General features: G+C 73.9%; 51 protein-coding genes and 1 pseudogene (2 of these 52 only partly in view). 19 read left to right on the top strand and 33 right to left on the bottom strand.

Going from position 1 to position 57315, the window contains the following annotated elements; genetic code table 11:
- Nucleotides 1-911 carry the 3' portion of a TrkH family potassium uptake protein gene (locus tag FXF52_RS01835; RefSeq protein ID WP_148793356.1) on the top strand. It extends 424 nt beyond the left edge of the window, so the window shows 911 of its 1335 coding nt (coding positions 425-1335); its start codon lies off the left edge, out of view; the stop codon is at nt 909-911.
- Nucleotides 901-1569 carry a TrkA family potassium uptake protein gene (locus tag FXF52_RS01830; RefSeq protein ID WP_148793354.1) on the top strand — a complete coding sequence of 223 codons (669 nt, stop codon included), beginning with the start codon at nt 901-903 and terminating at the stop codon, nt 1567-1569. The genes FXF52_RS01835 and FXF52_RS01830 overlap by 11 nt, the downstream gene beginning before the upstream one ends.
- Nucleotides 1570-1631: 62 nt before the next feature.
- On the opposite strand, the gene FXF52_RS01825 is transcribed toward FXF52_RS01830, so the two are convergent.
- The 7 genes from FXF52_RS01825 to FXF52_RS01795 all read right to left on the bottom strand — a co-directional run bounded on the left by FXF52_RS01825 (nt 1632) and on the right by FXF52_RS01795 (nt 10397).
- The gene (locus tag FXF52_RS01825) at nt 1632-3230 is read right to left on the bottom strand and encodes a serine/threonine-protein kinase (RefSeq protein ID WP_148793352.1); all 1599 of its coding nucleotides are present in this window, start codon (nt 3228-3230) and stop codon (nt 1632-1634) included.
- A gap of 71 nt (nt 3231-3301) precedes the next feature.
- Nucleotides 3302-4855: a fused MFS/spermidine synthase gene (locus FXF52_RS01820; protein WP_148793350.1), complete on the bottom strand. Its 1554-nt coding sequence runs from the start codon at nt 4853-4855 to the stop codon at nt 3302-3304.
- Nucleotides 4856-4891: 36 nt separating this feature from the next.
- Nucleotides 4892-5932 (bottom strand): hypothetical protein, encoded by a 1041-nt coding sequence (locus tag FXF52_RS01815; RefSeq protein WP_148793349.1) that lies wholly within the window; start codon nt 5930-5932, stop codon nt 4892-4894.
- A gap of 248 nt (nt 5933-6180) precedes the next feature.
- Nucleotides 6181-6990: an inositol monophosphatase family protein gene (locus tag FXF52_RS01810; protein WP_148793347.1), complete on the bottom strand. Its 810-nt coding sequence runs from the start codon at nt 6988-6990 to the stop codon at nt 6181-6183.
- Nucleotides 6983-7435, bottom strand: a complete 453-nt coding sequence (locus tag FXF52_RS01805) for a response regulator (RefSeq protein ID WP_148793345.1) — start codon at nt 7433-7435, stop codon at nt 6983-6985. Before FXF52_RS01805 ends, FXF52_RS01810 begins: the two co-directional genes overlap by 8 nt.
- Nucleotides 7432-9159: an ATP-binding protein gene (locus FXF52_RS01800; RefSeq protein ID WP_148793344.1), complete on the bottom strand. Its 1728-nt coding sequence runs from the start codon at nt 9157-9159 to the stop codon at nt 7432-7434. The genes FXF52_RS01805 and FXF52_RS01800 overlap by 4 nt, the downstream gene beginning before the upstream one ends.
- Entirely contained in the window at nt 9156-10397 is a 1242-nt protein-coding gene (locus tag FXF52_RS01795; RefSeq protein ID WP_370517869.1) for a PP2C family protein-serine/threonine phosphatase, read from the bottom strand. The genes FXF52_RS01800 and FXF52_RS01795 overlap by 4 nt, the downstream gene beginning before the upstream one ends.
- A gap of 267 nt (nt 10398-10664) precedes the next feature.
- Here FXF52_RS01795 and FXF52_RS43965 point away from each other — a divergent pair.
- Nucleotides 10665-13033: pseudogene (locus tag FXF52_RS43965) on the top strand (M28 family peptidase).
- A gap of 146 nt (nt 13034-13179) precedes the next feature.
- Nucleotides 13180-13629, top strand: coding sequence for an iron chaperone (locus FXF52_RS01785; RefSeq protein WP_148793342.1), 450 nt, complete (start codon nt 13180-13182; stop codon nt 13627-13629).
- Between the two features lie 4 nt (nt 13630-13633).
- Here the strand turns inward: FXF52_RS01785 and FXF52_RS01780 are convergent, their stop codons facing one another.
- The 3 genes from FXF52_RS01780 to FXF52_RS01770 all read right to left on the bottom strand — a co-directional run bounded on the left by FXF52_RS01780 (nt 13634) and on the right by FXF52_RS01770 (nt 15211).
- Nucleotides 13634-13888: a Smr/MutS family protein gene (locus tag FXF52_RS01780; protein WP_148793341.1), complete on the bottom strand. Its 255-nt coding sequence runs from the start codon at nt 13886-13888 to the stop codon at nt 13634-13636.
- Between the two features lie 93 nt (nt 13889-13981).
- Nucleotides 13982-14350, bottom strand: coding sequence for a M48 family metallopeptidase (locus FXF52_RS01775; protein WP_148793340.1), 369 nt, complete (start codon nt 14348-14350; stop codon nt 13982-13984).
- A gap of 90 nt (nt 14351-14440) precedes the next feature.
- On the bottom strand, nt 14441-15211 hold the full coding sequence (locus tag FXF52_RS01770; RefSeq protein ID WP_148793339.1) for an ROK family protein: 771 nt from the start codon (nt 15209-15211) through the stop codon (nt 14441-14443).
- A gap of 89 nt (nt 15212-15300) precedes the next feature.
- On the opposite strand from FXF52_RS01770, the gene FXF52_RS01765 reads away from it, so the two are divergent.
- The 5 genes from FXF52_RS01765 (at nt 15301) to FXF52_RS01745 (ending at nt 20845) form a co-directional block, all read left to right on the top strand.
- Entirely contained in the window at nt 15301-16938 is a 1638-nt protein-coding gene (locus FXF52_RS01765; protein ID WP_148793338.1) for an ABC-F family ATP-binding cassette domain-containing protein, read from the top strand.
- Between the two features lie 38 nt (nt 16939-16976).
- Nucleotides 16977-17294: a hypothetical protein gene (locus tag FXF52_RS01760; RefSeq protein ID WP_148793337.1), complete on the top strand. Its 318-nt coding sequence runs from the start codon at nt 16977-16979 to the stop codon at nt 17292-17294.
- Between the two features lie 150 nt (nt 17295-17444).
- Complete coding sequence (locus FXF52_RS01755; protein ID WP_148793336.1) at nt 17445-18170, top strand: methyltransferase domain-containing protein; 726 nt, start codon at nt 17445-17447, stop codon at nt 18168-18170.
- Between the two features lie 298 nt (nt 18171-18468).
- A complete protein-coding gene (locus FXF52_RS01750; protein ID WP_148793335.1) occupies nt 18469-20130 on the top strand; it encodes a glycoside hydrolase family 10 protein in 1662 nt (553 codons plus the stop codon).
- 172 nt (nt 20131-20302) lie between these two features.
- Nucleotides 20303-20845: a phospholipase gene (locus tag FXF52_RS01745; protein WP_148793334.1), complete on the top strand. Its 543-nt coding sequence runs from the start codon at nt 20303-20305 to the stop codon at nt 20843-20845.
- Between the two features lie 69 nt (nt 20846-20914).
- Here FXF52_RS01745 and FXF52_RS01740 read toward each other — a convergent pair whose 3' ends face one another.
- Both FXF52_RS01740 and FXF52_RS01735 read right to left on the bottom strand, forming a co-directional pair.
- Nucleotides 20915-23701 (bottom strand): adenylate/guanylate cyclase domain-containing protein, encoded by a 2787-nt coding sequence (locus tag FXF52_RS01740; protein ID WP_148793333.1) that lies wholly within the window; start codon nt 23699-23701, stop codon nt 20915-20917.
- 159 nt (nt 23702-23860) lie between these two features.
- The gene (locus FXF52_RS01735) at nt 23861-24079 is read right to left on the bottom strand and encodes a zinc ribbon domain-containing protein (RefSeq protein ID WP_148793332.1); all 219 of its coding nucleotides are present in this window, start codon (nt 24077-24079) and stop codon (nt 23861-23863) included.
- Between the two features lie 56 nt (nt 24080-24135).
- On the opposite strand from FXF52_RS01735, the gene FXF52_RS01730 reads away from it, so the two are divergent.
- From FXF52_RS01730 to FXF52_RS01720, 3 genes are all read left to right on the top strand, one after another.
- A complete protein-coding gene (locus tag FXF52_RS01730) occupies nt 24136-25530 on the top strand; it encodes a lytic murein transglycosylase (RefSeq protein WP_370517868.1) in 1395 nt (464 codons plus the stop codon).
- 72 nt (nt 25531-25602) lie between these two features.
- Complete coding sequence (locus tag FXF52_RS01725; RefSeq protein WP_148793709.1) at nt 25603-26619, top strand: GNAT family N-acetyltransferase; 1017 nt, start codon at nt 25603-25605, stop codon at nt 26617-26619.
- 93 nt (nt 26620-26712) lie between these two features.
- Nucleotides 26713-29985 (top strand): lamin tail domain-containing protein, encoded by a 3273-nt coding sequence (locus FXF52_RS01720; protein ID WP_148793330.1) that lies wholly within the window; start codon nt 26713-26715, stop codon nt 29983-29985.
- Nucleotides 29986-30019: 34 nt separating this feature from the next.
- On the opposite strand, the gene FXF52_RS01715 is transcribed toward FXF52_RS01720, so the two are convergent.
- Complete coding sequence (locus FXF52_RS01715; protein WP_255471691.1) at nt 30020-30592, bottom strand: helix-turn-helix transcriptional regulator; 573 nt, start codon at nt 30590-30592, stop codon at nt 30020-30022.
- Between the two features lie 720 nt (nt 30593-31312).
- A complete protein-coding gene (locus FXF52_RS01710) occupies nt 31313-31660 on the bottom strand; it encodes a MerR family DNA-binding transcriptional regulator (protein ID WP_148793328.1) in 348 nt (115 codons plus the stop codon).
- A gap of 57 nt (nt 31661-31717) precedes the next feature.
- On the opposite strand from FXF52_RS01710, the gene FXF52_RS01705 reads away from it, so the two are divergent.
- Entirely contained in the window at nt 31718-32302 is a 585-nt protein-coding gene (locus tag FXF52_RS01705; RefSeq protein WP_148793327.1) for an NADPH-dependent FMN reductase, read from the top strand.
- A 1-nt stretch (nt 32303) separates the two neighbouring features.
- Nucleotides 32304-33854, top strand: coding sequence for a DHA2 family efflux MFS transporter permease subunit (locus FXF52_RS01700; RefSeq protein ID WP_148793326.1), 1551 nt, complete (start codon nt 32304-32306; stop codon nt 33852-33854).
- Here FXF52_RS01700 and hemB read toward each other — a convergent pair.
- From hemB to FXF52_RS01675, 5 genes are read right to left on the bottom strand one after another with little or no spacing between them, the layout of a single operon-like run.
- Complete coding sequence (hemB, locus tag FXF52_RS01695; protein WP_148793325.1) at nt 33848-34831, bottom strand: porphobilinogen synthase; 984 nt, start codon at nt 34829-34831, stop codon at nt 33848-33850. The two genes, FXF52_RS01700 and hemB, sit on opposite strands and share 7 nt — an antisense overlap.
- 12 nt (nt 34832-34843) lie before the next feature.
- The gene (locus FXF52_RS01690) at nt 34844-36424 is read right to left on the bottom strand and encodes a uroporphyrinogen-III synthase (RefSeq protein WP_148793324.1); all 1581 of its coding nucleotides are present in this window, start codon (nt 36422-36424) and stop codon (nt 34844-34846) included.
- Entirely contained in the window at nt 36421-37389 is a 969-nt protein-coding gene (hemC, locus tag FXF52_RS01685; protein ID WP_148793323.1) for a hydroxymethylbilane synthase, read from the bottom strand. Before hemC ends, FXF52_RS01690 begins: the two co-directional genes overlap by 4 nt.
- Nucleotides 37386-38759 (bottom strand): glutamyl-tRNA reductase, encoded by a 1374-nt coding sequence (locus tag FXF52_RS01680; RefSeq protein WP_148793322.1) that lies wholly within the window; start codon nt 38757-38759, stop codon nt 37386-37388. The genes hemC and FXF52_RS01680 overlap by 4 nt, the downstream gene beginning before the upstream one ends.
- A complete protein-coding gene (locus tag FXF52_RS01675; RefSeq protein WP_148793321.1) occupies nt 38756-39526 on the bottom strand; it encodes a redox-sensing transcriptional repressor Rex in 771 nt (256 codons plus the stop codon). Before FXF52_RS01675 ends, FXF52_RS01680 begins: the two co-directional genes overlap by 4 nt.
- A gap of 376 nt (nt 39527-39902) precedes the next feature.
- Here FXF52_RS01675 and FXF52_RS01670 point away from each other — a divergent pair, with 376 nt between their 5' ends.
- The gene (locus FXF52_RS01670; protein ID WP_148793320.1) at nt 39903-41207 is read left to right on the top strand and encodes a sensor histidine kinase; all 1305 of its coding nucleotides are present in this window, start codon (nt 39903-39905) and stop codon (nt 41205-41207) included.
- Between the two features lie 52 nt (nt 41208-41259).
- The gene (locus tag FXF52_RS01665; RefSeq protein WP_148793708.1) at nt 41260-41919 is read left to right on the top strand and encodes a response regulator transcription factor; all 660 of its coding nucleotides are present in this window, start codon (nt 41260-41262) and stop codon (nt 41917-41919) included.
- A gap of 134 nt (nt 41920-42053) precedes the next feature.
- Here the strand turns inward: FXF52_RS01665 and FXF52_RS01660 are convergent, their stop codons facing one another.
- From FXF52_RS01660 to FXF52_RS01650, 3 genes are read right to left on the bottom strand one after another with little or no spacing between them, the layout of a single operon-like run.
- Nucleotides 42054-42704: an HAD family hydrolase gene (locus FXF52_RS01660; RefSeq protein WP_148793319.1), complete on the bottom strand. Its 651-nt coding sequence runs from the start codon at nt 42702-42704 to the stop codon at nt 42054-42056.
- A 21-nt stretch (nt 42705-42725) separates the two neighbouring features.
- Nucleotides 42726-42983 carry a glutaredoxin family protein gene (locus tag FXF52_RS01655; RefSeq protein WP_148793318.1) on the bottom strand — a complete coding sequence of 86 codons (258 nt, stop codon included), beginning with the start codon at nt 42981-42983 and terminating at the stop codon, nt 42726-42728.
- Nucleotides 42970-44604, bottom strand: coding sequence for an AMP-binding protein (locus FXF52_RS01650; protein ID WP_255471690.1), 1635 nt, complete (start codon nt 44602-44604; stop codon nt 42970-42972). The genes FXF52_RS01655 and FXF52_RS01650 overlap by 14 nt, the downstream gene beginning before the upstream one ends.
- Nucleotides 44605-45150: 546 nt before the next feature.
- On the opposite strand from FXF52_RS01650, the gene FXF52_RS01645 reads away from it, so the two are divergent.
- From FXF52_RS01645 to FXF52_RS01635, 3 genes are all read left to right on the top strand, one after another.
- Nucleotides 45151-46113 (top strand): ECF subfamily RNA polymerase sigma factor, BldN family, encoded by a 963-nt coding sequence (locus FXF52_RS01645; RefSeq protein WP_148793316.1) that lies wholly within the window; start codon nt 45151-45153, stop codon nt 46111-46113.
- A 278-nt stretch (nt 46114-46391) separates the two neighbouring features.
- Complete coding sequence (locus FXF52_RS01640; protein ID WP_148793315.1) at nt 46392-47261, top strand: DUF5667 domain-containing protein; 870 nt, start codon at nt 46392-46394, stop codon at nt 47259-47261.
- 112 nt (nt 47262-47373) lie between these two features.
- On the top strand, nt 47374-48252 hold the full coding sequence (locus tag FXF52_RS01635; RefSeq protein WP_148793314.1) for an HAD family phosphatase: 879 nt from the start codon (nt 47374-47376) through the stop codon (nt 48250-48252).
- A gap of 12 nt (nt 48253-48264) precedes the next feature.
- On the opposite strand, the gene FXF52_RS01630 is transcribed toward FXF52_RS01635, so the two are convergent.
- From FXF52_RS01630 to FXF52_RS01580, 11 genes are all read right to left on the bottom strand, one after another.
- Nucleotides 48265-49119, bottom strand: coding sequence for a lysophospholipid acyltransferase family protein (locus FXF52_RS01630; protein ID WP_148793707.1), 855 nt, complete (start codon nt 49117-49119; stop codon nt 48265-48267).
- Between the two features lie 298 nt (nt 49120-49417).
- The gene (locus FXF52_RS01625; RefSeq protein ID WP_148793313.1) at nt 49418-50488 is read right to left on the bottom strand and encodes an NAD-dependent epimerase/dehydratase family protein; all 1071 of its coding nucleotides are present in this window, start codon (nt 50486-50488) and stop codon (nt 49418-49420) included.
- A 120-nt stretch (nt 50489-50608) separates the two neighbouring features.
- A complete protein-coding gene (locus tag FXF52_RS01620; RefSeq protein ID WP_007465623.1) occupies nt 50609-50710 on the bottom strand; it encodes a 30S ribosomal protein bS22 in 102 nt (33 codons plus the stop codon).
- A gap of 220 nt (nt 50711-50930) precedes the next feature.
- A complete protein-coding gene (locus tag FXF52_RS01615) occupies nt 50931-51140 on the bottom strand; it encodes a helix-turn-helix domain-containing protein (protein WP_073834429.1) in 210 nt (69 codons plus the stop codon).
- Nucleotides 51141-51373: 233 nt separating this feature from the next.
- A complete protein-coding gene (locus FXF52_RS01610; RefSeq protein ID WP_148793312.1) occupies nt 51374-52558 on the bottom strand; it encodes an ABC transporter permease in 1185 nt (394 codons plus the stop codon).
- A complete protein-coding gene (locus FXF52_RS01605; protein WP_370517870.1) occupies nt 52555-53448 on the bottom strand; it encodes an ABC transporter ATP-binding protein in 894 nt (297 codons plus the stop codon). Before FXF52_RS01605 ends, FXF52_RS01610 begins: the two co-directional genes overlap by 4 nt.
- 62 nt (nt 53449-53510) lie before the next feature.
- Nucleotides 53511-54902: an efflux RND transporter periplasmic adaptor subunit gene (locus tag FXF52_RS01600; protein WP_148793311.1), complete on the bottom strand. Its 1392-nt coding sequence runs from the start codon at nt 54900-54902 to the stop codon at nt 53511-53513.
- A 53-nt stretch (nt 54903-54955) separates the two neighbouring features.
- Nucleotides 54956-56272 carry a hypothetical protein gene (locus FXF52_RS01595; RefSeq protein WP_255471689.1) on the bottom strand — a complete coding sequence of 439 codons (1317 nt, stop codon included), beginning with the start codon at nt 56270-56272 and terminating at the stop codon, nt 54956-54958.
- Nucleotides 56273-56360: 88 nt separating this feature from the next.
- Nucleotides 56361-56696, bottom strand: a complete 336-nt coding sequence (locus tag FXF52_RS01590; protein ID WP_148793310.1) for a YrdB family protein — start codon at nt 56694-56696, stop codon at nt 56361-56363.
- Complete coding sequence (locus tag FXF52_RS01585; RefSeq protein WP_148793309.1) at nt 56693-57262, bottom strand: TetR/AcrR family transcriptional regulator; 570 nt, start codon at nt 57260-57262, stop codon at nt 56693-56695. The genes FXF52_RS01590 and FXF52_RS01585 overlap by 4 nt, the downstream gene beginning before the upstream one ends.
- On the bottom strand, nt 57255-57315 hold the 3' portion of the coding sequence (locus FXF52_RS01580) for an alpha/beta fold hydrolase (protein ID WP_148793308.1). It continues 734 nt past the right edge of the window; 61 of the gene's 795 nt are visible here — the last part of the coding sequence; its start codon lies off the right edge, out of view; it ends in the stop codon at nt 57255-57257. The genes FXF52_RS01585 and FXF52_RS01580 overlap by 8 nt, the downstream gene beginning before the upstream one ends.

Below are 57315 nucleotides of genomic sequence, written 5' to 3'. Positions count from 1 at the left end.
TCACCGGCCGGCTCTGGCTCACCTACGGCTACCCCCCGTGGCGGGCCCTGTGGTCGGCCGCTTTCCACTCCATCCAGGCGTTCAACAACGCCGGCTTCAGCCTCTACTCCGACGGCCTGGTCGCCTTCTCCCGCGACCCCTGGGTTGCGCTGCCGCTGGGGCTGGGCGCGTTCATCGGTGGGCTGGGCTTCCCAGCGATCTTCGAGGCGGTCCGGGAGTGGCGGCGGCCGCGGGGTTGGGCGGTCGCCACCAAGCTGACGATCTGGGGCAGCCTGGCGCTGATCGCGCTCGGCTTCGGCGCCCTGCTGTTCGCCGAGTGGCGCAATCCCGCCACCATCGGCACCTTCGACACCCGGGGGAAGGTGCTGGCCACGTTCACCCAGATCACGCTGAGCCGCACCGGCGGCTTCGACGTGATCCACGTCGGCCGGCTCAGCGAGGAGAGCTATCCCCTGCTGATCGTCCTGATGTTCATCGGCGGCGGAAGCGCCAGCACCGCCGGCGGGATCAAGGTATCCACCTTCTTCCTGCTCGCCTTCGTCATCTGGGCCGAGCTACGCGGCGAACCGGACGTGACGGCGGGCGGCCGACGGGTCGCCACCGCCAGCCAGCGGCAGGCGTTGACCGTGGCGCTGCTCAGCGTGGCGCTGGTCGTCGCCGGCACGGCAGTGGTGATCGCGGCGAGCCGGCACGTCCGCTACTACGCGGCGCTCTTCGAGGTCACCTCCGCGTTCAGCACCACCGGACTGTCGGTCGGGCTCGCCCCAGAGCTGAACGAGCCCGGGAAGTACCTGCTGACCGCGCTCATGTACATCGGCCGGGTCGGCCCGCTCACCCTCGGGTCCGCGATCGCGTTGAACACCCGACGACGCCAGTACCGCTACCCGGAGGAGCAACCCATTGTCGGCTAGGAAGACGGACGACAGCGGCATCGTGGTGATCGGCCTCGGCCGGTTCGGCTCGCGCCTGGCCGGCTCGCTGGCGCACCTCGATCACGACGTGCTGGCCATCGACGGCGACCAGGAACGGGTCCAGCGCTGGTCGGCGCGGCTGGACCGGGTGGTGCAGGCGGACTCCACCGAGGAGAACGTGCTGCGCCAGATCGGCGTGGCGGACTTCCAGCGGGTGGTGGTCGCCATCGGCGCCTCGGTGGAGGCGAGCGTGCTGACCGTGCTGGCCCTGACCGAGCTGGGCATCCCGCAGATCTGGGCCCGGGCCACCTCGGAGAAGCACGCGAAGATCCTCAGCTCGGTGGGGGCCCACCACGTGATCTTCCCGGAGGCGGAGACCGGCGAGCGGGTCGCGCACCTGATCATCAGCAAGATGCTGGACTTCATCGAGTTCGGCGACGACTTCGCGATCGCCAAGGTACGCGTACCGCAGACGATGGTGGGCCGGCCGCTGCGCGAACTGTCCCCGGCGGACCGGTACGGGGTGATGGTGGTCGGCGCGAAGCTGCCCGACGAGCCGTTCCGCTACGCCGGTCCGGACACGGTGCTGCAACGGGACAGCGTGCTCATCGTGGAGGGCAGCATCGGCCAGGTGCAGCGCTTCGCCTCGCTCGGCTGAGCGTCACTTCTTCTTCCTGCTCGTGTCCTTGTCCTTGCCGCCGTGCTCCCCCTTTCCCTCGGTCACTCGCCTTTTCCCTTGCCGTCCTCCTTGCCCTTGCCGTGCTTGCCGGGCTTCGCCCGGCTGCCGCTGCTCTTCGCCGCGCCGGCCTTCGGGGCCGCCTTCGTCGGCTTCGCCGGCGTCGGGGGCGCGGTGGTGGGCGGCACCGAACCAGCCACCCCGGAGACCTGCACGCCGCAGCTGCTGTCGCCGACCTTGAACTCCACCGGCAGCAGGTTGCCCCCCGTGTAGCTACCGCTCAGCGAGATCTTCCGGGACGCGCCCGGCGCGAGCGCCGGGTCGGTGGCCGGTGCGTGAAGCTGCACGACCCGCCCCTGCTGGTCGACCGCCGGCTGGGCTCTCGTCACGGTCTGCCGACCGGGGAAGGTGAAGCTCATCGTCCAGTCGCGCAGTTCCCGGCTGCCGGTGTTGGTCAGGGTCAGCTCCGCGGTGAAGTCCTTGCCGGAGTCCCGCTGCAGCGAGTAGTCGACGGCGCAGGGGATCGACTGCGGCAGGTCCATCCGAGCCTGGGTCGGTTCGACCCCGCCGCTGGCCGGGCTCTTCGAGGTCAACCCCCACAGAGTGGCGGTGACCGCGACCAGGCCGGCGGCGGCCACCCCGGCCTCCACCTTGCGCCGCCGGGCAGCGGCCCGGGTACGGGTGCGGATCGCGGAGAAGGGCAACGCGTCAGTCTCCGCCGACCAGGGCAGGATGGTCGTTCCCGCGTTCTCCACCAGCGTCGGGTCGAACTGGCCGAGCGCCGGGGAGACCGGCACGATCGCCGCGATGCCGGCCGCGTCGGCGAGCGTACGGGCCACCTCGGCGGTCGCCGGGCGATCCTCGGGGCGCTTGGCGAGGCACTGCCGGACCAGCTGCGCGACCTCGTCGGGGAGCCCGACCACCGGCGGCATCGGCTCCGGATCGTGGTACATGTGGGCCCGCAGCATCTGGGTGGTGGTGCTGGCCTGCCAGGGCAGCCGGCCGGTGAGCATCCGGTACAGCAGCAGGCCGACCGCGTACACGTCGGTGGCCGGGGAGACCTGGCCGTTGTCCAGCCGCTCCGGGGCCAGGTAAGCGGGCGTGCCGAGCAGGGCGCCGTCCGGACCCTTCTCGCTCTCCCCCGCCAGCGCCGAGATGCCGAAGTCGACGACCTTCACCCCGGTCGGGGTGAGCATGACATTGCCGGGGGTCACGTCCCGATGGACCACGCCCCGGGCGTGCGCGGTGGCCAGCGCCGACGCCACCTCCGCGCCGATGGTCACCGCCTCCCGCCAGGGCAGTTGCCCGCCGCGGCCGAGCCGGGCGCTGAGCGGGCCGCCGTCGACCAGCTCCATCACCACGTACGGCACGGTCAACCCGGCCTGCTCGGACTCGCCGTAGTCGTACACGTTGGTGATGTTGGGATGGCAGAGCCGGGCGGCGGCCTGCGCCTCGATCCGGATCCGGTGCCGGAACGCCTTGTCGCTGGCGAGCCGGGAGGCGAGCACCTTCACCGCCACCTGGCGACCCAGCACCTCGTCATAGCCGCGCCAGACCACCGACATGCCCCCCGCACCGAGCTGCTCGACCAGCCGGTACCGCTCACCCAGCAGCTGCGCGCCGCCCCTCACCGCTGCACCCATGGTCGGTCCTGTTGCCCGGACAGGACCGCCGTACACCTGAGGAGTCGGAATCGGTCAGGAAAGTCATCCGTTCAGGCGGTCGCGAGGAGCTGGTCCACCGGGGCGTAGTCGTCGGTCAGCACCAGCGCGTCGCCGACGTACCCGGTCAGCTCCCCGCCGGAGAGCAGGCCGGCCGGCTCGGGCAGCAAGCCCAGCCGGCTCTGGACGCCGGCCAGCGGCAGCGGCGCGTCCGAGGCGACGATGAGGAAGTTGGCGCCGGACCGCCCTTCGATCCCGTAGGGCGGGGCGATCAGCGCGACGTGCCGGAACTCGGCCCGGACGGTGGCCAGCTCGGCCCGGATGAACCGGCCCGGCGGCACGTCGATGACGTTCTGCACGTAGATCCCGCCGGGTCGGAGCACCCGACGGACCTCGGCGGCCATCTCCCGGGTGGCCAGGTGCCAGGGCACGACCAGGTGGCCGAAGGCGTCGCCGACGATGAAGTCGCGGCTGTCGGTGGGCTCGGCGCCGACCAGCACCCGGGCGTCCCCGATCCGGGCCCGCAGCTGCGGCCCGGTGCGTACGCCCAGTTCCCGCCGGTCCAGGTCGACCAGCCCGCCGTCGATCTCGAAGACCAGGTTGTCGGTGCCCGGCCGGGTCGCGGCGAGGTAGCGCGGCATGGTGAAGCCACCGCCGCCGAGATGCAGGGCGTCGAGCCGCCGCCCCGCCGGCGCGGCCAGGTCCGCGACCAGGCCGATCCACTGGGTGTACGCGTACTTCAGGCGGGTCGGGTCGGCCAGGTCGACGTACGAATGCTCGCCCGAGTTGAGGTAGAGCACGCGCCCCTGCGTCCACTGCGGGTCGGTCTCCACCTTCGCGCAGTGGTACGCGGTCTCCACGTCGCACGGGTTCGGGGCGACCGCGGACAGGCCCGCCGCGGCCAGGCCGAGCACCGCCAGGGCGGCCTTCACCCGGGCCGAGGCGGGCAGCCCGGTCCCCGACCGGCGGCGCAGGTACGCCCCGAGCACCAGCCCGGTCACCCCCAGCACCGCCGCCAGCCCGAGCACGATCACCGTGCTGGACAGCGCCGCCACCAGCACGAAGCCGGTGACCAGGGTGGCGGTGATCCCGCCCAGCGTGCCGATGCCGGAGAGCCGGCCGACCACCTGGCCGGTGCGGCGCAGGTCGGCGAGCTGGAGCTTGACCACCAGCGGGGTCACCCCGGCCAGCAGCGCCGCCGGCACCAGCACCGCCAGCGCGGTCAACAGGAGCACCCCGCTCGCCGCGCTGCCGCGCAGTGCCTCGCCGGCGTACCGGACGACGGGGAGGGTGACCGCGGTGGCGATGCCCGCCAGCACCAGGGCCGGGGCGAGCAGGGTGCGCGGGTCCCACCGGTCGGCGAGCCACCCGCCCATCCACGCCCCGTACGCGATGGCGCCCAGCGCCATGCCGATGACCGCGCTGGTCACCTGGAGGGTCACCCCGACGTACGGGCCGACCAGCCGGAGCGAGACGGTCTCCAGCACCAGCACGGCCCCGCTGGAGAGGAAGACGAGGAACGCGGCGAGCCCGTTCGGCAGGGCCCGGGGCGGGGCCAGGGCGCTCGGCGCCAACCCCACCTCGACGTCGGACGATGTGCTGCTCACCGTGGCGATGCTACGCAGCGTTCCCGGCGACCCGGGTCAGTACATCGAAACATGAACATGGTTTGTATGGTCGGCGGCCGGGCTGCCCCCGCCGCTGTACGACCGCCAGCCGGTGTTCGGCATCCAGATCTGCCGGTACCAGATCACGTACATGACGCCGAGCTTGCTCGCGTTGTTCTTGAGGTAGCTGGCGAGGCTGTCCCCGTACGCCTTGTCGCCACCGGTGGCCGAGACGTTCTCGAAGCCGCCGCTGGCAGCGGAGAAGTCGCATGCCCGCCCCTTCGGGTGCTCGCCGCCGCCACCACTGCGATGGCAGGAGACGTACCGCTTGTAGCCGGCCGCCTTGGCCTGCTGGAGCATGTGCAACGTGCGCGGGGTGATGCAGCCGTCGGCCGGCGTCGGGTCGTCCACCGAACAGGACTCGGGCGGCCACGAGCCGTCGGCGTTGCGCGGAGCGGGCTTGGCCGACCCGGAGCCGCCGCTGAAGCCGGCGCTGCTGCCGGAGCTGACCTTGGCCAGCGCGACCTCGGCGTCCCGCTTCTTCTTCGCGAGGATCGCCAACTGCTTCTGCTGCTCGCGGATCTCCGTGTCGATGGCCAGCTTGGCCCGGGCGGCCTCGGCCTTCGCCTCGTGCAGCGCGCGCAGCCGCGTGCCGTCCCGCTGGGCCATCACGTCCAACTCGGCGGCGCGCTTGAGGAAGGAGTCCGGATCGGTGCTGGCCAGCAACGCCGACACCGGGGTCAGCCGGCCCAGCCGGTACGACTGCGCGGCCACCTCACCCACCTGCGAGGTCAGCTCAACCAGGCGCAGCTCGAGCTGGGCGAGCTGCCCGGTCAACTCCTTCTGCCGCCGCTTGGAGTTGTCGAGCCGGGCCTTGGCCTCGATGTGGCCCTTCGCCGCCGCCTCGAGGGCCGCCCGGAGCTGCTTGCTGCCCCCCTCGTCGGGCGCGCTCGGGCTGGGCGCCGCGGCGGCGGGCCCGGCCGCGACGAGGCCGGCGCCGAGCAGCAGGGCCGCTGCGGCGAGCAGGGCGAGCAACGGCCGGCGGACGCGCCGCCGGATGAGCCTGGTCCTGGGCACGAGAGCGTCCTTCCGTCGACCGCCGGCCCTCGGTTGACCGCCGCGCGGGCGGCTGCTCCGCCGGCCCCGGACGGCGGCCCGCTGGCGGAGACCGCCGTCACGATACCGGACCACTCGTGCCGCGCCAGGCCCCCGACCTCGGCCGACACGAATCGTCGACGCAGCGTGCCAGTCCCGTCGCGGACGGCGAAAGGAAGGCCTTCGGTTGGACCGGGGCCCCCTCTCAACACCTGGGGCGGACCGCTCGCTCACCCAGCCAGTAGCGCCGCCCGGACCTCGTCCCAGATCTCCTCGCTGGCCGCGACCAGCAGGCCCCGGCCGTCGTCGGCCGGGTGGTAATCGGTCCCGTCGAAGCGGCGGGCCACTCCGCCGGCCTCCCGTACCAGCAGGGTGCCGGGCGCGTGGTCCCAGGGCAGGGTGCGCCAGAAGAGGACGAACTGCTGCGCGCCGGTGAGCATGTCCAGGTATTCCCGCCCGGCGCAGTGCTGCCCGGGCAGCAGCTCACCCATCCGCTCGCCGCCCGCCTCCACGGTCCGCCGGGTCTCCGGCGGCAGGAACCGGGTCATCGCGGTGCCCCGCAGGGCGCCGGCCTCCAGCGCCGTCCGGCTGATCCGCACCGGCGTGCCGTCCAGCCAGGTGCCCGCGCCGGTCCGGCACGCCGCCATCGTGTCGGCCAGCGGGTCGTACACCCAGGAGGCCGCCGGCAGGCCGCCGGCCAGCAGCGCCACCATCAGGGCGAACGGACGCCGACCGGCGGCGAAGTTGGCGGTGCCGTCGATCGGGTCGACCACCCAGACGTCGCCGGCGCCGCGCAGGTGCCGCAGCAGGTCCGGGTCCTCGGCGACCGCCTCCTCGCCGACCACCACGGAGTCGGGGCGCAGCCGTCGCAGCCCGGCGGAGATCAGCTCCTCCGCCAAGCGGTCGGCGACGGTGACCACCTCGCCCGGGGCCTTCTCGGAGACGTCGGCGTCGTCGAGCCGGCGGAACATCGGCACCACGACCTCCGCCGCGGCCGTCCGCAGCAGGTCGCCGACGTCGGCCAGCAGCGACTCAGCCACGCGGCGGCAGCTTGACCACGCTGACGAAGAACTCGTCGATCTGACGGACCACCGAGATGAAACGCTCGAAGTCCACCGGCTTGGTCACGTAGGCGTTGGCGTGCAGCTGGTAGCTGCGCAGGATGTCCTCGTCGGCCTGAGAGGTGGTGAGCACCACGACCGGGATCCGGCAGAGCTCCTCGTCCTTCTTGATCTCCTCCAGCACCTCCCGGCCGTCCCGGCGGGGCAGGTTGAGGTCGAGCAGGATCAGGTCGGGGGCGATCGCGTCCGCGTACTGGCCCTCCTGGCGCAGGTAGGCGAGCGCCTCGGCGCCGTCCGAGACCACGGTGAGGCGGTTGCGGAGCTTGTGCTCCTCGAACGCCTCCTGGGTCATCAGCACGTCGCCCGGATCGTCCTCGACCAGCAGGACCTCGATCGGACTCTTGCCGTCTGCCGGCGCGGTCATCCCACCGCCTCCTTCATGTCCCCCGTTGTACCGTCCCGGGTCGCCCCTGCCGGCGTCTCCACCCGTCCCGCGTCCGGCTGCCGACCGACGGGCGCCGCCGCACCGTCCCCCGTCGCCGCCGGGTCCCCGGTCGACTCCGCACCGGCCGCCGGCTCGTCCCCGTCCGCCGCCGACGCCGCCTCGACGTCCGCGGGCAGGGTGAACCGGATCGCCGTGCCCTCCTCGGTGTCGGTGTCCACCCAGACCCGGCCGCCGTGATATTCCACGATCTTCTTGACGATGGCCAGGCCGATGCCGGTGCCCGGGTACGCGTCCTTGGAGTGCAGCCGCTGGAAGATGACGAAGATCTTGTCGGCGAACTCCGGCTCGATCCCGATGCCGTTGTCCTGGCAGCTGATCTCCCACTCGTCGCCGACCAGCCGGGCCGACACGTGCACCTTCGGCGGCACGTCCGGGCGACGGAACTTGATCGAGTTGCTCACCAGGTTGGCCAGCAGGTTGGTCAGCAGCGGCTCCTCGCCGCGGATCACCGGCAGCTCGTCCCAGGTCAGCTCGGCGTCGGAGTACTGGCGGGCCGCCTCGGTCTGGGCAGCCACGTCGCCCATCACCTTGCTGAGGTCCACCTCGGTGAAGCCGATGGTGAGGCGGCCGATCCGGGAGAACGCGAGCAGGTCGTTGATCAACCGCTGCATCCGCTGCGCGCCGTCGACGGCGAACGCGATGTACTGGTCGGCCCGCTCGTCCAGCTGGCCCGCGTAGCGCCGCTGGAGGAGCTGGCAGAAGCTGGCCACCTTGCGCAGCGGCTCCTGCAGGTCGTGCGAGGCGACGTACGCGAACTGCTCCAGGTCACGGTTGGACCGGGTCAGCTCCTCGGCCTGCTTCTGGAGCTGGCTGTTGACCCACTCGATGCTCTCCCGGGCCTCGCGTACCTCGTCCAGCTCCCGGGCGATCTTCTGCCGCATGCCGTCGATGTCCTCGGCGAGGAGGCGGAACTCCGGCGGCCCGGAACCCTCGATGTGGTGCCGGTAGTCGCCGTCGGCGACCTCGCGTACCTGGTCCACCAGGGCGGCCAGCGGCCGGATCAGGATCCGGTCCAGCGAGAGCAGCAGCACCGCGCCGGCCACCGCCACCACCAGCGCCGCGGCGATCAGCAGCACGACCAGCACGTTGCTGGTGCTGCTGACCCGGCCAGCGGTCCGCTGCCCGACGACGAAGATCTCTTCCTGCAGCGTGTCGACCGACGCCCGGACGCCTTCGAACTGCTGCCGGGTCTGGTCGGTGATCAGCGCCTGCCCGGCCTCCGGACCGCTCCGCTCGACCGTGGTGATCACCGGCTCGGCGACATCCGTGCGCCACCGCGCCGCCCGCTGCTCCACCACCGCCAGCTCGCGCCGCACGTCCGGGTAGTCGGCGGCCAGCTTCTCCATCGAGGCGACCGTGTCGCGCTCCCGGCGCAGGCCCGCCTCGTACGGGGCGAGGTCCTTGCGGTCGCCGTTCACCGCGAAGCCGCGGACGGCGGTCTCCTGGTCCAGCAGGGCGCTCATCAGCTCCTGCGCCTGGACCCGGAGCGGGCCGGTCTTGACCAGGACGGCGTCGATGTTCTGCCGGTTCTTCTCGGCGACCAGCGCCTCGGCCGTGGCCAGCCCGAGCAGCAGCAGCAGGACCACGCTGAGCAGCGCGACCACCCGGCGCCGCAGGGTCCAGCCCTCCCGGTACGCCTTCACCGGCCGTCACCCCGGGTGACCAGCAGCATGGCGACGTCGTCGGCGAGAGGACCGCCGTTGAGCTGCTCGGCCCGGCCGACCAGCCAGCCGGGCAGCTCGGGCAGGGGCACCGCCTCGTTGGCGAGCAGGTCGGTGAGACCCGGTACGTCGAGCCGGTCGTCGCCGGCACCCACCCGGCCCTCGATGAGCCCGTCGGTGTACATCAGCAGGGACCAGTCGCGGGTGTCGAACTCCAGGTCGAAGGCGACGGGCCTGCGCGGTCGCACCCCGAGCAGCAGGCCGTTGCGGGCCGGCACCGGGGCGACCTTGCCTCCGCTGAGCAACAGCGGCGGCGGATGCCCGGCGAGCCGTACGGTGGCCCGGTTGGCCGCCAGGTCGAGCCGGGTGGTCGCCACCGTGGCGAAGATCTCCTGGAGCCGGCGCTCGCTCATCAGCACCTGCTCCAGCGCGGGCAGCACCTCGTCGTCCGGCACCCCGGCCATCACGAGGGCTCGCCAGGCCACCCGGAGCTCGACGCCGAGGGCGGCCTCGTCCACGCCGTGCCCGCACACGTCGCCGACGATCAGGTCGATCCGGTCCGGCCGGGTCTGCACCACGTCGTAGAAGTCGCCGCCGATCAGCGCGGCGTGCCGGCCGGGACGGTAGAAGGTGTGCACCGACACCTGGTCGGTGGTCATCAGCGGCTGCGGCAGCAGGCCCCGCTCCAGGCGGGCGGACTCGGCCTGGCGCAGCTCCACCTCGCGCAGCCGGCGGGCGTTCTCGTCGGCCCGCTTGCGTTCCACCGCGTAGCGCAGGGCGCGGGCCAGCAGAACCCCGTCCACCTGACCCTTGACCAGGTAGTCCTGGGCGCCCTCGGCGACCGCGACGATGCCCAGGTGCTCGTCGGAGCGGCCGGTGAGCACGCAGACCGCCGCCCCGCTGGCCATCTCCAGCACCCGGCGCAGCCCGTCCAGGCCCTGCGCGTCAGGAAGTCCGAGGTCGAGCAGGACGCAGTCGACCCCGGGCACCCGCTGCCGGGCCTCGCTGAGGCTGGTGGCGACCAGCAGGTCGATGTTGGCGTTGGTCTCGGCGAGCAACTCGCCGACCAGGAAGGCGTCGCCCTCGTCGTCCTCGACCAGCAGGACCCTCAGCCGCTCGCCGGGCGGCACGTTGGGGTGGTGCCCGAAACCGCCCTGCGGAACGGCGCGCGGGGCGACGGGGGCCCCGGGGAGACCGGGTCCCCGGTGCGGCCGGGTCACCGCGGCGAGACGCGGGAGTTCGCTGGTGATGTCGGACTCCTTCCGAGTGCCCTGCTGATCCTGTATCAGACAACGGTCGCACACAACACGACCGGCGCCGGGGCGGGCGGACCCACCCTCGGGGCAGCGGCAGGGCAGGAGACCGATGTTACGCGGCGCGGCTGGTCCGGACCCGGCACGCCCGCCGGGCCCGCCCGGGTGGGGAGTGTCGCCGCGGTCGGTCGGGGGGCAGGATGAGGCCACCCCCGACCACCCCGAGGAGTTCCCGTGGGCGTACCCCCCACCCGGCCGGCCGACCGGGCGCTGGCCCGGCCGCGCCGCCGGCTGCTCGCCGCCGCCGCGGCGCTCGCCGCGCTGCTGGCCGTCGGCGCGGTCGTCCTCGTCGACCTGGCCACCCCGGCGCCGCGCCCCGCCGCCGCGCCCGCGGACCAGTTCAGCGCCGAGCGGGCGTACGACCAGGTCAAGGTCATCGCCGCGCGGCCGCACGTGGCGGGGAGCCCGGCCAACGACCAGGTCCGCGAGCACCTGGTGGCCGTGCTGCGCGGCCTCGGCCTGGAGACCGAGGTGCAGGACACCGTCGCCCCGGAGGCCGGGCAGCTCAGCGGGGCCGCCGGCGGGGCGACCGTGGCCCGGGTACGCAACGTGGTGGCCCGGCTGCCCGGCACCGCCTCCACCGGGCGGGTGTTCCTGGTGGCCCACTACGACTCGGTGCAGTCCGGCCCGGGCGGAAACGACGACGCCGCCGGCACCGCCAGCATCCTGGAGGTGGCCCGGGCCCTGGCCGCCGGCCCGCGCCCGCGCAACGACATCGTGTTCGTGCTCACCGACGCAGAGGAGGCGTGCCTCTGCGGCGCGTCGGCCTTCGCCGCCAGCCACCCGCTCGCCGCCGGCGGTGGGGTGGTGCTCAACCTGGAGGCGCGCGGCTCCACCGGCCCGGTGATCATGTTCGAGACGTCCCGGGACAACGCGAAGCTGGTGGACGTCTTCGGCCGGGCCGCCCCGCACCCGGTGGGCACCTCGTTCGCGGTGGAGATCTACCGGGCGCTGCCGAACGACACCGACTTCACCGCCTTCCTGGACCACGACTTCGTCGGGCTGAACTCGGCGTACATCGACGGGGGCGCGGTCTACCACACGCCGCTGGACGTCCCGGCGGCGATGGACCGGGGCAGCCTCCAGATGCACGGCGACAACGCCCTCGGGCTGGCCCGCGAGTTCGGCCGGACCGACCTGACGAAACTGGGCTCCGACCACGACGCGACCTACTTCCCGGTGCCGGGCGGCCTGGTCCGCTACCCCGGCTGGCTCACCCTGCCGCTGGCGCTGCTCGCCCTGATCGCGGTCGGCGGGCTCGGCTGGCTGCTGCTCCGGCGCGGCCGGGCCAGCACCGGCCGGCTCGCCGCCGGCGTCGGGCTGGCCCTCGTGCCGGTCGTCGTGGCCCCGCTGGGCGCGTGGCTGCTCTGGACCGCGATCACCGCGCTCCGCCCCGGGTACGCCGAACTACTCGACCCGTACCGGCCGGTCTGGTACCGGCTCGCCGTGGTGGCGCTCGCCGCGGCGGTCCTGCTCACCTGGTACGCGCTGACCCGCCGGTGGGCCGGTCCGGCCGCCCTCGCGTTCGGCGGGCTGACCTGGCTGGCCCTGTTCGGGGTGCTGCTCGCCGTGCTGGTGCCGGGTGGGGCGTACCTGACCACCCTGCCCGCGCTGGCCGGCGCCCTCGCCGGCCTGGCGGCGCTGGCCACCCGGCTGGACGGTCCGGGGCCGTGACCCTGGCCGGCGCGGTCGCCGTGGTGATCCTGCTGCCGACCGTGGCGCTGCTCTTCCCGGCGCTCGGCATGGCGATGGGCGGGGTGGCGGCACTGTTCGCGGTGCTGCTCGGCCTGGCCGCGCTGCCGGTGGTCGACCTGCTGCACCCGCAGGCCGGCGGCCAGCGCGGCCTGCTGGCGCTGCGGGCCCGCCGGCTGGCCCCGCTGCCGGCGGCCGCCGCCGGGCTCGCCGCCGTGGTGCTCGCCGGGGTCGGCCTGGCCGTGGACCGCTTCGACGCCGCCCACCCGGTGCCGACCCACCTGATGTACGCCTTGGACGCCGGCACCGGCGAGGCCCGGTGGCTCAGCCGCGAGGCCGAGCCGCAGCCGTGGACCGCCGGGTACGTCGACGGGGTCGTCTCCGCGGCCGACGACTTCCCCGCGCTGGGCGACGCCAGGCTCCGCAGCGGCCCGGCGCGAGCGGCCGGCCTGCCCGCCCCGACGTTGCAGGTGCTCGCCGACACCACCGTCGGGGAGCAGCGCACCCTGCGGGTCCGGGTGACCCCGCAACGGCCGGTCCGGCTGCTCTCGCTGCACGTGGACTCGGGGACCGGGGTGGAGTCGGCGACCGTCGACGGGGTGGCGCTGGGCGTCGGCCGATACACCAGGGACCACCCGTGGGGCTTCGGCGTGGTGTTCCACGCCCCGCCACCGGAGGGCGTCGAGATCACCCTGGTGGTGACGCCCGGGCACCGGCCGCTGCTGCGGGTAATGGACGCCAGCGACGGCCTGGCCGGAGTACCCGGGTTCCGGCCCCGCCCGCCCGACGTCGGCGTGGTCGGCTCGCACAGCTCGGAGATGCTGGCGGTGGCCCGCACGTACCCGCTGTGACCCACGCTTCCGCCAGGGGGGCGGCGGGCCGCCTCGGCCGGCGCCCGATCCGATCAGGAATCAAGAAGCAGCCGGTTGTCGTCGTGCCTAGCCTTTCTCATGGCCGGCATCGCGCCGAGCCTTGAGCGTCGAAAGGCAACCTGGACATGCCCACGAAGAACCCCCAGACCGAGTCCGCCGGCTTCAGCGCCGAGGAGCGTGCCGCGATGAAGGCGCGCGCCGCCGAGCTGCGCGCCGAGGGCAAGAAGGGCGCCAAGAAGGCCGACGACCTGCAGGCGACCCTCGACAGCATCGCGAAGATGACGCCGGAGGATCGTGCGCTCGCCGAGCGCGTGCACATGGCGGTGACCACCACCGCCCCGGAGCTGTCGCCAAAGACCTGGTACGGGATGCCCGCCTACGCGAACGCGGACGGCAAGATCGTCGTCGCCTTCAAGAACTCGGGCAAGTTCAACACCCGCTACTCGACCCTGGAGTTCCAGGACGCGGCCAACCTCGACGACGGAGACCTGTGGCCGGTGTCGTACGCGATCCAGAAGTGGAGCCCCGCGGTGGAGAAGAAGATCGTCGAGGTGGTGCAGGCTGCGGTCTCCTGAGGCACTACTTCCAGCGGAAGTGCACGAAGAGACGGCCGAAGTTCTTCGAGTCCTTCTCGACCCGGTGGTAGAGCTGCTTGACGTCCTTCTGGTCGAGGAACCGCAGCACCCGCTTCTTGAGCTGGCCGGAGCCCTTGCCCGGGATGATCTCCACCAGGGTGGCCTTCTTCGCCACCGCCTCGTCCATGATCCCGCGCAGCGCGCGATCGATGTCGTGGCCCTTGTTGTAGATGTCGTGGAGATCGAGCTTGAGCTTCACCAGCCCATCGTAGGCGCGCCGGGTCTCCGGACCCGGAGACGGCGAAGGGCAGCCCGTCGCGGGCTGCCCTTCGCCGTCTCGTATCAGTGGCGGTCAGCGACCACCGCTGACCCGGCTCTCCACCCGGCGCAGCGCCTCGGCGTAGTCGGCGTTGGTCGAGTGCATGGCCGCCGCGATGCGCAGGTGCCGCAGCGCGTCGACCGGCCGGTTCAGCCGTTCCAGCGTCCGGCCCAGCACGTGGTGCGCGTAGTGGTCGCTCGGGTCCCGGTCGACCAGCTCCCGGAGCTGCTCCTCGGCCCGGCTGAGCTGGGCCGACTGGAAATAGGCCCGGGCCAGCAGCTGCCGTACCGAGGAGTTGCCGGGCTCCGCCTCGACGATCGGCTCGAGCAGCCGGGCCGCTCCGGTCGGGTCACCCGCTTCGAAGAACATGGTCGCCCGCCGGTACTCCGCCAGAAGATCCACTCGACCCACCTCCTCGTGTCGCACCGCCCTTATCCGACGCTGGCACAACACCAGCGGGACCGCGAGTGTTCCGGCGATCGAAGTTGGCGGTCAGCTCGTCGGGTCGTACCGGTCGCCGACCAGCTCCCAGGCCCGGACACCGCCCACGATCCCGGCCGTGTTCGGGACGACCACCACGTCGTCGCCCATCCGGGCCAGTTGTTCCGGGCGGATCAGCCGCGAGTTGCCCCCGCCGAGATAGAGCCGGTCCCAGCGGAAGACCGGGCGCAGCCCCTCCACCACCTGCCGGATCCGCCGCGACCAGAACGCGTCGCCCAGGCGCCGGCGTTCCGGCTCCCCGATGTACGTGTCGTAGGTGGTGTTCCAGCGCACCGGCGCGTGCGACAGCTCCAGGTGCGGGGCGAGCACCCCGCCGTCGAAGAGCGCGCTGCCCAGCCCGGTGCCGAGGGTCAGCACCAGCTCGCAGCCGGTCCCGGCGACCACGCCCGCGCCGTGCACCTCGGCGTCGTTGAGCACCAGCGCCGGGATGCCGAACGCCTCGGCCAGCGCGCTGCGCGCGTCGTACCCGGACCACTCGGCCACCAGCTTCGGGTCGATCTTGCTGCGCGGCCCGGACCGGGTGACGTAGTGCGGGGTGGCCACCACCACGCCGTGCCGGATCATGCCGGGCATCCCGACCGTGAGCCGGTCCGCCGCCGGCAGGCTGCCGGCCAGGTCCAGCAGGGTCTTGACGAAGAGCGACGGCGGCAGCGGGTACGGCGTCGGCACCCGTACCGGGCGGGCCCGCATGGTCCCGGCGGCGTCCAGCACCGACGCCTTGATCCCGCCACCGCCACAGTCGATCGCCAGAGTGGTCACCACGGCAGTGAGTCTCCCTCAGCTTCGTCACGTTCCGAGCCCCGGTTGTCCGATCGGCCGCGGCGTGGCGCGCCGGTAGGCTCGATCACCTGATGAGCGCCACGTTGATCGCCAAGGACCTCACCGCCGGACACGCCGACCGGTTGCTCTTCGCCGACCTGGACCTGGTCGTCGCCCCCGGCGACGTGATCGGGCTGGTCGGGGTGAACGGCGCCGGCAAGTCCACGCTGCTGCGTACCCTCGCCGGACTCCAGCCACGCGAGCAGGGCTCGGTGGCGTTGAACCCGCCCACCGCCACGGTCGGCTACCTGCCGCAGGAGCCGGAGCGCCGGCCGGGCGAGACGGTCCGGGACTTCCTGGCCCGGCGTACCGGGGTGGCGGTGGCGCAGGCCGCGCTGGACGCGGCGACCGAGGCGCTCACCGCCGGGGCCGAGGGCGCCGACAACGCGTACGCCGAGGCCCTGGAGCGCTGGCTCGACCTCGGCGGCGCGGATCTGGACGAGCGGGCCGAGCAGGTGGCCGCCGAGTTGGGGCTGGCGGTCGACCTGGACCACCCGATGACCGCCCTCTCCGGCGGCCAGGCGGCCCGGGCCGGGCTGGCCTCCCTGCTGCTCAGCCGGTACGACGTCTTCCTGCTCGACGAGCCCACCAACGACCTGGACCTGGCCGGGCTGGACCGGCTGGAGCGGTTCGTCACCGGACTGCGGGCCGGGACCGTGCTGGTCAGCCACGACCGGGAGTTCCTCACCCGGACGGTGACCCGGGTGGTGGAGTTGGACCTGCACCAGCGACAGGTCCGGCACTACGGGGGCGGCTACGCGGCCTACCTGGAGGAGCGGGAGGTGGCCCGCCGGCACGCCCGGGAGGAGTACGAGGAGTACGCCGAGACCCGCGCCGACCTGGAGGCCCGGGCCCGGATGCAGCGGGCCTGGATGGAGAAGGGCGTGAAGAACGCCCGGCGCAAGGCCACCGACAACGACAAGATCGGCCGCAAGTTCCGCACCGAGTCCACCGAGAAGCAGGCGGCGAAGGCCAAGCAGACGGCGCGGCTGATCGAGCGGCTGGAGGTGGTCGAGGAGCCGCGCAAGGAGTGGGAGCTGCGGATGGAGATCGCCGCCGCGCCCCGCGCCGGCGCCGTGGTGGCCTCGCTCCGGGGCGCCGTCGTACGCCGGGGCGGCTTCACCCTCGGCCCGTTGGACCTCCAGATCGACTGGGCCGACCGGGTGGCGATCACCGGGGCGAACGGCTCCGGCAAGAGCACCCTGCTCGCCGCGCTGCTGGGCCGGCTGCCGCTGGACGAGGGCCACGCCGCGCTCGGCCCGGGCGTGGTGGTGGGCGAGGTCGACCAGGCCCGGGGGCTCTTCCTCGGCGACCAGCCCCTGGTGGACGCCTTCGGCGCCGCCGTACCGGAACTGAGCCCGGCGGACGTGCGGACGCTGCTGGCCAAGTTCGGCCTGCGCGCGGACCACGTGCTGCGGCCGGCGGCGACCCTCTCCCCCGGCGAGCGGACCCGGGCCGCGCTGGCCCTGCTCCAGGGGCGCGGGGTGAACCTGCTCGTGCTGGACGAGCCGACCAACCACCTCGACCTGCCGGCGATCGAGCAGCTCGAGTCGGCCCTGGCCAGCTACCCGGGGACGCTGCTGCTGGTGACCCACGACCGGCGGATGCTGGACGCGGTGAGCGTCAACCGGCGGCTGCGGGTCGACGCCGGACGGATCGCCGAGGACTGATCCGTGCCGGCCCGGTCGCGCGGGGTGACAATGAGCCCATGCTCAAGTGGGAGTACGCGCTGCTGGTCCGCCGTCGCCAGGCGGCCACCACCGACACCGGGTGGGAGGTCGTGTTCGTCTGGTACGGCCCGGACGGCTCCATGGTCGACGTCACCCCCTACGGGGACACCGCGCTGGCCCACCTCAACCGGGCCGGCGACCAGGGCTGGGAGCTGGTCGCGATGAGCGAGGACCCCTCCCTGCCCGGCAACAACGAGCTGCACCGCTACCACCTCAAGCGGCCCAAGCCGGCCGTGGCGCCGCCCCGCCAGCGGGTCCGGGGCGCCAACCGGGGCCGCCGTAGCCTCTCCGGCTGACCGGACCGCCGGTCCCGCCCTTGGTCGCCGGCCCCGCGCCGCCGGTCGCCGGGCAGCGCCGCCGGTCGCCGGGCCGCCTCGGTCCTCGCCGATCGGCGATTCGAGGCATATCGGGCGAGGATGCGGGTATCGCGCGCCCGGAGGTGCCGCATGGTCACGATGGCGCAGTCCCCACCCTCGGCGGAGCGGCTGAGGATGATCGACGGGTTCCTCGTCGAGGCGTGGGCCGATCTGGCCCGGCACGACGAGCGGCTGCGCGCGCTCCCCGTGGAGGTGCGCTTCGACCGGGGGGTCGCGCACCTGAGCGGCGAGGTCGCCCATCCGGCCGACCTGCGCCTGGTCCGGGACATGGTGGGCCGTCTCGCCGGGGTGCTCGGCGTCTGGGGCCGGGTGGCCGTCGCCGGGCGGGCGCCGGTGGTGGTGGACCTGGGCTGCGGGGCGACCAAGCAGTGGCCGGGCAACCTAGGGCTGGACATCTATCCGGCGCCGGGGGTGAACGCGGTGGCCGACCTGTCCGGCTCCCTGCCGCTGGCCGACGACTCGGTGGACGTGTTCTTCGCGGTGCACATCATGGAACACCTGATCGACTTCCTGCCGCTGTTCGACGAGTGCCACCGGGTGCTGCGGCCGGGGGGCGTGCTGCACGTGATGAGCCCCTGGTGGCGGCACGTGAACGCGGTCGCCGACCCGACCCACGTACGGCTGCTGGACGTGCAGACCTTCAAGGGCATCTGCGGTCAGCGCCCGCCCGGCACCCCGCGCTGGTACCCGCTGCACGTCGGCTGCGACGGCGCCTCCGTCTTCGCCGATCTCACTCCCCTGGCCCCCGACGCCCCCCCCCCCCCCCCCTACCACCTGGCCCGCTTCTTCGACTAAGCCCGCCGCACCCCCGCCCGGATCCGCGCAACCGGAGGGGCGGGGTGGCCAGCGGCCCATGGCGACAATCCGGCACCACCCGTGTCGGAAAGGTCACGGTCGGCTCTGTGCCGGCGGTCACCCTCGGGCGTTCGGTCCGACCTGCCCATCGATCCGTCCGCAGGTCTTGCGCCGTCCCGCGATTGATGAAATTTTCCTACCGGCGGCGAATGCTCTGCGGCGAATCTTTCCGGAGGCGCGCCCCGGCGCCCGTCGCCACCCGAACCCTCCCGGAGCCCAACGAAGGGAACCGCACCGCATGAAGGCAACTCGGCTCAGAGCGGCCGGGCTGGCCGTGGCGCTGCTCGGCGCGCTCGTCGCCGGCACCCCCGCCAGCGCCGCGGAGAGCGACACGGCGACCGACCCCACCTCAACCACCTGCGTCACCGACCCGGCCACCCCGAAGCGGCAGTTCCGGGCCATGTGGATCGCGTCGGTGACGAACATCGACTGGCCCACCAAGGCCTCCTGGACCGACCCGGACCAGGTCGCCAAGCAGAAGGCCGAGTACCTGGGCTGGCTCGACCTGGCCCAGCAGCTCAACCACAACGCCGTCGTGGTCCAGGTCCGCCCGACCGCCGACGCGTTCTGGCCCTCGCCGTACGAGCCGTGGTCGGAGTACCTGACCGGGGTACGCGGCCAGGACCCGGGCTGGGACCCGCTGGCGTTCCTCGTCGAGGAGTCGCACAAGCGGAACCTGGAGTTCCACGCCTGGTTCAACCCGTACCGGGTCTCCATGCCGGCCCCGGGCGGCGCCGGCGCGGACCTGTCGAAGCTCGCTCCGAACGCCCCGGCCCGCCAGCACCCGGACTGGGTGTTCGCGTACCCGCCGGCCGGGGTCGCCGGCAGCCGGCTCTACTACAACCCCGGCATCCCCGAGGTCCGCGAGTTCGTCCAGACCGCGATGATGGACGCGGTCAACCGGTACGACATCGACGGCGTGCACTTCGACGACTACTTCTACCCGTACCCGAGCGGCACGTACCAGTACCCCGACAACGCCACCTTCGCGCAGTACAACCGGGGCTTCACCAACCAGGCCGACTGGCGGCGGGACAACATCAACCTGCTGATCCAGGAGATGAACGCCAAGATCAAGGCGGTCAAGCCGTGGGTGAAGTTCGGCGTCAGCCCGTTCGGCATCTGGCGCAACAAGTCGGCCGACCCGAACGGCTCGGACACCACCGGCTCGCAGTCGTACGACATCATCTCCGCCGACACCCGTAAGTGGATCAAGGAGGAGTGGATCGACTACGTGGTGCCGCAGCTCTACTGGTACATCGGCCAGTACCCGGCCGCCGACTACGCCCGACTGGTGCCGTGGTGGGCCGAGCAGGTGCGCGGCACCAACGTCCAGCTCTACATCGGACAGGCCGACTACAAGAGCGGTGAGCCGGCGTACGGGTCGTTCTGGATGAACCCGAACGAGCTGTCGGACCACCTGACGCTCAACCGGTCGTACCCGGAGGTGCTCGGCAACGTGCACTTCTCCGCGGTGCAGGTGAAGGCGAACCGACTCGGCGCCACCGACATCTACGCCGCCGAGCACTACTCCCGCCCGGCCCTGGTGCCGGCCATGGCGCAGCTGCCGGCCAAGCCGCTGCTCTCCCCGGTGATCACCGGGGTCGACCGGCAGGCCGACGGGGTGCACCTGACCTGGCGGCAGCCGGCGAACGGCAAGGGGCCCTTCGGCACCGCCACCTCGTACGCCATCTACCGCTTCGACGGCACCGGGAAGGTCGAGGCGTGCGACTTCGCCGACGCGTCCCACCTGGTGGCGACCGTCCGGGGCACCGACGGTGACGTGCAGTCCTGGGTGGACGCCGACGCGGCGGCCGGCCAGAGCTACACGTACCACGTGACCGCGCTCGACCGGGTCTGGCACGAGGGCCCGGCCAGCCCGGCGCGCGTCGTGCGCTGACCCGCCTCGAATGCCCCCGGCCGCTCCGGCGACCGGGGGCATTCGTCTGTTTCGACGCATGTCACCAACCGGTCGCCTCCATGATCGCTCTCCGTCGGGGCATTGATCGATACTGGTCGACGTCCGGTGATCGCCGGCGCCCCGTCCCGACGCCCACTCCGCGGAGGTTCCCGTGTCCCGACGTCTCGCCACCGTCCTCGCTTCCGGCGCGTTCGCGCTGCTCACCGCAGTCGGTGTCGCCTCGCCCGCGCACGCCGCGGTGAGCCGCGACCAGAAGCTCAGCGTGCTGTCGAGCTGGACCCAGACCAGCGCCACCAGCTACAACGCCTGGAACGCCGGCCGGCTGAACAAGGCCGCCTGGTCCGCGTACGCCTTCGACTGGTCGACCGACTACTGCTCGTCCAGCCCGGACAACCCGCTCGGCTTCAACTTCAGCCTCTCCTGCTACCGGCACGACTTCGGCTACCGCAACTACAAGGCGATGGGCGTCTTCTCCGCCAACAAGTCGCGCCTCGACAGCGCCTTCTATGAGGACCTCAAGCGGGTCTGCGCCACCTACAACGCGGTCGTCCGGCCGGCCTGCTACAGCCTGGCCTGGACGTACTACGAGGCGGTCAGCATCTTCGGCTCGGTGGCCGCCGTCCAGCAGGCCGACATCGACCGCGCCGCCCGCATGAAGGCCGACGCCGAACGCCGCGCCGCCCTGTCCTCCTGACCCCACCCCGCCCGGTTGATCGAGAAGTTCGCGTCGCCGCCCGCCGGCATCCCGACGCGAACTTCTTGATCATCCTGCGGTGTGGCGGCGCGGAGCCGGGGCGAAGGAGCTGGTGGGGGCGGTGAAGCGGCGAGAGCCGGGGGCCAGGTCGGGGTGGTCGACGCCGAGGGCCAGGGTGGCCGCCTCCTCCAGGGCCAGCTCACCGCCCGCGCCGTACGCGGCGTCGAACGCCGCGTCGCCGAGCGCCCGGCGCAGCTCCGCCTGCCGGGCCAGCCAGTACGGCCCGTAGATGCCGGGGGTGGCCCGCAGGTTCGCCCGGGTGGCCTGGGCCGCGCCGAAGAGCCGGGCCGCGGTCACCGGGTCCCCGCCCAGCGCGCAGCGCACCGCGATCGCGTTCACCGTGTCGCAGGCCCGGCCCAGGTAGCCCTGGTTCATCCGGGACCGGAGCGCCGCCAGCAGGTGCTCGTGCGCGGCGACCAGGTCGTCCCGGGCCAACGCCACCATGCCGAGGAGCATGTCCACCGAGCGGCGCCCCCGCTCGACCGGGCGGGCCGCCTCGACCGGGCGGGCCGCGCCGAGAAGCTCGGCCGCCTCGTCCAGCGCGCCCCGGCGCCAGAGCAGCTCGGCGAGGTTGTAGACGGCGTGCAGGGCGTCGGAGACCACGCCCTGGGCGTACGCCCAGTCGATCACCTCGCGGCAGACCCGTTCCGCCTCGGCGAACTGTCCCATGTCGACCAGCGGCGCGGCCCGGCCCGCCAGCACCCGGGCGAGCAGCCCCAGGTCGCCGGCCTGCCGGGCGGCCGCCTCGGCCCGCTGCGAGTAGCGCAACTCCTCGGCGAACTCGCCGTCCGCGCCGGCGTGCAACGAGTGCATGTGATACGCCGCGGCCAGCTCCGCCTCCGGGATCACCTCGCCGGTCTCGGCCATCCGGCCGTACAGCCGGAACAGCCAGAGCCGCCCCTCCCGGGCCAGCCCCCGCTCCCGCCACCACTGGTCCAGCCCGCCCGCCAGCCGCAGCCCGGTACGCGCGCTGCCCCCGGTGGCGCACCAACGCAGCGCGGCCCGCAACTCCCCGGCGAGCGGGTCGAGCGCGTAGAGGGAAAGGGTGACCGGCCGGCCATCCGGGCCCAGGTGGACGCGTTGCAGGGCGTGGCTGCACCAGGCGACGTGCCGGTCCCGGGCCGTCTCCTCCTCGCCGGCCTCGACCAGCCGCCGGGCCGCGTACGCCCGGATCGGGTCGAGCATCCGGTAGGTGCTGCCCGAGGCGTGCGGCTCGGCCAGCACCATGGACTTGTCCACCAGCACCGACAGCGGGTCGAGCGGGTCCTCGTCGAGCAGCCACTGCACCGTCGGCAGGTCCACCGGGCCGGCGAAGACCGCCAGCCAGCGCAGCAACCGGGCCGAGCGCGCGCCGAGCGTCCGGTACGACCAGGTGACCGTGGCCTGCATGGTCAGGTGCCGTTCGGCGGCAGAGCGGTGCACCGCAGAGGTCGCCGGGGCGGGCCCGGCCGCCACCAGGTCGACCGGGTCGCCGCGCCGCCCGGCCTCCGCCAGCGGGGAAGGCTCTCGCGTATCCCGCCCGGCGTCCAGCGTGCCCAGCATGTCGTCGAGCCGCTCGGCGAGCTGTCCGGCGGAGAGCACCCGCAGCCGTGCCGCGGCCAGCTCGATGGCGAGCGGCAGCCCGTCCAGCCGGCGGACCACCCGGCGCAGGTCGGCCTGCTCGGCGGGATCCGGCGCCCGGCCGCCCCGGGCCGCCGCCGTCCGGGCCAGCAGCAGGGCCACCCCGTCGCTCTCCCCGCCGTCGGGGCGAGGGTCCACCGACAGCGGCGGGATCCGCCACACCGCCTCACCGGGGAGGCCGAACGACTCCCGGCTGGTGGCGAGCACCCGGACGTCCCGGGCACCGGCCAGCAGGCGGGAGATCACCTCGGCCGAGGCCGCCGGCTGGGCGTCGCAGGTGTCCAGGACCACCAGCATCCGGCGGGCGGCCGCGTACTCCACCAGGGTGTCCACCATGGGCCGGCCGGGCTCCGGGCGGAGCCCGAGCACCGCGGCGATCTCGAACGCCACGAGGCCCGGGTCGGTCACCGCCGCGACGTCGACGAACCACACCCCGTCCGGGTACGCCTCGACGATCCCGGCGGCCAGCTCCACCGCCAGCCGCGTCTTACCGGCGCCGCCCGCACCCAGCACGGTCACCAGCCGGTACGTCTCGACCAGCCGCTTCAGCTCGCCCCGTTCCACCTCCCGCCCAACGAACGAGGTGACCTGGGTGGGCAGGTTGTGCGCCACCGCGTCGGCGGTACGCGGCCGGGGGAAGCTCCGTTCCAGGCCGGGCGCCAGCAGCTGGAACAGCCGCTCCCGGTCGTCGAAGCCGCGCAGCCGGTGCAGCCCGAGGTCCAACAGGGACGCTCCGTCCGGCAGCGGGTCGGCGTGCCGGGCGGTCGCCCCCGAGCACAGCACCTGTCCACCATGGGCGGCGGCGGCCACCCGGGCCGCCCGGTGCACCTCGGGGCTGGCGTACTCGCCGTCGCGGGGTTCCACGTATCCAGTGTGCAGGCCCATCCGGACCCGCGGTGCGGCCTCCGGGGTGGGCCAGTCGTGGCTGGTCAGGGCCCGTTGGGCGGCCAGGCAGGCGGTGACGGCCGCGGCCGCGTCCGGGAAGGCGAGGAAGAACGAGTCGCCCTCGGTCAGCAGCTCCGCCCCGTCGGCCAGCGTGTGGCGCAGCAGCCGCCGGTGTTCCCGCAGCACCGGCGGGTAGCCGGAACCGAGCAGCTGGGCCAGCCGGGTGGAACCCTCGATGTCGGTGAACACGAAGGTCACCCATCCGCTCGGGAGGTCGATCCGTGGCGACATGCGTGGAACCTCCGCCCCGTGCCGTCGGGCTTCATGCTGCCCTATGGTCAGGCGATCACGCATCGTGAGAACGGCCGGGCAGAGCCCGACCCAAGGTGCCACCGGGTGACCCCGGCGGCACGGTCGGATCAACCGGCGAGCCGAGGTCGGCCCGGGACGTCAGCAGCCGCAGGCACCGCCGCAGCAGCCGCCGCCGGCCGGGGCGGACCCCCCGCCCACCGGGCCGCCGCCGCGGCCGGTGACCGCGACAGTGGACAGCAGTTTCACGGTGTCGGCGTGTCCCTGCGGGCAGGACGCCGGCTGGCCGGCCTCGGCCATCGGCCGGTTGACCTCGAAGGTGTCGCCGCAGGCGCGGCAGCGGAACTCGTACCGGGGCATGCCACCAGCGTACGGCCGGGTCTGACGGCACGGCGAAGATGGGTGATACTCGACGGGTGGTGGACGGCGAGGAGCGATCGATGGTTCGACCCCTGCGACCGGCCGTACCGCCCGACGGGGCGGCCGGGCCGATTCCCGTCCCCCGCCCGCGGCCGGCCACGGAACCGAGCCCGACCGGTGCCGCCGCGAGCGCCCCGAAGCCGGCGCCGGCCGACGGCCTTGACCCGAAACCGCAGCCGACGGCCGCCACCGCCGACGGCACGAAGGCCCCGACCACCCCGCCGGACGCCCCTGGTGCCAAGTCCGATCCGGCCCCGGCCGACGCGAAGCCGGCACCGAATACGGCGGACGCCACCGACACGAATGCCAAGCCCGAGCCGGCCCCGGCCGACGCGAAGCCGGCACCGGATACGGCGGACGCCACCGACACGAAGCAGCAACCAAACCCGGCTGACGCCAAGCCGCAGTCGGGCTCGGCGGACGCCACCACCGCGAGTGGCGCCGAGCCGAAGGCGGGCGGTCGGCGGCGGCGGATGCCGTTCGCGCACGCGGTCCGGATGCCGCCCCGGCGGCTCGCCGCCGCGGCGGGCCGGGCCACCCGGGACTGGTCGCGCCGCCCCAGCGGGCGGACCACCCTGCCCGGTCTCTTCCTGCTCGTCCTGGTCGCGGCCACCGCGGTGGCCGGCGCGTTGCTGGTGCCGGCGGCCATCCGCAAGCCGCAGCCCGTCGCCGTTGACGCCACCGCGACCGCGCCGGCGGACGGCGTACCCCAGGGCGGCGTGACGCCCGGCGCGACCGGCCTGCCCCCGGGGCTGCCCGGCCTGGCGACCGGGACGCCGCCGATCGGCGGGCAGCCGACCACGCCGACGTCGACCGGCCGCCCGGCCGATGTGCTGGCCGGGTGGGCCCAGCGGGTGAGCGGGCCGACCGGCATCCCGGTGGTCGCCCTGCAGGCGTACGGCTACGCCCAGCTGGTGCTCGAACAGACGCACCGGAGCTGCCAGCTCAGCTGGACCACGCTGGCCGCGATCGGATACGTCGAGTCCCGGCACGGTTCGGCCAACGGCGCCACCCTGCAGCCCAACGGCGTCGCCTCGCCGGAAATCCTCGGCGACCTGCTCGACGGGCAGGGTGGGCGGTCCCGGATCCTCGACACCGACAAGGGTGTGCTCGACGGCAACACCGTCTACGACCGGGCGCTCGGCCCGATGCAGTTCATCCCGAGCACCTGGCAGGAGATCGGCACGGACGCCGACAACGACGGCGCCAAGAACCCGCACGACATCGACGACGCCGCCCTGGCCGCCGGCCAGTACCTGTGCAAGGGCGGCCGGAACATGACCATCCCGGGCGACTGGTGGAACGCCATCCTCTCCTACAACGACGTGCGCCGGTACGCCCAGGACGTCTTCAACAAGGCGAACGAGTACGGACGGCTGAGCGGCACGTGACGTAACCGGTTGCCTACATTCGAGAACTGGACCCTTCCCCCGAGCAGCCGTTGCCGGCAAGCTAGACGGGTGATGGTGCGCGAGTGGGACCCTCGAACCGCGTCGTCCGCCGAGATCGCGTCGCTGCTGGACACGCTGAACGCGGTCCTGACGGCCGACCTGCCGCAGGATCCGCCGTGGCGGGAGAGTTCCCTGCGGGAATATCTCTCCGAGGTCATGCCCGGTGAACGGCGGATCTCCTGGGTCGCGCACGACGAGCCGGCCCCGGACAGCACCCCGGGGCCGATGCTGGGGCACGTCAACGTGCTGCTGCTCGGCGGCATCGGGGTGCTGGAGGTGCTGGTGCACCCGGACGCCCGGCGCTCCGGGCTCGGCCGCGAGCTGGTGCGGGTGGCCGCCCGCCGGGTCTGGGACGAGGGCTTCCAGTCGATCGGCGTGGAGGTGGTCGGCGACACCCCGGCCGTGGCGTTCTACGAGGCGCTCGGCTTCATCCGGGAATACGTGGAGACCCGCAGCGTGCTCGACCTGCGCACGGTGGACTGGCCGGCGCTGGCCGAGATGGCCACCGGCGTGGGTGCCGGCTACCACGTCGAGTTCTGCCCGGGCGGCCCGCCGGACGACCTGATCGAGGCGTACGCGCGGGCCAAGGCCGAGGTGCGCGACGTGGACGACGGCGAGCTGCGGCCGAGCTCATACGACCCGCAGCGGCTGCGGGACAGCCTGGACACGCTGCACCGGCGGGGCATGAAGCCCTACATCGTGCTCGCCCTGCACGAGCAGACCGGCGAGGTGGCCGGGCTGACCGAGGTGGTGGTGCCGGCGCAGCACCCGACCCGGGCCGACCAGTACGACACCATCGTCGTCCGGGACCACCGCGGCTACGGCATCGACCGGGCCATCAAGGCGCGGATGCTGCTGGAGCTGCGCTCGGCCGAGCCGGAGCTGGCCGAGGTGCAGACCTGGAACGCGCAGGCCAACGAGGCGATGTTGAAGGTCAACGCGGAGTTGGGCTACCGACCCGACCGGGAGTGGTGTGAATACGGCGTCGATGTCGCCGAGCTGGTGCACCTGCTCGACAGTCAGCGCTGACGGAAATTCACCAACCGGCCGCCCGGGGGATGGACGCCGGACCGGGCCGGCTCTTAACGTTCGTTAGTTCCCGTCCACCATCGTGGAGGCACCATGCGCCCGCGCCGCACCTTCGCCGCGCTCGCGACGACCGCCGCCGTCACCGTGACGGCCATCGGCGTCGCACCCCCCGCGGCCAGCGCCGCGCCCACCGACCTGTTCATCTCCGAGTACGTCGAGGGCCTGTCCAACAACAAGGCCATCGAGCTCTACAACGGCACCGGCGCCCCGATCGACCTGGCCGCCGGCGGCTACCAGCTCCAGTTCTTCTTCAACGGCGCCACCACCTCCACGAACGTCGCGCTGAGCGGCACGGTCGCCCCCGGCGACGTCTTCGTCTTCGCCGCCGCCACGGCCGCGCCCGCGATCCTCGCCCAGGCCGATCAGACGTACGGCGGTTCGCTCTACAACGGCGACGACGCGATCGTGCTCCGCAAGGGCGGCAGCGTGCTCGACTCGATCGGGCAGGTTGGCGTCGACCCGGGCACCGAGTGGGGCGCCGGGCTCACCAGCACGGCCGACAACACCCTGCGCCGGCTGCCCTCGGTGACGTTCGGCGACACCGACCCGTCGGATCCGTTCGACCCGGCCGCGCAGTGGGCCGGTTTCCCCACCGACACCTTCGACGGGCTGGGCAGCCACACCATCGACGACGGCGGCCCGGTCGACCAGCCGCCGGCGCTGAGCTGCGGCGGCACCCTGACCGTCGAGGCGGGCGGCACGGCGACCCGCCAGGTCACCGCCACCGACGTCGACGACACCGTCACCGACCTCGCGGTCACCGGGGTCAACCCGGTGCCGGCGAGCGGCTCGATCAGCCGTACCGCGTTCAGCCCGGCCACCGGGGTCGGCGGCACGGCCACCGCGACTCTGACCGCGACCGGCCTCCCGGCCGGCTCGTACGCGGTCACCGTGACCTCGACGGACGCCGACGGCGGCACGGCCACCTGCACCCTCACCGTGCAGGCCACCGCGGTGCTGTCGGTGGGCGAGGTGCAGGGCCCGACCCGCGACGACGAGGACGGCAGCACCGACCGGTCGCCGCTCGCCCCGGCCAGCGGCAACGGCACCAGCTCCGTCCTCTACGACGTGCGCGGCGTGATCACCCAGAAGTCGCTCACCCGCAGCTCCGCCGGGGCCGACCAGTACGGCTTCTACCTGCAGAGCCGCACGGGCACCGAGGACGGCGACCCGCTCAGCTCGGACGGCATCTTCGTCTTCATGGGCTCGTTCACCACGCTGATCGGCGGCTACGCCCCGACCGTCGGTGACGAGGTGGTGCTGCGCGGCCGGGTCTCCGAATACTTCAACCAGACCCAGCTCTCCAGCGCCTCGCTGGTGCGCAAGCTCGACTCGGGGCTGGACGTGGACAGCGTCGTGCAGGTCGACGACGCCGTGCCGCCGGCTGACGCGGCCGCCGCCAACCGGTACTGGGAGCGGCACGAGGGCGCCCGGATGCGGGTCCGCTCCGGCAGCGGCGTCTCCGCGCCGCGGCACATCTACGCCTCGACGGCCGACTCCGAGATCTACGTGGTGGACCGCGAGGACCCGATCATGCAGCGGACCGACCCGTACGCCCGCCGGGTGTTCCGGGACGCGCACCCGCTGGACGACATCCCGGGCACGCTCTTCGACAACGGCAACAACCAGCGCATCCTGTTGGGCGCCGGCGGCGTGAAGGCGACCGCCGGGGACTCGGCCGCGCTGCTGCCCGAGGCCCGCACGTACGACACCCTCACCGAGGACGCCTACGGGGCCATCTCGTACGCGTTCAGCAAGTACAGCGTGCAGCCGGAGCAGCTCACGCTGACCGGTGGGGCGGACCCGGCGGAGAACAATCCGCCGCAGCCGGCGGACCGGCACGCCGAGGTCGCGGTCGCCACCTACAACCTGGAGAACCTGTACGACTACCGGGACGACCCGTTCGACGGCTGTGACTTCGCCGGCAACGCGGGCTGCACCGGGGTCACCCCGCCGTTCGACTACGTGCCGGCCAGCGAAGAGGCGTACGCCAGCCGGCTGAACGTGGAGGCCCGGCAGATCGTCCAGGCGCTGCACAGCCCGGATCTGATCATGGTGCAGGAGGCCGAGGACCAGGACATCTGCTCGGTGGTCGACGGCAAGTTGGCCTGCGGGGACACGAACAACGCCGACGGCGCGCCGGACACCGTCCAGGAGCTGGCGCTGGCCATCGCGGCCAACGGCGGCCCCGCCTACGCGGCGGCGTACGACCGGACCGGCTCGGACGCCCGGGGCATCACCTCGGCGTTCCTCTACCGCACCGACCGACTGACCCTGGCCCAGGCCACCGCGACCGACCCGCTGCTGGGCACCACCCCGACCGTGCAGTACCGGTCGGCGGGGCTGCCGTCCAACGCGGACGTGCAGAACCCGAAGGCGTTCAACGCGGTGCTGCCGGCCGACGTGGACCGCTCCACCGGCGTGGACGGCGCCAACGTCTACACCCGGGCGGCCCAGCTGGCCAAGTTCACCGTGGCGGCGGCTCCGGGCTCGGCCGAGCACTACTCGCTCTACGCGATCAGCAACCACTTCTCGTCCGGGCCGGACAGCCGGGTCGGGCAGCGGCGGGAGCAGGCCGCGTACGGGGCGGCGCTGGTGCAGGCCATCGAGGCGAGCGACCCGGACGCCCGGGTCATCTACGGCGGTGACCTGAACGTCTTCCCGCGGCCGGACGACCCGATCGCCACCGGGGCGAACCCGACCCCGTCGGACCAGCTCGCCCCGCTGTACCAGGCGGGGATGCACAACCTCTGGGACGATCTGGCGGCGGACGTGCCGGCGGCGGCGTACTCGTACACCTTCAGCGGGCAGGCGCAGACGCTGGACAACCTGTTCGCCAACGACAAGCTCCACGGCGACCTGGTGCAGATCCGCGCGGCGCACATCAACGCCGACTACCCGACCGACGCCGAGGGCCTCGGTGACCGGGGTGCCAGCGACCACGACCCAAAGGTGGCCCGGTTCCGCTCCCGGGCGTCGCTGAGCGTGGCCGACGCCTCGGTCGTGGAGGGCAACAAGGGCGACAGCACGCTGACCTTCATGGTGACCGTGTCCCGGCCGCTGTCCGAGCCGGCCCTGATCTGCGCCACCACCTACGGCACCACCGCGCAGGCCGGGTCGGACTACGAGCCGTACGTGGGCTGCCGGACGCTGGCGGCGGGCCAGACCTCGCTGGCGTTCCCGGTGACCGTCCGCGGTGACAAGAAGGCCGAGGCGGACGAGCAGCTCACCCTGTACGTGGCCGGCGTGCCGGGGCTCCGGCTCGCCGACCCGGTCGCCGTCGGCACCATCCTGAACGACGACTGACGCTCGCGTCCACGACAACGGCCCGTCGCCCGGCTCAACCGCCGGGCGGCGGGCCGATCTCGTAGGTGCGCCGTCGCGGCCGGGGCGGCGGCGGTACGCCCCGGTACTTGGCCACCCGCACCTCCCACTGGCTGCGCCGCCGCAGGGCGTCCCGGACCGCCCGGTCGCGGTAGAAGGTCTCCGGTGGCCGGGCGAGGCCGTACCGGTCGGCCCACCACTCCCCCGGCTCCGGATCGGTGACGACATCGAGGTGGGACGGGTACCGCCGCTCGGCCCCGTCCCGCAGGTCGGCACGGTCGCGCATGGGCTTGAGCACCCGACCCGAGTCGTCGACCACGGCGAGGCGGAAACCCGCCACGCTGATGATCCGGCGCAGCATGGCGATGCTGGGCATCAGGGAGCCCGCCTCGATCCGGCCGATGGTCGTCGGGTGCACCCCGGCGAACCGGGCCAGCTCCCGCTGGCTGGCGTCGGCCCGGCGGCGGACCGCCCGGACGATGCCAGCGGCTGGCCAGGGGACGTTGAAGGGCTCGGTGAGCATCGGGGGCGACGCACGCTCCGGCTCGGGGGTGGCCGCCGGGTGGTCGGGCGTGGCAGGGTCGGTCACCGCATGACGCTCTCTCGACGGCCAGCCTCGCCACAACCCTCGTCGGCTCGCCTGTGGACAACCACGTCCCCTGTGGACAACCGGCATGCCGACAACGAGCCGTCCTCGCCGGAACAGGGCGCGACTATTGCCACGAAGCGTAATCATGACGCTGAGTGAAGATGGGGATTCCATGCGCCAGCCTGGATCGCCCTAGCTCGCCGGGCAAAGACTCCGGAAGCGGACATATTCGCGACAACGACTCCGGGTTCCTGCCCACCTCTTCACACGCTTTGCTCTGCAGCCATATCCGCATCGGGAACGCAGGGTGGCTGCTGCGTGGATGGCTGCAGAGCAAAGCAACAAGCGAACTGATCCCGAGGGGCAGGGGTTTGACACGGAGAGTGATGAGCCAGCTCGACGGCAGCACCCTCAAAGACAGGACCGGCAAGCCGACCCTCACCGACCCGGCGGTGGCGGCCACTTCAGGACAGCTGGAGCAGCCGTCCCGGTGACCGAGCGGTCGACCCATGCCGCCACCAGGCTGACGAGGGCCCGCGCGCGGCAGTCCGCCGGGTGGGAGCAGCGGGGTGCGCACCGCGCGGATCGCGGCCGGAGGCGCCGGTCGCCGCGCCATGGGCATCCGGCTGCGCGCCCGGCCGGACGAACACCCGGCCACAATTCGGCCTCCGCGCCGCTGGGCAGCGCTCCGGAACGAACGAAGGCCGGTGTTCCGGCGGGTCAGAGGTCGCAGAGCCGGCGGCCGGAGCGAATGTCATCGAGGGCGGCGTGCAGCTCGGCGATCCGTCGTTCCGCTTCCGCCGTGAGCCGGTCGTGCAGCGTCTGCCAGTCGGCCAGGTCGGGCTCCAGCGGCAGAGCGGCCAGCAGGTCCCGGATCTCGCCCACGCTCAGGCCGATCCGCTGGGCGACCCGGGCGACTCGCACCCGGCAGGCCGCGTCGGACTCGAACCGGCGCTGGTTGCCGCTGGTCCGGGTAGCCGCGATCAGGCCCTCCCGCTCGTAGAAGCGGATCGCGGAGCCGCTCACCCCGCTCTCCCGGGCCACCTCGCCGACCGTCAACGTGCCCACCGTCACCCCTCCGCGCAGCTTGACTTCAACAATTGTTTCAGTTTTAGCGTCAAGCGCATGACGACGCAAGATTCCCGGAACCCGCTCACTGTCGCCGTGATCGTCGGCAGCGTCCGCCAGCCCCGGATTGGCCGGCTCGTCGCCGACTGGTTCACCGACCGGGCCACCCGCCGCACCGACGTGCGGGTCGACCTGGTCGACCTGGCCGAAGTGGCGCTCCCCCTCGCCGACACCCCGCCCGGCGGCAACCCGGACAGCCCGATCGCCGACCGGCTGGCCGCCGCCGACGGGTTCGTGGTGGTCACCCCGGAGTACAACCACAGCTTCCCGGCCGCGCTTAAGAACGCGATCGACTGGCACCACCGGGAATGGGCCGCCAAGCCGGTCGCCTTCGTCTCGTACGGCGCCGGCTCGGGCGGAATCCGCGCGGTCGAGCAGCTCCGGCTGGTCTTCGCCGAACTGCACGCCGCCACCATCCGCACCGGGGTGGTGCTCACCGCCCCCTGGGAGCGCCTCGACCAGCAGGGCCGGCTGGTCGACGACGGGCCGCTGGGCAAGGCCGCCGACGCGACGCTCGACGAGCTCGCCTGGTGGGGCGAGGCGCTGCGGACGGCCCGCCGCAACCGGCCGTACGGGAGCTGAGATGGACCGCGCCGCATACCGCCTCGGCTGGTACCTGACCCTCGGCGGCCTGCTCGCCGTCATCGACACCACGGTGATGGTGGTCGCCGCGCCCCGGCTGACCGAGGAGTTCGACGCCGATCTCCCCACCATCGGCTGGGTCACCAGCGCGTACGCGCTCGCCCTGGTCGCGGTGATGCCCACCGCGGCCTGGGTGATCGGCCGATTCGGCGCACGGCCCGCCTACCTGGCCGCGCTGGCCCTGTTCACCGCCGGTTCGCTGCTGGCCGGCTGCGCCTGGGGTGTCGGCCCGCTGATCGCCTTCCGGGTCGTCCAGGGCCTGGGCGGCGGCCTGCTCAACCCGGTCGGCATGGCGATCGCGCTGGCCGCCGTGCCACCGGATCGGCGCGGCCGGATGATGAGCCTGGCGGGTCTGCCGGTCCTGATCGGCCCGCTGGTCGGGCCGATCCTCGGCGGTACGCTGCTCGACCACGCCTCCTGGCGGTGGATCTTCTGGATCAACGTGCCGATCGGGGTGGCGGCGGTGCTGCTCGGCCGCTGGGTGCTGCCGGTCACCGACCCCCGGCCCGGCGCCCGGCTGGACGTACCCGGGCTACTGCTGCTCTGTCCCGGGCTCACCCTGGCCGTGTACGGGCTCAGCGTCACCGGTGACCGGGGCGGGCTGCTGAGCGCGCCGGTGCTGGTCCCGCTCCTGGCCGGTGCTGCGCTGGTGGTGGTGTTCGTCCGGCGGGCCGGCCGGGTGCCGCACCCGCTCCTGCGGCTGTCCGTGCTGGGTACCCCGGGCATGGCGGCCGGCGCGGCCACCGTCGGCCTGTTCGCCGCCGGCTACTTCGGTTCGTTCCTCATCGCTCCGGCGTACGTGCAGATCGTGCGGGGCGACTCGGCCACCCTTGCCGGCACGATCGGCATCCCGCAGGCACTGGCCACCGGGCTGATGCTCCAGGTCGCGACCCGGCTGGTGGACCGGGCCTCCCCGCGGCTGGTCGTCGGGCTCGGCATCGCGACCGCGCTGGCCGGCACGGTGGCCCGGGTGGCGGTGCTCGACGCGGACACCTCGTACCCGTTGCTCGCGGCGCTCGGCGCGGTGACCGGACTGGGCACGGGCGCCACGTTGATGCCGACCATGGCGGCGGCCAGCCGGCGGCTGTCCCGGGGCGACATCCCGTCCGGGACGGCGCTGCTCACCACCGTCTCGAACACCGCGGTGGCCGCCGGCACCGCCCTGATCGCGGCCCTGCTCGCCTGGCTGGTGGGCCGGTTCGCCCCCGGGCTGGGCGAGGACGGGATCGTCGCCGCCGCACGGCTCGCGCCCGCCGATCGGACCGCGTACGCCGCCGACCTGGCCCGGGCCGTACAGCTCACGCTGGCGGCGTCCGGAGTGCTGCTGGCGCTGGCGTGGCTGACCAGCCGACGGCTGCCCGCCGACAGGTCCACCCCGGCGACCGGCGACACCGGACCCGCCGAGGCCCGGCCCCGCGCCGGTCAAGCGGATTCGGTGGGCACGGCCGCGGCGACTGAGGGCTGTCAGCCGCCGGCCGTCACCGCTCAGTAGCGTTCGCGGAGCAGCTTGGCTGCCTCGACCGCCCAGTAGGTGAGGATGATCTGCGCGCCGGCCCGGCGGATCGAGGTGAGCGTCTCCAGGATCACCCGCTCGCGGTCGATCCAGCCGTTCGCGGCGGCCGCCTCGACCATCGCGTACTCGCCCGAGACCTGGTAGGCGGCGACCGGGACGTCCACCGCGGCCCGGACCGCCGACACCACGTCGAGGTACGGCAGCGCCGGCTTGACCATCACCATGTCGGCGCCCTCGGCGACGTCCAGCTCCACCTCGCGCAGGGACTCCCGCAGGTTCGCCGGGTCCTGCTGGTAGGCGCGCCGATCGCCCTCCAGGGCCGACTCGACCGCGTCCCGGAACGGGCCGAAGAACGCGGAGGCGTACTTGACCGCGTAGGCCAGCACCGCGATGTTCTGGTGGCCGGCGGCGTCCAGGGCCCGGCGGACCACGCCGACCTGGCCGTCCATCATCCCGGACGGGCCGACCACGTGGACCCCGGCGTCGGCCTGGGCGACCGCCATCCGGGCGTACGCCTCCAGGGTGGCGTCGTTGTCCACGTCGCCGTCCGGGGTGAGCAGGCCGCAGTGCCCGTGCGAGGTGAACTCGTCCAGGCACAGGTCGCTCATCACCACGGTGGCGTCACCCACCTCGGCGACGACGTCCCGGATGGCGACGTTGAGGATGCCGTCCGGATCGATGCCGCCCGAGCCGGTGGCGTCCCGCTCGGCGGGCACCCCGAAGAGCATGAGCCCGCCCACGCCGGCCTGGACCGCCTCGACGGCGGCCTTGCGCAGCGAGTCCCGGGAGTGCTGGAGCACTCCCGGGAGCGACGCGACGGCTCGTGGCTCGGTCAGCCCCTCCCGGACGAACATCGGCAGCACCAGCTCGGCCGGGTCGACGCGGGTCTCGGCGACCAGCCGCCGCACGGCGGCGTTACGGCGCAGCCGGCGGGGCCGGATCTCGGGGTACGGCACGGGAGCCTCCTGTCAGCGGAACCTCAGGGCGGTCGGGCCCTGCACCTTCGAGCCCCGGCGCTGCTTGGCCGGCATGGCGGCGAGCTTCTCGCGCAGCTCGACGGCGTAGGCGGCGAGCGCCTCCACCAGGTCGGGCACCGAGGCGTGCGCAGGCTGCACGTCGACCCGCAGGCCGAACTCGGTCGCCGTCTCCGCCGTCTTGGGCCCGATGACGGCGACAACGGTACGCGCGTGCGGCTTCCCGGCGATGCCGACCAGGTTCCGGACCGTGGAGGACGAGGTGAAGAGCACCGCGTCGAACCCGCCCGACTTGATGGCGTCGCGGATCTCGGCCGGCGGCGGCGCCGCCCGGACGGTCCGGTACGCGGTCACGTCGTCGACCTCCCAGCCGCGCTCGGTGAGCCCGGCGGCGAGGGTCTCGGTGGCGATGTCGGCGCGCGGCAGCAGCACCCGGCCGACCGGGTCGAGGATCTCGTCGTGCGGCGAGAACTCGGCCAGCAGACCCTCCGAGGACTGCTCACCCGAGGGCACCAGCTCCGGCTGGATGCCGAACGCCCGCACCGCGTCCGCGGTGGCCTCGCCGATGCAGGCGATCTTGACGCCGCCGAAGTGCCGGGCGTCCAGCCCGTGCTCGGCGAACTTCTCCCAGACCGCCCGGACCGCGTTCACCGAGGTGAAGATCACCCAGGCGTACCGGCCGTCGACCAGGCCCTTGACCGCCCGCTCCATCTGGGCCGGGGTACGCGGCGGCTCGACCGCGATGGTCGGCACCTCGCACGGGATCGCCCCGTACGCGCGCAGCCGCGCGCTCATCACGCCCGCCTGCTCCTTGGTCCGGGGGACGAGCACCTTCCAGCCGTACAGCGGCCGGTTCTCCCACCAGCTCAGCTTGTCCCGCTGGCTGACGCTCTCCCCGATGGTGAGCACGACCCGCCCGGTGAAGCCGAGCGCCGCCGCGACGAACGAGTCCACGGTCGACGTGGTGGTGTACTGCGTCTCGCCGGTGCCGTCGCCGGTCACCCCGACCGCGGTGGTGCCGTCCACCCCGGCGGCCAGCAGGCCGTCCCGGATGGCGGCCAGGTCACCGGCGTCCACGGCCAGCGCCAGCGAGCCCCGGCCGACGGCCGCGGCCAGCGCGTCGAAGTCCAGCGCGGTGACGTCCTCGACGTCGGCCACGGTCCGCACCCCCGGCAGCGGCACACCCGCGTAGGTGGCCACGCCCTCGGCCTGGCCGACGCCCGGGACCACCTCGAAGTGCGCGGCGGTACGCGCCACCGCCTGCACCTCCTTGACCACCGAGTCGTGGCCGAACGGGTCACCGGCGACCAGGTGCACCGCGTTCTGCCCGGAGCGGGCGGCGGAGATCAGCACCTTCGCCACGTCCCCCGGTACGCCCTCGGCCGGGCTGAACTGGGCGTCGGACTTGGCCTGGGCACGGACGTGCTCGAGCAGCGACTCGGGGATCCCCCGGTCGTACACCACCTGGTCGGCGTCGACCAGGGCGTCGTGCGCCCGGCGGGTCAGCAGGCCCGGGTCGCCGGGTCCGGCCCCGACGAACGCGATACGGCCTGCGGGCTTACGGGTGCGGGTCATTCTGTGCTCCCAATTTGCTGGGTCCCCGGACCGGCGTGTCCTTCTTGGCCGAGGATCGAGTCGGCGCCGAGTTCGAGGAGTTCGGCGGCGAGTGCCTTGCCGATCTCCGCCGCGTCGGCGGGCGTTCCGGTGCGGGACAGCCGGAGGTCACGGGTACCGTCCGGGCTGATCACCGCCCCGCGCAGGTAGATCTCCTCACCGGCGTCACCCTCGGCGAGTTCGCCGTAGGCGGCGACGGGCGCGCTGCACCCGGCCTCCAGGGTGGCCAGCAGTGCCCGCTCCGCGATGACCGCGGCGCGGGACGGTGCGTGATCGAGCAGCGCGAGCAGCTCGACCAGGTCCTGGTCGTCGACCCGGCACTCCACCGCCAGCGCGCCCTGGGCGGGCGCGGGCAGCATCAGCATCGGGTCGAGCGTCTCGGTGATCACGTCGGTCCGGTCCAGCCGGGCGAGCCCGGCCCGGGCCAGCACGACGGCGTCGAGGTCGGCGTCCGGGCCGAGCACCCGGCCGAGCCGGGTGTCCACGTTGCCCCGGATCGAGGTGACCTCGAGCTGCATGCCCAGCGCGTGCAGCTGGGCGATGCGGCGCAGCGCGCCGGTGCCGACCCGCGCGCCGGGCGGCAGCTCGGCGAGCGTACGGCCGTCGCGGGCGACCAGCGCGTCGCGCGGGTCCTGCCGGGGCGGCACGGCCGCGATGTGCAGGCCGGGGGCGCCCGCCGTGGGCAGGTCCTTGTACGAGTGGACGGCGAAGTCGATCACGCCGGCGGTCAGCGCGTCCCGCAGCGCGGAGACGAAGACGCCGACGCCGAGCCGGTGCACCGGGGCCGAGGAGCGGTCGCCGGCGGTGACCACCTCGACCAGCTCGACCTCGCGGCCGGTGGCCGCGGTGAGGGCCGCGGCCACGTGGCCGGACTGGGCCATCGCCAGGGCGCTGCCCCGGGTGCCGAGGCGCAGGGGGGCGGTCATCGCGCACCTCCGGTGGGTGGGACGTCCACGGCGTCGAACGACGGGCGGCCGTCGGTGTCCGTCGCCACCACGTCGGGCACGGTGTCGACCGGGGAGGTCTGCGGCACCTCCAGGTCGAACAGCTCGCGCAGCAGGGCGGCGTACTGGTCGCCGCCCGGCTCGGCGGCGAGCTGGCGCACCCGTACGGTCGGCTGGTGCAGCAGCCGCTGCACCACCCGGTGCACGGTGTGGGCGACCTCGGCGCGCTGGTCGTCGGTGAGGTCGGGACGGCGCTGGGCGAGCCGGCGCAGCTCGGCGGTGACCACGTCGTCGGCGCGCCCGCGCAGCGCGGCCACGGTGGGCGCCACGTCCGCGCCGCGCAGCCAGCTGAGGAACGCCTCGACCTCGCCGCCGACGATCCGGGCCACCTCGGCGGCGTCGGCGGCGGCGGGACCGTCGGCGAGGATGGCCGCCATCCGGTCGATGTCGATCACCTCGACGCCGGACAGCTCGGCGACACCCTCCTCGACGTCGCGCGGGACGGCCAGGTCGAGCAGGACCAGCGGGCACCGGCCGGCGTCCCGCCGGGCCAGCGCGCGGGTCACCACGTCGCGGGTGAGGACCGGTTCGGTGGCTGCGGTGGCGGCCACTACGATGTCCACTGTGGAAAGCGCGTCGACCAGCTCGGCCATCGGCACGGCGTTCGCGCCGTACGATTCGGCCAGCCGGACGGCCCGGTCGGCGCCCCGGTTGGTCACGGTGAGCGGCCCGGCGCCCAGCCGGGAGAGGGTGGCCACGCCGAGCGAGCCCATCGCACCCGCGCCGACCACCATGGCGGGCCGACCGGCCAGGTCGCCGTCGAGCAGGTCGGCGGCCAGGTCCAGGGCGGCGGTGACGACGCTCTGACCCGCCCGGTCGATGTTGGTCTCGGCGTGCGCGCGCTTGCCCACCCGCAACGCCTGCTGCATCAGCTCGTGCAGCAGCCGACCGGCGGAGTCGGCGCCGCTGGCCGAGTGGTAGGCGTCCCGGAGCTGGCCGAGGATCTGCGCCTCGCCGACCACCATCGAGTCCAGCCCGGCGGCCACCCGGAAGACGTGGTCGACGGCGGCGGCGTCGTAGTGCACGTAGAGGTGGTTGGCGAGCGCCGCCGGGGCGCAGCCGGCCTGCTCGGCCAGGACCGCGCAGATGTCGCCGAGGCCGCCGTGGAAGCCGGAGACGGCCGCGTACACCTCCACCCGGTTGCAGGTGGAGACGAGCACGGCCTCGGCGACGTACGGCTGGGCGACCAGGCGGTCCAGGGTGCGGGTGAGGTCGGCAGGCGGGACCGCCAGCTGCTCCAGCGTGGCGACCGGTGCGGTGCGGTAGGACGCGCCGACGACGAGCAGTTTCACGTGCCGATCGCCTCCTGGTTGTCAGTGGCCGCGAGACCGCCGGGCAGGGCGGTGAGGGCGGACCCGCCGGTGGCGGGGAGCGCGGTCAGCGACGCCTTGCGGTGCTCGTGGAAGGACAGGATCTGCAGCTCGATCGCGAGGTCGACCTTGCGCACGTCGACCCCCTCCGGAACCGAGAGTACGCACGGCGCGAAGTTGAGGATGCTCGTCACGCCGACCGCGACCAGCTGGTCGGCCACCGCCTGCGCGGCCGACGCCGGGGTGGCGATCACGCCGATCGAGATCGACTCCTCGGTGGCGACCCGGGGCAGTTCGTCGACGTGCCGGACGACCAGGCCGTTGATCTCCTCGCCGACCCGGGACGGGCTGGCGTCGAAGAGCGCGGCGATCCGGAAGCCGCGGCTGGCGAAGCCGTCGTAGCCGGCCAGAGCGTGACCGAGATTACCCACGCCGACCAGGGCAACCGAGCGGCACTGGGTGAGCCCGAGCACCGACTCGATCTGGTCGATCAGCAGGGCGACGTCGTAGCCCACCCCGCGGGTGCCGTACGAGCCGAGGTGGGAGAGGTCCTTGCGCAGCTTCGCCGAGTTCACCCCGGCGGCATTGGCCAGCCCCTCGCTGGACACCGTTTCGTGACCGGTTTCGGCGAGATTGTGCAGGGCACGGAGGTATTCCGGGAGCCGAGCGACGGTCGCCTCGGGCAGGTCCGGGAGCGCCGGTACGGCACCGGCGCGACCGGGCGTGCCAGGGTGACGGTGCTGACTCATGAGACTCCGTGCGGTGCGATCCTCGACCAGCGTCGGTGGCCGGTCGTTCCGGGACTCCCGCTGGCGACCGATGGTGCCGGCTGTGCTAGCAGGGCGCGTCGGAACTACAGAGTAGGCGCTTGTGAAGGGGTGCACAAATCGCGATCTTGCTGGCCCGCGACGTGCCTCCACCTGCCCCTCCATTTCACAAGATCGATTGAGAGCGCTTGGTCGGCGCCGCTCGGCGATTATTGCTCAATCCCGACTTCTCTGACCAATCGCACGCGCCCGGTAGCGCTGTGTCACGAAAATCGGCCCGGGCGGTAGGGAGAACCCCACCCCGGAGAGGCCGGCCCACGGGATGGGTCCGGCGGCTCGTGGCCCATAGCCTCGGGACATGACCGCAGTACCGCTGGCCACTATGCCCACCCCCACCACCCCCGTCCCCGGCCTCGGGCGGCGGCTCTTGCGCGACTCCGGCTACGTGCTGGCCGGCCTGCCGTTGGCGCTCGTCGGCTTCGTGGTGGCGGTGGCGGGGATCTCCCTCACCGCCGGGCTGCTGGTGACCACGCTCGGCCTGCCCGTCCTCGCCGGCACCCTGTACGCGGCCCGGGCGCTGGCCGATCTCGAACGGCTGCGGCTGCCCGCCGTGCTGCGCCAGCCCCGGGTCCGCCCCGTGTACCTGACCCCCGTGCCCGGGTCGGGCTACTGGCGGCGGCTCCTGGTGCCGATGCGGGACGCCCAGTCCTGGCTCGACCTGCTGCACGCCTTCGTCAAGCTGCTGGTGGCGCTGCCCACGTTCGTGCTGATGCTGGTGTGGTGGGCGGTGGCCATCGGCGGCACGCTCTACGTCACCTACGACTGGGCGATCCCGCACGGCCCCGGCCAGCAGGACCTCAGCGAGCTGCTCGGGATGGGCGTCGGTCCCGTGCCACGGATCGCGCTGAACACCTCGTTCGGGCTGTTCTGCCTGCTCACCCTGCCGCTGGTGGCCCGGGCCTGCGCCGGGCTCCAGGCCGGCCTGGCCCGCTCGCTGCTCACCGGCGTGGCCGAGATGCGGCACCGGATCACCACGCTGGAGGAGCAGAAGCGGGCCGCCGCCTCCGCCGAGGCGTCCGCGCTGCGCCGGCTGGAGCGGGACATCCACGACGGGCCCCAGCAGCGGCTGGTCCGCCTCGCCATGGACCTCAGCCGGGCCCGTCAGCAGCTCGCCGCCGACCCGGAGGCGGCCCGCCGGACGCTGGACGAGGCGGTCACCCAGACCCGGGAGACCCTCGACGAGCTGCGTGCCCTCTCCCGCGGCATCGCCCCGCCGATCCTGGTCGACCGGGGGCTGCCGAGCGCCCTGGCCGCCCTCGCCGCCCGCGCGCTGGTCCCCACCGAACTGGTGGTCGAGGACGACCTGGGCACGCCCGGCGGACGGCTGGACCCGGCGGTGGAGAGCACGGCGTACTTCGTGGTGGCCGAGGCGCTGACCAACGTCGCCAAGCACAGCCACGCCACCACGTGCCAGGTCGAGGTGACCCGCCGGGTCGGCCGGTTGGAGATCGGCGTGGTGGACGACGGGGTGGGCGGCGCCCACCTGGCCAAGGGGCACGGTCTGAGCGGCATCGCCGACCGGGTACGCGCGGCCGGCGGCGTGCTCGAGGTGTCCAGCCCGGCCGGCGGGCCCACCCTCGTCCGCGCCGAACTGCCCCGCTGACGACGACCCGGAGGGCAGACCGGTGACCGAGGACGTGGTAGACAGCGGACCCATGCGGGTGGTGATCGCGGACGACGCCGTACTGCTCCGGGAGGGGCTGGTCCGGCTGCTGACCGAGTCGGGACACGAGGTGGTGGCGGCCGTCGGCGACGGGGACGCCCTGGTCGAGGCGGTGGTGAGGCACCGGCCGGACATCTCGGTGGTGGACGTGCGGATGCCGCCCTCGCACACCGACGAGGGGCTACGGGCGGCCGTGGAGGCGCGCCGGCGGGTGCCCCGTACGCCCGTCCTGGTGCTCTCCCAGTACGTCGAGGTGTCGTACGCGGACGACCTGCTCGCGACCGCCGGCGGCGCCGGCGGTGGCGGGATCGGCTACCTGCTCAAGGACCGGGTGGCCGCGATCGACGAGTTCCTGGACGCGCTGGGCCGGGTGGCCGCCGGCGGCACGGTGCTCGACCCCGAGGTGATCGGCCAGCTGCTGGTCCGGCGGCGGCGCGACGACCCGCTGTCCTCGCTGACGCCGCGCGAGCGGGAGGTGCTCGCCCTGATGGCCGAGGGGCGCTCCAACACCGCGATCGCCCGGATCCTGGTGGTGAGCGACGGCGCGGTGGAGAAGCACGTCCGCAACATCTTCACCAAGCTCGACCTCGCCCAGGACGCGACGAACCACCACCGCCGGGTCCTGGCCGTGCTCACCCACCTCCGCGCCTGACCCTGCTGCGCCCCTGCCGCGCCCCGGCCCGCCCGGCCCGAACACGCGTTGATCATGAAGTTGTTGTCGCGACACGCCGACGCAGAGGACAACAACCTCATGATCAACGGAGTCAAGAGCGGGTCAAGGGCGGGTCAGGGGAGGGTGCGGGCCAGGGTTACCGCCTGGGTGAGGGTGTCGGCGACGGGGTGGCCGGAGGCGCGGAGGCGGGCGGGGTCGGAGAAGCCGCCGGTGTAGAGGACGCAGCGGGCGCCGACCGAGAGCGCCGCATCGGCGTCGTCGAGCGAGTCGCCGATGAGCACCACCTGGTGGCCGCCGAGCCCCAGCTCGGCCAGGTGCTTCTCCAGCCACTCGGCCTTGGGGCCCCCGCCCACCGCGGCCCGCAGCCCGTCCACCCGGGCGAAGTGCGGAGTCAGCCCGTACGTGTGCACGGTCGGGACCAGCTCGTCGTGGAACCACATGGACAGCAGGGACTGGCTGCCCGGCCAGGCGGCGATCGCGGCGGTGGCGTCGGCGGCCAGCGCGCAGCTGGTCAGCCCGGCCCGGTACGCGTCGTGGAAGATCCGGTCGAGCCGGCCGAACGTCTCGTGGTCGACCGCCCGCCCCAGCATCTCGGCGTAGTAGTCGGCAATCGGCCGGCGGAACCGCACCCGGTGCTCGTCGGCGGTGACCGCCGGCCCGCCGGCGCTGGCGAAGGCGACGTTGGTGGCGCGTACCACCAGGTCAAGGTCGTTGAGCAGGGTGCCGTTCCAGTCCCACACCAGGTGGCCGCGCGTCGAGGTCATCGCTGCACCATAAGGGGCCGGTCAGAGCTGCGGGGTGGTCAGGTCCCGCAGCAGCCGGCCCTCCTCGACCCGCCAGTAGCCGTGCTCCTTGCCGTCCAGCAGCACCACCGGCAGCCGGTCGCCGTACTCGCGTTCCAGCTCGAGGTCGCCGGTGACGTCCTTCTCGATCCACCGGTCCCCGGTGACGGCCACCACCCGGTCGAGCGCCGCCTTCGCGTCCTCGCAGAGGTGGCAGCCGGGCCGGGTGATCAGGGTGAGCCGGGCGTCACGGCTGGACATCGGGTACCTCCGTGCGGATCTCGGTCGGCGGCGCCGGTGACGACACCGGAGGCGCCACCGGGCGGAGCTCGGTCTTGCGTACCTTGCCGATCGCCGAGTACGGCAGGCTGTCGACGAACTCGACGGCGGTCGGGCACTTGAACCGGGCCAGGTTACGTGCGCAGTGGCCGAGCAGCTCCTCGGCCGTCACCGCCGAACCGGCCGCCCGCACCACGTACGCCCGGACAGTCTCGCCGGTCCGCGGGTGCGGCACCCCGAGGACGGCCGACTCGGCCACCCCGGGATGCGCCTGGAGCACCGACTCCACCTCGTGCGGGTACACGTTGAAGCCGTTGACCAGGATCAACTCGCCGAGCCGGTCGACCAGGAACAGGTCCCCGGCGTCGTCGGCGTACGCCACGTCGCCGGTGGCCCACCAGCCGTCCGCGTCCGGCCCGCCCCGCCCGTCCGGCCAGTAGCCGGCGAAGAGGTTGTCGCCCCGGACCACGATCTGCCCCGGGTCGGTCCCCGACGCGTCGTCGGAGAGGTCCAACTCGTCGGCGTCCTCCTCGGCGGTGGGCACACCGTCCCGCCACAGGTCGACGCCGTCCGGCCCGATCAGGCGCAGCTCGACGCCGGGCAGTGGGCGGCCGATGGACCCGGACGTGGGCTCGCCGCCGACCAGGGTGGAGGTGAGCACCGGGGCGGTCTCGGTGAGGCCGTACCCGACGTGCACCGGATGCCCGGTGGTTTCGGTGAAGCGCGCCGCGACCGCCATCGGCAGCGGGGCCGCGCCGCACACCGCAACCCGCACCGAGGCCAGCGCCGTCGCCGCCGCGTCGCCCGCGTCGGCCCAGGTCAGAAACATCGACGGTACGCCAACCAGCACGCTGACCCGGTGCCGGGCGAGGTCGGCGAGCGCCCCATCCGGGCCTAGCTCGTCGACCAGCACCCCGGTCGCCCCGTGGTGCACCACGGCCCCGAGCCCGGAGTTCAGGCCGTACGCGTGGAAGAGCGGCAGGGCGAGCAGCACGGTGTCGTCGGGGCCGATCACCAACGGGTCGATCCGGCCGACCTGCTCGTGGTTGGCGGCCAGGGCGCGGTGCGACAGCATGGCGCCCTTGGGCCGGCCCTCGGTGCCGGAGGTGTAGAGCAGGACGGCGAGGTCGGCCCCGCCCCGGGTGGGCAGGTCGGCGGGGGTGTCACCGTCGGTGACCGGCGGGGCGGTGTGCACGGCGGCCAGTGCGGGCAGGTCCTCGCCGGCGATCCGCTCGCGGACCTCCGCCGCGCAGACCAGCGCGGCGGCCCCGGAGTCGGCGAGCACGTGCCGCAGCTCCCGGGCGGTGAAGCCCGGGTTGACCGGCACCGCCACCAGGCCGGCCCGGAGCACGGCGAGATACGTGACCACGAAGTCCGGGGTGTTGCCGAAGGCGATGGCGACCCGGGGCGGGTGGGCGTCCCCGGTCGCCGGCGGCACCGTCCCGGCCAGCGCGCGAGCGGTGTCGGTGACCGCGGCGTCCAGCTGGGACCAGGTCAGGGTCTGGTCGCGCCAGTGCAGCGCGGGGCGGTCACCGTGGGCGGCCGCCGCCCGGCGGAGCCGGTCGGCGAGGTTCGGCGCGGAGCTGTCGGCTGCGTCCTGCACGGTGGCTGAGTCTGGCACAGCCGCGTCCGCCCGGCCACGCCCGAGCACGGGCCGGGCCGGTCGTGCCGCAGCGGTCCTCCCGACGGGACCGGGCGGCAGTCCACACGACCGGGTGTCCGGGCATGAGGGGCCGCCCCCGCCGGGCGGCCGCCGCGACACGCCGAGGGCGGGACGAAATCGCTCCGACCAGGACTTTCCACCCAGAACCAGGTTCCGATGCGAAAGTCAACCGCACACGACGGACAACGGGTCCGCCATCGGTGCGACGGGAGCGGAAATACTTCCGCCCTGTGTAACGGACTTGCCACGCGCGGGTGACGTTGGCCCTATCATCACTCGGGTCGGCTCACCCGATTTGCCGTGAGTCGACACCCCTCAGCCCGAGGAGGCCCCCGTGCCTGTGAGCGCATTGGACCAGCACCTCAAGGGGATCTGCCGCCCGTCGGCACGTCCCGGGACGATCCTGCCCGGCCGTGGCGTACCCGGCCCCGCCACGACGCCACGGCGGCCGGTGCGGCCGTGCCCGACCTGGATCGGGGAGGCGCGGTGACCACCTTCGGCTACGCGGAACGGCCGACCGGGTTGACCGGCCCGACCCAGCGGACCCCGGTCAACGAGCGGCTGGAGCACGACGCCGCCCGGGCGCCACGCGGCGAGGGGGCCCGCCGGGTGCGCAACCGCTCCCACCACAACGAGACGCCCCCGCGCCCGGCGGTGCCCGGTGGCAACGTGAAGCCGGCCGCCGGCCGACTCGGGGCCCCGTCCCGGCCGACCATGCCGGCGCAGGGCCGGCGCACGGGCGACACCCCGGCGACCGCCGACCCGTCGGCCGGGGAGACCGCGATCCTGCCGGCGGTGCCGGCCGCCGACACCGCGGTGCTGCCCAAGGTGCCCGCCGACCCGGCACCCGCCACCGGCTACCCGAGCCGCCCCGATCCGTCCGACCCGGCCACCGAGGTCTGGGCCCTGGTCGAGCGGGCGCAGGCCGGCGAGGCCGAGGCGTTCGGGTTGATCTACGATCGTTACGTCGACACGGTCTTCCGCTTCGTCTACTTCCGGGTCGGCAATCGGCAGCTCGCCGAGGATCTCACCTCCGACACCTTCCTCCGCGCGCTCAAGCGGATCGGCAGCTTCACCTGGCAGGGGCGCGACCTCGGCGCGTGGCTGGTCACCATCGCCCGCAACCTGGTCGCCGACCACTTCAAGTCCGGCCGCTACCGGCTGGAGGTCACCACCGGCGACGTGCTCGACGCCGACCGGGAGGACCGGGGCCCGGAGGGCAGCCCGGAGGCCGCGGTCGTCGAGCACATCACCAACGTCGCGCTGCTCACCGCGGTGAAGCAGCTCAACCCGGAGCAGCAGGAGTGCATCGTGCTCCGCTTCCTCCAGGGCTTCTCGGTCGCCGAGACCGCCCGGGCCATGGGCAAGAACGAGGGCGCCATCAAGGCGTTGCAGTACCGGGCGGTGCGGGCCCTGGCCCGGCTGCTGCCCGACGGCTTCCAGCCCTGATCCGCACCGCTCCCCGCACCTGGACGAGACGCCGCGCCGCGGGGTCCGCCGTCCGTGACGACGATCACGCTTCGTGATTTCGTCGCCGACGGCCCCGTAACCGTCGACCGGCGCGGTCCGTTTCTCCGGGTGCGACCAGTGGTTGTCCGGCGTCCCCCGGGCCACCCGGTCCGGCGGTCGCGGCCGGCCGTCTCGGCCAGCCGTCGGCGTCCGCTGCCACCGGTCGCTGGTGACGACCACGGCCGCCCGGCCGTGACCAGTGAGAGGGGGTGCCTGCGGTGGACAGCAACCTCTTCTCCCGTCGGCGGGCCGAGCGATTCGCGCAACTCCTCGACGAGGCCAACGGCGGCCGGCGGCACCACGTCCGTTCCCGGGCCGACGACGAACTCGCCGCGCTCGTCGCGGTGGGCCAGCGGCTCGCCACCGACCGGCCGGCCGTCGAGGTCGACAAGGACTTCCGCGCCGGCCTGCGCGCGGCACTGGTCGCCACCGCCGAGCGGGAGGGCGTCGGCAGCCCGGCGCGGACCGGGACCGCCGCGGCGGGCACCGGCACCCGTGGCGCCCTGCTGCCGGCGGCGACCGGCCGGCGGATCCGCGCCCGCGGCGCGATCCTGGTCGGCGTGGCCGCCGGGGCGGTCGCCCTCTCCGGCATCTCCTTCGCCAGCGAGAACGCGCTGCCCGGCGACGCCCTGTACGGCATGAAGCGCTCGACCGAGCGCGCCCAGCTCGCCCTGACCAGTTCGGACATCAGCCGGGGCCAGCTCTTCCTCGACTTCGCCCGGACCCGGCTCGACGAGGCAGCCACCGTCCACGGTGACCGGTTCGGCTTCAGCGCCGTCCTCGACGACATGGACGCCGACACCCGGCAGGGCGTACGCCTGCTGACCACTGTGGCCGCGCAGCGCTCCGACCCGGCCGCGCTGGACGCGGTCGACGCGTTCCTCACCGGCCAGCGGCACGCGGTCAGCGGGCTGCTCGACCGGGCGGACCACGCCGAGCGGGACCGCACCCGCCGGTCGCTGGGCCTGCTCGACACGGTGGGCCGGCGCGCCGACGCGCTCCGCTCGGCGATCGCCTGCGGGCTACCGGCGCCGACCGCCAGCGACGCGCTGGGTCCCGCCCCGGACAGCTGCCCCGGCAACCGCTGACCCACAATCGCCGTTCGCGCCACACTTCTCCGCGCAGACACCCGCCCGTCACACCCCGCCGGATAGGCTCGCCGGGGAAGACATCCGCGGTCGCCGAGGGGAGGGAGCGGTCATGGCCCGGAGCCGGAAGGTGACGGTCAGCACCGACGCCCACGGCCACACCGCCGGCTGGTCGGAGACCTCGGAGGCACCCCCGGCCACCCCGACGCCCGATCCCACCGCCGCCGCCTTCTTCGACGTGGACAACACGATGATGCAGGGCGCGTCGATCTACTGGTTCGCCCGCGGGCTGGCCGCGCGGAAGTACTTCACCACCGGTGACCTGGCCCGGTTCGCCTGGCAGCAGGCGAAGTTCCGGCTGCTCGCCACCGAGCACGCCGGGGACATGTCCCAGGCGAAGGAGGCGGCGCTCGCCTTCATCCAGGGCTGGCGGGTGGGCGACGTGGAACGGCTCGCCGAGGAGATCTTCGACGAGCTGATGGCGCCGCGGATCTGGGCCGGCACCCGTCGACTGGCCCAACGGCACCTCGACGCCGGTGAGCGGGTGTGGCTGGTCAGTGCCGCGCCCGTCGAGATCGGCCGGGTGATCGCGACCCGCCTCGGGCTGACCGGGGCGATCGGCACGGTCGCCGAGGTGGTCGACGGGGCGTACACGGGCCGCCTGGTCGGCGACCTCATGCACGGTCCGGCGAAGGCCGAGGCGATCACCCAACTCGCCGCGGTGGAGGGGCTGGACCTGGGCCGCTGCACCGCCTACAGCGACTCGGCCAATGACCTGCCGATGCTGTCCACCGTGGGTCACCCGGTGGCGGTCAACCCGGACGCGGCGCTGTTGCGGCAGGCGCGCGAGCGCGGCTGGGCCGTGCGCGACTTCCGCACCGGGCGCCGGGCGGTCAAGATCGCCGTACCGTCGACGGCCGCCGCCGGGCTGCTCGCCGGCGCGGTCACCGCCGGCCTGGCGCTGCACCGGCGCCGCCACCGCCCCGGCTGACCACCCGGATGGTCAGGGGCCGAACGGGTCGGGGCGGCGTTCGAGCAGCTTGTGCAGGGTCTGCTGGATGGTCTCCCGCACCTGGTCGGCGAGGTTGAACACGACCAGCGGGTCGTCGGCCGAGTCGCGCAGGTGCGCGGTGGGGATCGGCGGGCAGAACTCGATCAACCACTTGCTCGGCAGCGGCACCATGCCCAGCGGCCCCAGCCAGGGGAACGTGGGGGTCACCGGGAAATACGGCAGCTTGAGCAGCCGGGCCAGCGGCTTGATGTCGGCGAGCATCGGATAGATCTCCTCGCCGCCGACGATCGCCACCGGCACGATCGGCGTGCCGGTACGCAGGGCCGCGGAAACGAAGCCGCCCCGACCGAACCGCTGGAGCTTGTAGCGGTCGGCGTAGAGCTTGCCGACCCCCTTGAAGCCCTCCGGGAACACGCCGACCAGCTCGCCGTTGCCGAGCAGCCGTTCCGCGTCCGGGCTGCAGGCCACCGTGCCGCCGGTCTTACGGGCGATCTCGGAGACCACCGGCATCCGGAAGACCAGGTCGGCCCCGAGCAGCCGCAGGTAGCGGCGCATCGGATGCCGGTCGTGCAGTGCCGCGGACAGCACCAGCGCGTCCAGTGCCACCGTGCCGGAATGGTTGCCGACCACCAGGCCCGCCCCGGTGTCCGGCACGTGCTCCACGCCGCTGACCTCGGTGCGGAACCAGTCCCGGTAGAGCACCCGGAGCAGCGGGTGGAAGACCGCGTCGGTCAGGTCCGGGTCGAAGCCGAACTCGTCCACCTCGTAGTCGCCGGAGAGCCGCCGCCGCAGGAACGCGAGCCCCTTGGCGACCTTCCGGTCCCAATGGTCGGGGCGGTCCGCCACGGCCGGCCCCGGCGCGGCGACCGCCCCGCCGGTCGCGCCGTCGTCCGGCCCGGACGCGGCCGGCTCGTCCGCGGAGGTGTCCGGCTCCTCCAGCGGCGCCGGGTCGGCGGCGGTCGCCGTCGGGCGGCGGTGTCCATTGCGCCGCGCGGGCTCCCCGTCCGGTCCCGGCACGGTCAGCGGTACGTCGTAACGGGGCCCGCCCCGCTCCTCGGCGCCGCTCACGCCGCCGCCTCGCTTCGCTCCACGGCGGCGCGAGGCGCCGCGCTACTGAGCCTGATGGTTCGCTCGCTCCGCTCGCTCACGGCCGCTCCCGGAGGGTGGAGCGGACCTGCCGGATGCTCTCCAGCACCAGTTGTTCGGCCGTGGCGAGCTGGGCCCGGGTCACCACCACGCCGCCGTGGTGCGCGCGGATGAAGTCGTCGAACGCGGCGGCGGTCGAGCGGGGCGTGAAGCCATACTCGCGCTCCAGTCGGCTGGTGTCCACCACCCGACCGTGCACGAAGAGGTCGACCTGGTCCAACCCGTACCGGCCGAAGCCCAGGCTGCGGGCGATCGCGACGGCCCCGGATAGTCCCGGCTCCAGCACCGGTACGGCCACCCGGCCGGCCCGGCGGATCGCCTGCGAGAGGGAGAGCACCCCCGGCCCGGCGACGTTGTAGGTCCCCGGGTGCTCCTCGGCGACCGACCGGTGCAGCACCTCCAGGGCGTCGTCGATGTGGACGAACTGGAGGCGGGGATCCCGGCCGAAGACCGTGGGCACGACCGGCTGGGCGAAGTAACGGGTGAGGGTGGTGTCCGCGGTGGAGCCGATGAACGGCGCGAAGCGCAGCACGGTCGCGGTGACGTCGGGCCGGCGGCGGCGGAAGCCGCGGACGTACCCCTCGATGTCGAGGATGTCGCGGCCGAAACCGCCGCGCGGCACCTCGCGCGGCTCGGTCTCCTCGGTGAAGACCGCCGGGTCGCGGAACGACGCGCCGTACGCGGCGGTCGACGACCGGACCACCAGCTTGCGCAGCCGAGGCGCCCGCTGGCAGGCGGCGAGCAGCTGCATGGTGCCGATGATGTTCTGTTCCTTCATCGCCGCCCGGCCGCCGTGCTGCGGGTCGGGCGCGGTGACCAGCGCCAGGTGCACCACCGCGTCCACCTCGAGGTCGGCGAGGAGACCGCCGAGGGAGTCGAGGTCGAGACGGATCCGCTCGACGCCGTCGAGCAGGTCGGCGAACTCGGGGTTGGGCGCCGGGTCGACCCCGATGACGCGGTCGATGCGGGAGTCGGCGGCGAGCCGGGCGGCCACGTGCGCGCCGAGGTAGCGGCCGACCCCGGTCACGACGACGACCCCCGGAGCACCCGAGGTGCCACCGGGGGTCATGTCATGCGCCTTGCGCGGCAGGCGGGATCGAGCCGGGACGTCCACGGCCTGATCACCTGAGCCTCCGAGGGTCGACAGTTGGCAAGTGCTGCCGAGCGCCGGGCCGGGGCCCGGCCCCGGTCACTTGCCGAGACGGCGACGCTGGACGCGGGTCTTGCGCAGCAGCTTGCGGTGCTTCTTCTTAGCCATGCGCTTGCGGCGCTTCTTGACCACCGAGCCCATACGACAGCCTTTCGATGCAACGTGCGGGGCGGACCAGATGACACCACCGCGGGTGGCGCCGGTGACCGCTTGCGGACAACGGACCGGACCAACGTGGTGGGCAGGGCACACCAGGGTGCGGTCACGGTCGGGTCCAGGGTAGCCGGAGTGCGTCAGCAGGACCAACGCGCCCCCGTCGATGCCCGTTACGTCGCACTCGACGGCGCGGCCGGCGCCGCGGTCAGGCGCTCTCCTGGAAGGCGCCGCGGAGGTACTCGTGCACGGCGTGCTCGGGCACCCGGAACGAGCGGCCGACCCGGACCGCGGTCAGCTCACCACTGTGCACGAGGCGATAGACCGTCATCTTGGACACCCGCATCACCGTCGCCACCTCGGCGACGGTCAGGAACCTGACATCCGACAGCCGACCGTCGGACTGCGACCCGGCCATGGCTCACCGACCCATCCCATGCCCGGCGCGTGCCGCCGGGCCGGTTGCTCCGGCCAGGCGAGCGACGCGCGTGTTACCAGTACGGTAGCGGGGCGGCTGTGACCGGCGCGATCCCTTCCTCCGATTGATCATGGGACGCTCGCCGTTTCCTGGCCGTTGACCTGGTGTTTTCCGCCGATGAGGGCCTCGCGTCCGGTTCGTGCCGGCGCGCCCGGGCGCGAACGCTGCAGGCGTCACTCGGCCCGCAGCGCCACCACCGGATCCAGCCGGCCGGCCCGCTGGGCCGGGACCACCCCGAAGACGATGCCGACCGCCGCCGAGACCCCGAAGGCGAGCGCCAGCGACCACCAGGTGATGGCAGCCGGGATCGGCGAGAGCGCGTCGACCAGGAGCGCGCCGCCCACACCGAGCGCCATCCCGGTCAGCCCGCCGATCGCGGTGAGCAGCACCGCCTCCAGCAGAAACTGCACCCCGATGTCCCGGGGCCGGGCACCGACCGCCTTGCGCAGGCCGATCTCGCGGGTCCGCTCGCGTACCGAGACCAGCATGATGTTGGAGACGCCGACGCCGCCAACGAGCAGCGAGATGCCGGCGATGGCGGCCAGTACGCCGGTCAGCACGCCGAGGATGTCGCCGAGCACGCCGAGGATCTGCTGCTGCGTCACGGCGCTGAACTCGGTGTCCGGGTGCCGGCGGGACAGTTCGGCGACGATCCGGTCGCCGAGTTCGCCGATCCGTTCCCGGTCGGGGGCCTTGACCGCGATGCCGTCGACCCGTTGGGTGCCCCAGAGCCGCTGCGCGGCGGTCACCGGGATGTGCACCTCGTCGTCCCGGTCCACACCGAGGCTCTGCCCGAGCGGCGCGAAGACGCCGATCACCCGGAACCGGACGCCGGCCAGGGCGATCTGCTGGCCGAGCGGGTCCCGGTCGGGGAAGAGCGCGTGGGCCACCGACGCGCCGAGCACCGCGACCCGGCGGCTGGTGTCCACGTCGGCGCCGGTCAGGTAGCGGCCCCGGGCCAGCGACCGGGTGAAGACCGACGGGGTGGTCTCCAGCACGCCCTGCACGGTGGTGAAGTCGGCGCGGGCGCCGGCCCGGGCGGTCGCGCCGGAGGCGATGGTGACGGCCACCCGTCCCGGGTCGCCCACCACCCGGGAGACCGCGTCCACGTCCTTGAGGGTCAGCGGTGAGACCACCGGCGCGGTGCCGACGTCGAGCTTTCCGGGGACCACCAGGAGCAGGTTCGAGCCGAGCCCCTCCACCTGCTGTTCGACCTTCTGCTTGGTGCCGGTGCCGATGGCCACCAGCAGCACCACCGAGGCGACGCCGATGATCACCCCGAGCATGGTCAGCGCGCTGCGCATCCGGTTGGCCCGCAGCGCGTCCCACGCCACCCGCCAGGCCTCGGCGACCCTCACGGTTCACCCCCGCCCGGCAGGTCGTCCCCGTGCCCACCCTCGCCGGTGCGGTCCAAGGCGGCGGGGGAAAGGCGTCCGGTGGCTCCGGCGGCGCCACCGGAGCCACCGGACGGGCGCCCCGGGCCGCTTCCGGACACGGACCGGGGCCCCGCGCTGGGAGCGCCGTCCAGTGTCGCAGGTCGGTCGACGGCACCCGACAGCGGTCGATCATGAATGGTGTCCGACCGCACCCGGCCGTCGCGTACGGCGATCTGCCGACGGGCCCGGGCGGCCACCTCCTGGTCGTGGGTCACCATCACCAGGGCCACCCCGGACTCGGCGTTCAACCGCTCCAGCAGCTCCAGCACCGCCTCCCCGGTGGCGCTGTCCAGGTTGCCGGTGGGCTCGTCGGCGAGCAGCACCGCCGGATCGGTGACCAGGGCGCGGGCGATCGCCACCCGCTGCTGCTCGCCGCCGGAGAGCTGGTTGGGCCGGTGGTCCAGCCGGTGCCCGAGCCCGACCCGACCGAGCATCGCCGCCGCGCGTTCCCGCCGTTGCCGCGCCCCGATGCCCCGATAGACCAGGGGCAGCGCCACGTTGTCCACCGCGGACGTCCGGGGCAGCAGGTGGAACGCCTGGAAGACGAAGCCGATGGTCTCGTTGCGCAGCGTGGCCAGCTCCGGCGGGGAGAGCGTGGCGACGTCCCGGCCGCCGATCACCAGCCGGCCGCCGGTGGGCCGGTCCAGCCCGCCGAGCAGGTGCATCAGCGTCGACTTGCCCGAGCCGGACGGCCCGACCACCGCCACGTACTCGCCCGGGTCGATGGTGAGCGACACCCCGCGCAGCGCGGCCACGGACACCCCGTCGAGCTGGTACGTCCGGGACACGTCGACCGCCTCGATGGCCGGCACCCCGACGGGCAGGGTCACCGCGCGCGACTGCGGGGCTCGCGGAACCGGCTCACTCCTCGCGCTCACCGGAGTTCCTGGCCGTCGCGGACCCGGTCGGTGCCGCGTACGACGATCCGGTCACCGGCCTGCACCCCGCTGACGATCTGCACCAGGTCCTGCCCCTGCACGCCGACGGTCACCGGCACCCGGTCGGCCTTGCCGTCCCGCAGCACCCAGACCGCGTCCCGGCCGTCGGCGGAGAAGACCGCCGAGGCGGGTACGGCCACCGCGTCGGCGGCCTCGCGTACCCGGAGGTGGATCACGGCGTTCATGCCGGGACGGGGCGCGGGTGCGGCCTCGCCCTCGCCGAGCCGCCCGGCACCGAGGCTGAGGCGTACCCGGTAGGTGACGCCGCCCCGGGCGGAGCTGGTGGGGAGCACGTCCACCGAGCGGACGGTGGCGTCGTACGTCGCCCCGGTCACCGCGTCCAGCTCGACGGCGGCGGTGAGGCCGGCCCGGACCAGCAGCACGTCGGTCTCGTCGACCTCGGCGAGCAGGCCGAGCTGGCCGGTGTCCACGATGGTGAGCACGGGTGTGCCGGCGGTGACCCGGCCGCCCGCGGGCACCGCGTCGTCCACGCCCGCCGGCGGGCCGCCCTGCCCGGCGGACCCCAGCGCCGACGGGTCGATGCCCGCCGCGCCGCCGGCCGCCCCGAGCAGGCCGGTGAGGTCGGTCGGGGCCGCGGCCCGGGTGCCGCCCGGCTGCACCACCCCGGCGATCGGGGCGCGCAGGGTCAACGCGTCGACGGTCGCCTTCGCCAGGTCGTACGCCTGCTGGGCCTGGAGGCGCTGCGCGGTCGACAGGGCGCCGACGGCGCTGTTCAGCCCGGCCAGCCCGCGCTGCACGGCGGCGACCGCCCGGTCGGCGGCGCGGGCGGCCGACTCGTACTGCCGCTGGGCGGACTCGACCTGGAGCAGCAGCGCGGACCGCAGCTGCGGGTCGCCGATCTTCCCGGCGGCCTGGCGCGCGGCGTCGAACGCCTCGGCGGCGGCCCGGTCGGTGCCGCGCCGGCTGCCACCCAGGTCACCGACGCCGACGCTGCGGCCGGCCTGCTTCGCCGCGCGCAGCGCCGCGCGGGCCTGCCGGAGTCGGTCCTGCGCGGACGGCGAGTCAATCACGGCGAGCACCTGGCCGCGGCTGACCCGCTGCCCCGGTTGGACGCGCAGGCTGGCCAGGGTGCCGTCGGCGGGTGCGGTGAGGGTGGCGGCGGCCCGGGCGGTCACGGTGGCGGGCGCGTCGATCACCTCGGCGACCGCCGACCGACCCACCTGGGCCACGGCGACCGGGGTGTGGTCGTCGCCGCACGAGGCGGCGGTGGTGCCGGTCAGGACGACGACGGCGAGCAGGGCGGTGACGAGGCGGGGGCGGGTGGCCGCGGGCAGCCGCGGCGGGTGGGGGCGGGCCACCCGGCCCATGCTACGACCGGCGGCACGGCGGCTCAGCCCGCCACCGTGCGGACGTACGCGACTCAGTCGTCGTGCAGGGCGGGCCACCGCTCGCCGAACACCCGGTCGGCGGCGTCGTCCAGGGACCGGTGCTCGTGCACCACCGCCCGGAAGAAGTCGAGCACCCGTGGCTCCCCGTACCGGTCAACCAGATGGCGTACGGCCAGGTAGCCGACGCCGTAGCTGCCGCCGACCCGGGTGTCGGCCGCGTCGTCGGCGGGCGCCAGCGAGTCGAGCCGGCCGTTCCACCCGCCGTGGACGAGGGTGCGCACCTCGGCCAGGCCCTCGTAGCGGCCCACCGGCTGGCCGTCCGCGCCCGCGTACTCGGCCAGCCCCTCCACCAGCCACCAGCTGGACCGGTCGGAGTAGCCCCGGTCGGGCAGGGACGCGGCATGGGTCAGCTCGTGCCGGAGCAGGTCGTCGACGCCGGTCGGGGTGACGCTCTGCGCGTTCAGCACGATGTCGTGGTGTCCCCCACCGACGCCGACCGCGTACCCGGCGGTCCACTTCGGACGGCCACCGCCGTACCAGCGCCGCCACTCCGTCCGACCGGCGTAGAAGACCAGGTAGCGGTCCGGTGGGGAGCCGGCGACCGCGTAGCTGTCGGCGACCGCGGCGGCGGCCTCGGCCTGGGCGAGCAGCCCGGGAAGCTTGGCCCGCAACGCCGGCGTGGTGGCGACGACGCTCCGCTTCCCGACCGCCACGGCCAGGTCACTCACCTCCCAGGGCCGCGCTCCGGCCGGCTTCGCCCGGGACTCCTCGACGGCGAGCAGCCGAGGCTCCTCGCCCACCAGGCGCCACCGGGTGCCGATCTCCACGCTGCTCGGCGTGCAGCCGGGCAGCACGAAGCAGTAACCGACCGTCACCGTCAGCCGCCACTCCCCCGGGTGCCCGTCGACCGCCGTCGGCACACCGTCCGCCGCCGGCCGCCACACGGTGACCCGCAGCGCGCGCAGCGCGGCGTACCGGCGGGTGAGGTCGGACCGGGCGGCCGGCTCGGCGACGGCGAGGAAGCCGGCTCGGTCGCCGCCGAGCAGCGCGGTGGCCTGGCGGTCGAGCTGCGCCGTCATCCGCGCGCCGAGGCGCCGCGCCGCCGCCGTGGCCGGGTCGTCCCCGCCCGCCGCCGGCCGCCCGGCCGCATCCCCCACCAACCCGACCAGAAGTACGCCGGAAACACCGCACGCCACCAGGGCGAGTACCAGCGCGAGCGCGGTCCAGAGCGGCCAGCGCTGGCGGGAACGCGGTGCTGCACCGCTCGGCGCAGGGGGTGGAGCGGGCTGCTCGCCATCGGTCACGGGAGTTGGGCCCGGCTGCTCGGCCTGCTCGTCACCGTCGGTCACCGGCGAAGGGTACGACCGATCGGGCGATCCGGCCAGAGCTCCGCACGGCAAGGGCGCAGGGCAGACGGGCGTCCTGGTCTACGCCGGCTCAGATGGGGTCGCCGAGGAACGTGAGCAGGGCCTTGTCCACCGCCCAGAGGGCGACCAGCAGCACCCCGAGCGCCGGCCGCCCGGCCCACGCGAGCAGCAGCCCTCCGGTGGCGAAGCAGGCGGCCTGCACGGTGAGCTTGGCCGCCGCGGGCAGCGGCACGCTGGCCTTCGGCGAGCAGAACAGGCCCCACACCACGGCGATCAGCAGCGGCGCGCCGAGGCCGGCGAGCAGCCGAACCGGCCAGCCGGCGTCGCGGGTGAAGCCCCACCAACCGGCGGCCACGAGCAGCGCCAGTTCCAGCAGGAAGATGAGCCCCAGCAACGGCGCCTTCATCGGGACCTCCAGCCCCGGTAGGCGGTGTCGAGCGCGGACACCATCTGGTCGAAGGAGCGGTCGATCTCCCGGGGCAGGCCGAATCCGCCGGCCGCTTCGAGAGTGATGAAGCCGTGGACCGCGGCCCGGAACATCCGGGTGGCGTCGACGGCCGCGTCGCCGGTGAGGCCGTATCCGCGCAGGATCGCGTAGACGGCGCCGACGGCCCGCTCGGCGGCGGCGAGGTGTTCGGGGTCGGCGGGATCCGGCGCCCGCTGGGCGGCCACGTAGCGCCCGGGGTGGCGGCGCGCGTACTCGCGGAACGCCGTGGCCACCGCGCAGAGCGCGTCGCCGCCGGCCCGGCCCGCGGCGGCGGTGGTCAGCTCGTCGGCCACCTCGGTGGTCACCAGCACGGCGAGCTTCCGGTGCAGGTCGTCCGCGCCCTTGATGTGCTTGTAGAGGCTGGGCAGCGCCACCCCGAGCCGGCCGGCGAGCGCGGCCAGGGTGAGCCGGTCGTAGCCGACCTCGTCGGCGAGCACGGCCGCCTCCCGGACCACGGCCGCCGGGGTGAGGCCGGCCCTAGGCACGGGAGGTCACCGCCAGGAACTCGACGAGGTCGGCGGCGGTGGCGTCCGGCTGG

Origin of the sequence: Micromonospora sp. MP36 (genome assembly GCF_008119785.1) — a bacterium.
Taxonomy (GTDB): Bacteria; Actinomycetota; Actinomycetes; order Mycobacteriales; family Micromonosporaceae; genus Micromonospora.
Note: the sequence above shows the minus strand (reverse complement) of the source record. Positions and strands in the feature narration are given on the sequence as shown.

Coding starts and splice junctions, on each gene's coding strand:
- FXF52_RS01600 (WP_148793311.1), bottom strand. CDS start 54,902: ATGGGCCGGGTGGCCCGCCCCCACCCGCCGCGGCTGCCCGCGGCCACC.
- FXF52_RS01825 (WP_148793352.1), bottom strand. CDS start 3,230: ATGGGTGCAGCGGTGAGGGGCGGCGCGCAGCTGCTGGGTGAGCGGTAC.
- FXF52_RS01765 (WP_148793338.1), top strand. CDS start 15,301: ATGAGCGCCACGTTGATCGCCAAGGACCTCACCGCCGGACACGCCGAC.
- FXF52_RS01615 (WP_073834429.1), bottom strand. CDS start 51,140: ATGGCCGGGTCGCAGTCCGACGGTCGGCTGTCGGATGTCAGGTTCCTG.
- FXF52_RS01785 (WP_148793342.1), top strand. CDS start 13,180: ATGCCCACGAAGAACCCCCAGACCGAGTCCGCCGGCTTCAGCGCCGAG.
- FXF52_RS01705 (WP_148793327.1), top strand. CDS start 31,718: ATGACGACGCAAGATTCCCGGAACCCGCTCACTGTCGCCGTGATCGTC.
- FXF52_RS01755 (WP_148793336.1), top strand. CDS start 17,445: ATGGTCACGATGGCGCAGTCCCCACCCTCGGCGGAGCGGCTGAGGATG.
- FXF52_RS01675 (WP_148793321.1), bottom strand. CDS start 39,526: ATGAGTCAGCACCGTCACCCTGGCACGCCCGGTCGCGCCGGTGCCGTA.
- hemC (WP_148793323.1), bottom strand. CDS start 37,389: ATGACCGCCCCCCTGCGCCTCGGCACCCGGGGCAGCGCCCTGGCGATG.
- FXF52_RS01655 (WP_148793318.1), bottom strand. CDS start 42,983: ATGTCCAGCCGTGACGCCCGGCTCACCCTGATCACCCGGCCCGGCTGC.
- FXF52_RS01725 (WP_148793709.1), top strand. CDS start 25,603: ATGGTGCGCGAGTGGGACCCTCGAACCGCGTCGTCCGCCGAGATCGCG.
- FXF52_RS01670 (WP_148793320.1), top strand. CDS start 39,903: ATGACCGCAGTACCGCTGGCCACTATGCCCACCCCCACCACCCCCGTC.
- FXF52_RS01750 (WP_148793335.1), top strand. CDS start 18,469: ATGAAGGCAACTCGGCTCAGAGCGGCCGGGCTGGCCGTGGCGCTGCTC.
- FXF52_RS01740 (WP_148793333.1), bottom strand. CDS start 23,701: ATGTCGCCACGGATCGACCTCCCGAGCGGATGGGTGACCTTCGTGTTC.
- FXF52_RS01735 (WP_148793332.1), bottom strand. CDS start 24,079: ATGCCCCGGTACGAGTTCCGCTGCCGCGCCTGCGGCGACACCTTCGAG.
- FXF52_RS01760 (WP_148793337.1), top strand. CDS start 16,977: ATGCTCAAGTGGGAGTACGCGCTGCTGGTCCGCCGTCGCCAGGCGGCC.
- FXF52_RS01620 (WP_007465623.1), bottom strand. CDS start 50,710: ATGGGCTCGGTGGTCAAGAAGCGCCGCAAGCGCATGGCTAAGAAGAAG.
- FXF52_RS01805 (WP_148793345.1), bottom strand. CDS start 7,435: ATGACCGCGCCGGCAGACGGCAAGAGTCCGATCGAGGTCCTGCTGGTC.
- FXF52_RS01625 (WP_148793313.1), bottom strand. CDS start 50,488: ATGACCCCCGGTGGCACCTCGGGTGCTCCGGGGGTCGTCGTCGTGACC.
- FXF52_RS01700 (WP_148793326.1), top strand. CDS start 32,304: ATGGACCGCGCCGCATACCGCCTCGGCTGGTACCTGACCCTCGGCGGC.
- FXF52_RS01660 (WP_148793319.1), bottom strand. CDS start 42,704: ATGACCTCGACGCGCGGCCACCTGGTGTGGGACTGGAACGGCACCCTG.
- FXF52_RS01720 (WP_148793330.1), top strand. CDS start 26,713: ATGCGCCCGCGCCGCACCTTCGCCGCGCTCGCGACGACCGCCGCCGTC.
- FXF52_RS01665 (WP_148793708.1), top strand. CDS start 41,260: ATGCGGGTGGTGATCGCGGACGACGCCGTACTGCTCCGGGAGGGGCTG.
- FXF52_RS01690 (WP_148793324.1), bottom strand. CDS start 36,424: ATGACCCGCACCCGTAAGCCCGCAGGCCGTATCGCGTTCGTCGGGGCC.
- FXF52_RS01590 (WP_148793310.1), bottom strand. CDS start 56,696: ATGAAGGCGCCGTTGCTGGGGCTCATCTTCCTGCTGGAACTGGCGCTG.
- FXF52_RS01635 (WP_148793314.1), top strand. CDS start 47,374: ATGGCCCGGAGCCGGAAGGTGACGGTCAGCACCGACGCCCACGGCCAC.